Annotated in this window: 6 protein-coding genes and 1 pseudogene (2 of these 7 running past the window's edge); 6 read left to right on the top strand and 1 reads right to left on the bottom strand. The window is 48.0% G+C overall.

The genetic code is table 11. The features are described from left to right. From MH117_RS06615 to MH117_RS06590, 5 genes and pseudogenes are all read left to right on the top strand, one after another. Positions 1-10,168, top strand: the 3' portion of a protein-coding gene (locus MH117_RS06615) for an SDR family NAD(P)-dependent oxidoreductase (protein WP_239327891.1). The gene continues 6,407 nt to the left of window position 1, outside the view; 10,168 of the gene's 16,575 nt are visible here — the last part of the coding sequence; its start codon lies off the left edge, out of view; its stop codon occupies positions 10,166-10,168. 58 nt (positions 10,169-10,226) lie between these two features. After that, the gene (locus MH117_RS06610; protein WP_239327890.1) at positions 10,227-28,556 is read left to right on the top strand and encodes an SDR family NAD(P)-dependent oxidoreductase; all 18,330 of its coding nucleotides are present in this window, start codon (positions 10,227-10,229) and stop codon (positions 28,554-28,556) included. Positions 28,557-28,796: 240 nt separating this feature from the next. Next, a pseudogene (locus MH117_RS26675) lies at positions 28,797-34,463 on the top strand (beta-ketoacyl synthase N-terminal-like domain-containing protein); the annotation flags it as partial. 32 nt (positions 34,464-34,495) lie between these two features. After that, positions 34,496-41,476: an SDR family NAD(P)-dependent oxidoreductase gene (locus tag MH117_RS06595; protein ID WP_239327889.1), complete on the top strand. Its 6,981-nt coding sequence runs from the start codon at positions 34,496-34,498 to the stop codon at positions 41,474-41,476. 54 nt (positions 41,477-41,530) lie between these two features. After that, entirely contained in the window at positions 41,531-46,744 is a 5,214-nt protein-coding gene (locus MH117_RS06590; protein ID WP_239327888.1) for an alpha/beta fold hydrolase, read from the top strand. A 154-nt stretch (positions 46,745-46,898) separates the two neighbouring features. Here the strand turns inward: MH117_RS06590 and MH117_RS06585 are convergent, their stop codons facing one another. Then, positions 46,899-54,974: a beta strand repeat-containing protein gene (locus MH117_RS06585; protein WP_239327887.1), complete on the bottom strand. Its 8,076-nt coding sequence runs from the start codon at positions 54,972-54,974 to the stop codon at positions 46,899-46,901. A 180-nt stretch (positions 54,975-55,154) separates the two neighbouring features. On the opposite strand from MH117_RS06585, the gene MH117_RS06580 reads away from it, so the two are divergent. Next, on the top strand, positions 55,155-57,671 hold the 5' portion of the coding sequence (locus tag MH117_RS06580) for a hypothetical protein (protein ID WP_239327886.1). Its footprint extends 918 nt past the window's final position; 2,517 of the gene's 3,435 nt are visible here — the first part of the coding sequence; it begins with the start codon at positions 55,155-55,157; its stop codon lies beyond the right edge, outside the window.

Here is a 57,671-nt window from a genome sequence, read left to right as displayed (position 1 = left end):
ACTCGCCAAGCTGAAGCTGCCTATCGGACAAGCGGACAATGTGGCCATGTTCACGCTTCATCCCGGCATTATCCATTCCGCGCTTTACGCAGCAGCAAGCTTTGCGGCGGAATGGTCTCTGCAACAGGAGAAGTCCTCTTTAACATGGTCCCCTCTTGGGCTACAGGAGCTTGTAGTGCTGCGGCCATGCTCATCCTCAATGTGGGCATGGATTCGAACCAAGAATCATAACCGGAACCAACTCGATATTGATCTGCTCGATGATAAAGGCGTCGTATGCGTTCAATTGATTGGATTGGACATCGAAATGCAAACGGAGTTTGCAGCAATAGATGCGGCTCACGGAATGATGACTCCAAGTCAATCCGGAGTCAAAATCATTCCAGTAGTTGATAACAACGTAAATAATTCAGCAGCAGCATTCGAGACGATGACCTTCGAAGAAATATGGAAGGAACAGGCGTTATCTCATTTGCCTTCCTTGGAGTCTGCAGCACTGCAAACTATCGTGTGCTTTCTGTCCCTTGGGGAGAATCAGCAGGCAGCAGAGGATGCAATCCGGTTTCAGCACCCACAAGCCAAATTGATCTTTATCGCGCAAGGAGTTTCCCGTGGCTGTGAAGCATCAGGCAATATATATAGCATCACATCTGACGACGGACAGTCCTATAAGGAAGCATTCCGCCAGATCCGGGAAAGGCAAGGGGAACCGGATGCGATATTTTATTTGTGGGCAATAGAGGATCGGAGTTGTATTCGGGATTTTTCCGGCATCGTATATATGCTGCAGGCGATGCACGCTGAAAAAATCAAGTCAAAACAGTTGGTCTTGGCAGGCAATTTTGAAAATGAGCTCGATTTCTGTTATCTCGATTCTTGGATTGGTTTTAAACAATCCTTGCGCATGGTCATGCCGAAGCTTCAGGTTTATGTCATCCATGAAGATGTGAGCGGGAAAGCTGAGAAGCGCGGCATCACTGAGCAAGTATCGACAATCTGCAGCGAACTGAGGGAACAGGCGGCGCAATCTGTGTTGTATCAGGACGGCAGGCGGTTCGTAAATCATATTCAACCGACAACTTTAACGAGGGGAACCCGTTCCATTCGCAAAGGGGGAACATACCTAATTACAGGCGGGGCAGGAGGACTGGGCCTTTTGTTCGCAGAAGCGCTGGCCGCATCGTACGCCGTAAATTTAATCTTAGTCGGACGTTCCACACTGAATGCAGCCAAGCAAGCGAAAATAGAAGAACTAGAAGCGCTGGGTGGAAGAGTGATGTACTTGCAGGCTGATATTGGCGATCAGGAAGGCATGAGGAGTGTGTTAAGGATTGCCAGACAGCAGTTCGGGAACATCAACGGTGTGATCCACGCAGCGGGAACGATGAGCAGCAACACTATTTTTGAAAAAGGTATAGAAGAGTTTCAACACATTCTGGCTCCGAAAGTCAAGGGAACGATGACGCTGGATGAGCTGCTGAAGGAAGACGATCCCGATTTTATATGCTATTTCTCTTCCTCCTCCGCAATCCTTGGAGATTTCGGTTTTTGCGATTACGCTGCTGCCAACCGTTTTCAAATGAGTTATGCCCAGTACCGCCACCAGCAGGAGCCCGGCAAGACGATTGTGATCAATTGGCCGCTATGGAAAAATGGCGGCATGAGCTTCAGCAATGATGTATCTACACAGATGTATATCAAAACGAGCGGCCAGCGGTTGTTGGAAGACGCCGAAGGTGTCTCCTTGTTCGAGCAGATCATCTCGCAGAATACACCGCAGCACCTGATCATGGTGGGCCAGCGGGAGCGGGTGCATCGTTTCCTAGGACTAGGGGAAAAGCCAGAGCGGTCAGCACAAGCGCATTCGGAAAATCTGAAGCATTCCGTGACTCTGACTTCGAGCAGCACAATCAAAGGACGACTGCCTGCGATGAAGAATTTAAGTCTAGAGAAATGCGTCGAATGGGATCTCAAACAATTAACGGCTCAATTGCTGAAAATCCCGCGGGAGCAGCTCGGGCTTGATGAGAATCTGGCCGAATTCGGTTTTGACTCTGTGAGCTTGGCTGAATTTTCAGGATTGATTTCCGCACACTACCAGATTGAAATTACGCCTGCACTATTTTTCGAGTATTCTACCCTGCGGCGATTCGCACAGTATATGCTGCAGGCTTGCCCGGATACGATCCTTGCTTTTTACGGAGATGAATCATCAGAAACAACAGAGCCTGCAGGTTCACGGCCAGCAATTGTTCCCACATCTTGTTCGACAGCAGCAGACTCAATGGCTTCGAAGTACTCCATGTCTGCGTTCCATACGTTTCGGCAAATTTCTGAACAACGAACGCAAGGAAGTCGCTCACGTTTTGTAGGAAAATTGGCGGGAAATCCAGATTCGTCAGGCATTGGCGAGCCGATTGCCATCATCGGCATGAGTGGTCGGTTTCCAGAGGCGCGAACGATCGACGAATTGTGGAATATTCTTGTGGGGCAAAACGAGGTTATCAGCGAAATTGCGCAGGAACGGCCATTTATTGAAGGATTGAAGCATACGGCGTGGAAAGGCGGTTTTGTACCTGGCGTCAGTGAGTTTGATCCGCTGTTTTTTGAAATTTCTCCTCGTGAAGCGGAGAATATGGACCCTCGCCAGCGGCTTTTGCTGCAAGAATCGTGGAAGGCGTTGGAGGATGCTGGATATGGCGCCAATCAGCTGAAAAGCAATAAAATCGGCATGTTTATTGGCGTTGAAAATAATGATGATTACTTAAAAATCGCAGGGCAAAGCGGCTCGATTACGTCCAATCACCATGCTATCTTAGCCGCTCGCTTGTCCTATTTCTTAAATTTGAGCGGACCGAATATGGCGATCAATACCGCATGTTCTTCCGGGCTGGTTGCCTTGCACCAGGCTTGCATGAGTTTGCGCTTATCCGAATGCGATACGGCTATCGCCGCAGGGATCAGTCTGCTTCTGGCAGAGGAATCATTCTCTGCGATGAGCCAGGCAGGGATGCTGTCTGAAGAGGGAAGATGTTATGCCTTCGATCAACGAGCGAACGGAATGGTTCCGGCAGAAGCCGTCGCGGCTATCGTACTGAAGCGGTTGTCCCATGCCAAGAGGGATGGAGATCCTATCTATGCGGTTATTCGAGGCAGCGGGATTAATCATGACGGCAAAACGAACGGCATAACAGCCCCGAACGGACTGGCGCAAGCGAATTTACTGAAAGACATATATAACCAATATAACGTAAACCCTGAAGAGATCGAGTATGTCGTAACACATGGTACCGGAACCAGACTGGGTGATCCGGTAGAAGTTAATGCGCTGGTCCATGCGTTTCAAGCGCGGACGAACAAAGAGGGGTATTGTGCGCTAACCTCCTCGAAGACGAATCTGGGCCATACATTAGCGGCTTCGGGCATCGTTAGCTTGATTGGATTGGTTCAGTCGATGCGGCACGGCATAATTCCGGCCAGCCTACACTGCGAGCAAGAAAATGATTACATCCAATGGAAGCATAGTCCATTTTATGTGAATAAGCAGAACAAGCCTTGGTTGATTGGCGAGCGCGGCCGTACTGGCGCGGTGAGTGCGTTTGGGATGAGCGGAACGAATGCTCATGTCGTCGTACAAAGCTATGAGCCGCAACGATTAAGAAATGCACCTGATGGAGCTGCTTGCTATTTGCTGCCTTTGTCGGCCAAAACCGTGGAGGCGCTGCAAGAAAAGATCCTACAAATGGTGGAGACTTTGGAATCAAATCTGGCAGACGTCTCTTCGCTTTCTGAAATTAGCTACACGTTGTTTGCGGGAAGGCATCATTTTAAGCATCGCTGTGCGATTGTCGTTAGGGATATCAAGGACGCTGCCTTGACTTGGAAGCAAACAAAGAACATGGACATACTGCCCAATGTGTTCCGGGGGGTGGTACCGCGCGAATTCGAAGGACAAGCTGCAATTCGACAATACATTCTTGAACTGCTGGTGAAATGCGAGCAGACCGCCTACGATAAGACCAAGCATCAGGAAATCTTGTGTGCCTTGGGGGAGTTGTACTGCCAAGGCTATGATATTCCACTGGATGAGCTGTATGACGAGGGGGCGAGACCGGTACGAATCCATCTGCCCACATACCCGTTTGCTAGAGAGCATCATTGGGTGCCGGAGCAATCGTCAAAGTCGTTGGAGGACGTAACTCCGTTAGGCATAGGAAAGCTGATGTTTGAACCCGTATGGCAGGAGAAAGCGTCGGATAATCATATTCCTCTGCCCCAGTATGCTGATCACGTCGTCATATTAACGGATTGGCATATGTGGTTGCGTGAGGCTGTTGCGGCCGAATTGCCTACAGCGACTTGCATCCATTTGCCTGCAGAGGCTGGCGATATAGTCGTGCAGTTTGAAAGTTATGCCGTACAATTGCTCAATTACATGAAGAAGCTGATCCAGAGCAGACCGGCTGGCAATATCCTCATTCAATTGGTTGTACCTGAAGACGGAGAGCAACAACTTTTTGCTGGATTGGCCGGACTATTAAAAACAGCCCGTCTGGAAAATCCGCAGCTACTCGGCCAACTGATTGAAGTGCCTAGTGGAGAAAACGGCGTAAAGCTCGTTGATAAGCTCAAGGAGAACCGACAACACCCTGAAAACATCCATATTCGATATGATACAGGCACACGCTTTATTGAAAGCTGGAATGAAATAAACATCGACTTACAGGAAGCGGAAGCCGTACCTTGGAAACCAGGTGGCGTATATTTAATAACGGGTGGTGCAGGTGGCCTTGGTTTATTGTTTGCGCAGGAAATTGCTAGGTATGCGAAGGGGGCCGCGCTAATCCTTGCTGGAAGGTCAGAACTTAACAGGTATATCAAGGAGAAGATCGGGGAACTGGAGACGCTCGGAGCACGAGTTGTCTATCAGCAAGCGGATATTAACGATAGAGAAGCTGCGTACCATTTGATTCGCTGGATTCGGGAACAGTTCGGAAGTATAAACGGAATCATCAACAGTGCCGGGATCATACGAGATAACTATCTGCTTAATAAAAGCGATGAGGAAGTGCAGGATGTATTGGCTCCCAAAGTAGCTGGAGTCGTTCACTTGGATGAAGCCAGCAAGGACGAAAATTTAGATTTCTTCCTCCTGTTTTCCTCGATCGCGGGAGCGTTAGGCAATCCGGGACAAGCGGATTATGCTATGGGGAATGCGTTCATGGATCGGTATGTGAAGTACCGCAATGAGATGGTTGCAGCAGGCACACGTCGAGGGCGTACAATTTCCATCAATTGGCCGCTTTGGAAAGATGGCGCTATGCATGTAGATTCGAATGCCGAGGAGCGAATGAATCGCAAAACGGGTCTGATCCCGCTGCAGACAAAGTCGGGCTTCTATGCGCTGTATCAAGCCTTTCGTTTGCAGAAATCGAGAGTGATGCCGTTAGAGGGAACTGTGGGCAAGCTGCGCCATTATTTCTTCGAGATGCAGTCTGCCAGACCATTAATTGTAACTGCAGTAATTTCGGATTCGTCAGCGGATATGAACATGCTTACTGCAAAAACATTAGCCAAGTTTAAAGTATTCCTTGGGGAGGCGCTGAAGCTTGATGTCGCTCTGGTGGATGCGCTTGAGCCGTTCGAGAGCTACGGCATTGATTCGATTATCATTACGCAGCTGAATGAAAAGCTGGAAAGCTTGTTTGGCGAGATCTCCAAAACGCTTTTCTTTGAATATTTAACGTTGAGCGAATTGAACCGTTATTTTGTATCTCATCATACAGAAAAATGCCGACAGTGGACTGGATTGGACAAAGCATTCAGTCCAATCGTTCAGCTATCCAGCGCAACCGAGTTAGCGGTGGATACGGCTGACCGTTCCGATGCTGTCCTGCTTTCGAAGGAGAAGAAGGAACAACTGCTGCACGAAGCGGCCGAGACGGCCGAGTCAAGCAAGCGTGAGCCGATTGCGATTATTGGTCTTAGCGGTCATTATCCTCAAGCAGACAGCCTTGAGAGCTTCTGGGCGAACTTGGTGCAAGGCAAGGATTGCATCGAGGAGATTCCGCAGGATCGCTGGACGCTTGAAGGCTTTTATGAACCGGATCGGCAAGAGGCAGTCGCTCAAGGGAAAAGCTACAGCAAATGGGGTGGGTTTGTTGGCGAATTTGCGAATTTTGACCCCTTATTTTTTAATATTTCACCGCGGGAAGCATTAAACATGGACCCTCAAGAACGGTTGTTTATTCAATCCTGCTGGGAAGCGCTTGAGGATGCTGGGTACACAAGGGAACAAGTGAACACAAGGCATAAAGGTCGAGTCGGGGTATATGCGGGAATTACGAAAACGGGATTTAGCTTATACGGACCCGATTTATGGAGACGTGGCGAGGAAGTATTTCCTTTTACTTCCTTTAGCTCGCTCGCAAACCGGGTATCTTATTTGCTTAACCTGAAAGGGCCAAGCATGCCGATCGATACGATGTGCTCATCTTCATTAACGGCTGTGCACGAAGCATGCGAACATCTTTACCGTGGAGAATGCGAGCTGGCCATTGCGGGAGCCGTCAATTTGTACCTGCATCCTTCGAATTACACACATTTGTGCGGTCAGCAAATGTTGTCTGACGACGGAAAATGCAAGAGCTTTGGGAAAGGGGCAAACGGCTTCGTGCCTGGTGAAGGTGTTGGCGTATTCATCTTAAAGCCATTGTCCAAAGCGGTTGCGGATGAGGATCATATTTATGCGGTCATTCGCGGGACAAGCATCAATCACGGCGGCAAGACAAACGGCTACACGGTTCCTAGTCCGACTTCGCAGGGAGAACTCGTTCGTGATGCGTTGGACAAAGCAGGAATTAACGCTCGTTCCGTTAGCTACATGGAAGCTCACGGAACAGGAACAGACCTAGGCGATCCAATTGAAATTACAGGCTTGGTTCACGCCTTCGCCCAAGATACGAAAGACGCGGGGTTTTGTGCGATCGGTTCCGTAAAAAGCAATATCGGACATTTGGAAGCAGCTGCGGGAATGGCTGGCATGACTAAAATTATGCTGCAAATGAAGCACAAACAGCTTGTGCCGAGTTTGCATACGAAGGAGCTTAACCCGAATATTTCGTTTGCATACACCCCATTTGTCGTACAGCAAGAGCTTGCGGAATGGAAACGGCCGATTGTGGAGGTCGATGGGCAATTGAAGGAGTTTCCTCGAATTGCGGGCATTTCATCCTTTGGAGCAGGTGGTGCGAACGCCCATGTCTTGTTGGAGGAGTATATCGAGCAAGCTGAGGTGCGGCATTATCCCGCAGTGACACCGCAGCATCCGGGGCTGATCGTACTGTCCGCAAAAAATGAGGAGCGATTGCTAGCGCAGGCAAAACAACTGCTCACTGTACTTGTGCAGCATGATTATTCGGATGAGCAGTTGAGAGACGCCGCCTACACGCTGCAAGTAGGACGTGAAGCGATGGATGAACGGCTTGCACTCATCTCTGGGTCCGTACAGGAACTGAAAGCGCAGCTACAGGGATATATTGATGGCCGAAATGATCTTGAGCGTGTATTCCGAGGCCAGTCCAAGCGCAACAAAGAGGCGTTGTCCATATTTGCGGCTGATCTGGAATTGCAGGATACAATCTGGCGCTGGATGGAACGCAAAGAGTATGCCAAGCTGCTTGATCTATGGGTAAAGGGTTTGCATTTGGATTGGCATCGTCTGTACGGAGCGAATAAACCACGCCGAATGAGCCTGCCGACATATCCGTTCGCCAAAGAACGCTACTGGGTGCCGGGAGAAGTGATGGAAGCTGAGTGGAAAGGAACAGGTAATGAGCGTATGGCAGTGGACGCGCTTCCTTATCTTCATCCGCTGCTGCACAGCAATACATCGGATTTCTCCAAGCAGCGCTTCAGTTCTGTATTTACAGGAGAAGAATTTTTCTTGCGCGATCATATCGTGAACGGTGTTAAGATACTGCCTGGCGCGGCATATTTGGAATTGGCGCGGGCAGCGGTAGAGAAAGCAACGGCAGAAACAAATGAATTGTCTGCGATCAAGCTGCTGGACATCGTATGGACGAGCCCGATTCGCGTGGAAAATGAGTCCATCGAGGTGCATATTGGACTTGTCCCCGAGGACAATGGAGAAATTCGATTTGAGATTTACCAACTGGATGGTGAGGAAGAACCAACTATATGCAGCCAAGGCTACGCCAGGTTATGTGAAATGTCACCGACGCCACGTCTTGATCTCGCCGCCATACAAGCAGCGTGTCTACGCCGCACGTTATTGCCAAGCGAATGTTATAAGGCATTTAGAGCAATGGGTATCGCTTATGGAGAAGCGTATCAAGGCATAACGCAGGTATACTCGGGAGCAAATGAAGTGCTGGCCAAGCTGAAGATTCCAGCGGTTGTGGCCGATTCTGCGCGGGATTATGTGATTCATCCGAGTTTGTTGGATTCGGCGATCCAAGCTTCGATCGGACTTCTCCCTGAATTGCCGTTGGAGAGGGCGGGCGTTTACCAGCCTGCGCTCGCCTTTGCCTTGCAGGAGATTGAAGTGTTGAGCTCCTGGGTTCCTGAAATGTGGGCATGGGTACAACTGTGTGAGGGCGGCGGGAACGTACAGAAGCTGGACATCACGTTGTGCAGCAATACGGGAGAGGTGTGCATCCGTCTGTGCGGTTTTGCGTCCAGAGTATTCGCCGATCGTCAACCAAGCAATTCTGCTCCAAAAGCTATTTCCGCCGGGACCGCTTTACAACACCCGACAGGAGCTGCCATGTTGACACCAGTGTGGGAGCCATTTGACCTAGTGCCTTCAAATAGTGTTCCTGCTTCTAATGAGAGAATTGTCCTTGTAGGCAGGAATGAACAGCTATTGCATGAACTACGCAGGATGTATCCGAATGTGTCCGCACTGGATGTGCTGCCTGACAGTACAATTGAGGATATAACCCGTAGATTGTTAACTTGCGAAGCGATCGATCACCTTTTATGGGCAGTGTCGGATTATGCAGCTGCGGCAAGCTCAGATATTCAGGTTATGGTAGGGCAAGAGCAGGGTGTTCATTTGGCATGGAAACTAATTCAAAGCTTGCTGCGGTCGGGCTATGAAGACAGGAAACTAGGTTGGACCGTAGTCACTGTTCAGGCTCAAGCTATTCACAAATACGACGAATCAGATCCGGCACAAGGAGCCGTCCAAGAATATATGAGTTTCATCACCAGAAGGTTTGCGAATTGGAGCGTGCGGCTTGTCGATCTGGAAGCAGGAACGCATCCGTTAAGCGATATATTTGTACTTCCTCCCACTGCCAAACGCACGCCCTTCGTGTATCGGGATCAGGAGTGGCACCGACAGGAGCTTCTTCCCGTTACTGGCAGTATTACGTTGAGCGACAAGTTGTACAGGCAAGGTGGCGTCTACGTGCTTATTGGGGAGCCGGGAGAGTTGGAAACAGCATGGAGCGAATATATGATTCGCACGTATGGGGCGCACCTTTTCTGGATAGTCAGCAATGACACAAGCGGATCACTGCGTACAAAGCTAATGAAGCTGGCGGGTTTGGGACCTGCTCCCACATGGTTGACAGCCAATCTGGTAGATAGCCATGCCTTGCAGCGGGCGTACTCTGAAATAAAGAGGCAGTATACTCGAATTCATGGCGTAATTCAGTCCAGTATTCAACGATCTGGGTGTCCATTTGCGCTTGCAGAGACAAATTGGCAACAAACGGAGCTGGGTGAGAACATCAATGCAGTGGCAAATATGGCGCAGGTATTCCAGCATGAACCGCTGGATTTCGTGCTCTTTTTCACATCTCCTGGAAAAATAGAACATGAGGCAACGAATCTACCACAAGAGGATACCGTTAATGTCGCTGGCAGTTCATTTATAAGTTCATTTGCACATTCACTTTCATTGAAATGGGCTTGCCCTGTAAAGATCATGCACTGGGATCGTGTCGGAACATCTCCCTCTCATGGGGGATGGGGTCGTACAGAACCAACTGATGTGGAGAATTTCGATTTTGCAGAGGTGATGGAAGCTGTGGAAGTGCTCTTGACCGGACCTACCGATGAAGCGGTATTGATCGATTCTGCCGGTTCATTCACTGTAGAGGGCGTAAGCTGGGAGAAATCGATGGTCATTTTATAGCCACTTGTAAGATGAAGAGTTCGCACTAATATACATTCGTGTAATGGAGAGATGATACATGCACACAGAAGCGGATTACGATTATATCCATCTGCAGAAGCAGCACATGCATGAAATGGGTGAACTGCTCGTCAAACTGCTGTGGGAGCAGCTCCGCACGCTAGAACTGTTTACTGATTCGGCCACGTTAATGTCAAGTCGCAAAGCAGCAGCCAACCTGAGCCCGGTGTATGACAAATGGCTCCATGTCACCACACACTTCTTAAAGGACTTTAATTACATTGTCGAGGATGGAGATAACTTCTATTCTTTAATGCCCAATACTGCTTCAGCGGATTCGGCATGGGGAGAGTGGGAGTACCGAAAAGCGGCATGGCTGGAGGACTCCAACACGAAGTCGCAGGCGATTCTGGCAGAGACCATGCTGCGGGCGCTGCCGCAAATCCTAACTGGAAAAAAAGCGGCCTCCGAAATCATGTTTCCAAATTCCTCATTGTCCTTGGTTGAAGGTATTTATAAGCATAACCAGATAGCGGATTATTTTAATGAAAGATTGGCCGATACAATTGTCAGTTATATACAGGAGCACCTTCGCCGAGATCCAAGCGCCCGCATTCGTATGTTAGAAATCGGTGCGGGTACAGGTGGAACAAGCGCTACCGTATTCCGTAGACTTGAGCCTTACCGGCAGCATATGGAGGAATACTGTTATACGGATGTGTCCAAAGCTTTTCTGCTGCATGCAGAAAAGGAGTATGGAGCAGAAAATCCTTTTTTAACGTACAAAATGTTGAACATCGAACAATCAATCATAGATCAAGGAATCGAATTGGGCGGTTATCATATCGTCATTGCCGCCAATGTGCTCCATGCAACTCAAAATATTAGGCATACGCTGCGGCACGTAAAAGCCTTGCTGCAAAAAAACGGCCTGCTTGTCCTCAATGAAATTACGGATAGAACGTTATTTAACCACGTCACCTTTGGATTGCTGCAGGGCTGGTGGCTATATGAGGATGAGACGCGACGAATTCCGGGTTGCCCTGGATTGTATTGCGAATCATGGAAAAAATCATTGGAAATAGAAGGGTACCACTCCATTAACTTCCCGACAAGCGATGCAAAAGCACTCGGTCAACAAATTATTGCCGCCGGAAGCGATGGCAGAATTCGGCTCACTCAAAAAGCCAAGTCGCACATTCTGGATTGCAAAGCAGCTGATAACGATGCAGCGACGAAGAAAAAGAAGGAAGCAGTTGTGAACACAGAACTTGAGCTTTGCCATCAGGTGACGGACTCCGTGGTGGCGGCTCATGTCAAGCACATGATTATGCAGAACATATCGGAATCGCTCAAAGTCGAGCTTCATCTGATCGATCATGACGAATCGTTTTCCGATTATGGGGTAGATTCGATTACGGGTGTGCAGTTGGTACGGTTCATAAACCGTACGTTGAAGGTTGACCTCGAAAGCACGGACTTATTTGACTATAACTCCGTAAATCAGTTGGCAAAGCATATTTTATCGCAGCATGCTGATGCACTTAAGCAAAGCCTTGCTCAGCACGCGGCAGCAGCGGAAGAAGATTCGATGGTAGCCCCGATTCGGCAAAATAAAAGGAAGAACACAGGAGCTACACCTACCAACCGCTTTTCTCGTGCTGAAGGGACGTCCGCTGCAAGAACAGAGACAAAAGCTGAAAGAACCGATATCGCCATTATCGGAATGAGCGGTCGGTTTGCGGGCTCCACATCTGTAGATGAGCTATGGACTCATCTTGCAAGTGGAACCGATTTAATTCAGGAAGTATCCCGTTGGAATTTGGCGGAGTATTACCCTGAGGGGGCGGAGTATTGTAAATTCGGAAGTTTTGTCGACAATATCGATCAATTCGATCCGCTCTTTTTTAATATTTCGGGTATAGAAGCGACGTACATGGATCCGCAGCAGCGGATATTTCTGGAGCTGGCCTGGAGCGCGTTGGAAGATGCGGGATATGCAGGGGCAGGCGTTCAAGGAAAAACATGCGGTGTGTATGTAGGGAGCGGCGGCACGGATTATCTCCATATTCTCGGCGATAATCCCCCGGCTCAAGCGTTTTGGGGGAACTCAGGTTCGTTGATCCCTGCCCGGATTGCTTATTATTTGGATCTGCAAGGACCCGCAATCGCCGTAGACACGGCGTGCTCCAGTTCCTTGGTAGCCATTCATCTCGCATGCCAGGCACTATGGGCAGGGGAAATTGAAATGGCACTGGCAGGTGGTGTGTTTATTCAATCCACGCCGAATTTATTTCTTTGCTCCAATCGGGCAGGTATGTTGTCTCCGACAGGGCGCTGTCATACGTTCGATGAGCGGGCGGATGGCTTTGTCCCAGGAGAAGGGGCGGGCGCGATTGTGATGAAGCGCTTGGAGGATGCGATCGCAGACGGTGACCAGATATATGCCGTTATTCGCGGAAGCGGAATCAATCAGGACGGTACAACCAATGGCATTACAGCACCAAGCGCCAAATCGCAGGAACGGCTGGAACGGCATGTATACGATACATTCGGCATCCATCCGGAGCAGATCCAGATGGTAGAAGCACATGGTACGGGTACCCAACTTGGCGATCCTATTGAATATAAGGCGTTGACACGGGCTTTCCGCAATTATACAGACAAGGCGGAATTTTGTGCGCTCGGTTCGATTAAGAGCAATATCGGCCACTTGACGGTGGCAGCCGGAATTGCGGGTGTTATCAAAATTTTATTGTCGCTTAAACATAAGCAAATACCACCGTCCCTTCATTACCGGGTTGGCAATTCAAATATCAACTTCACAGACAGTCCGTTCTATATCAATACGAGCTTGAAGGATTGGACTGTTAACGCGAATACTAAACGTTGTGCGGCCGTCAGCTCATTTGGATTCAGCGGTACAAATGCACATATCGTCCTTGAAGAAGCGCCGAGGGTGGAGCGAAAGCACTCGGAGCAGCCCAGCTATATAGTCGTATTGTCTGCTCGATCACTTGAACAATTACGCATACAAGCCCGTCAATTGGCAGCCTATTGCGAAACAGATGTTTCTGTAAATATCGGAAATATGAGTTATACGCTGTTGTTAGGAAGGAAGCATATGAACTGCCGTTTGGCCTGCGTCGTCCAAGATCCTGATGAACTTTCCAGCCTATTGAAAGCATGGCTGGACACGGGAACAGCGAGCGGGCTTTATGTGTCTGTCCTAGATCGTAATGAGCAGCAACATCAGAACGCCTTGGAGCGTTCTGCAGGAAACCAAAGCATCCAAGAATGCAAACAGGCCAGTGACACTTCTCGCTTCTTTGCAAGCTTGTCCGCAGTTGCCGATCTTTTTGTGCAAGGATATGAGTTGGAGTACAGTGAACTATTTGACGGCGGCGGATACTCAAGGATTTCACTACCTACTTATCCATTCGCCAGAGAACGGTACTGGGTGCAGACGCAGCAAAAACCTTCAGCCAGCAAAACTACCACCACTCGATCTCTAGAACTCGATCATCCGTCTATGCAAGAAGCAACGGGCATCGTGATGCTGGAGCCTATTTGGGAAGAGAGACCCGTATCAAGGAGAGCTGAGCTGGCCACCTACACCAATCATATTGTGATACTGTGTGAAGAATCTGATATTGGAGGATTACATAAGGAGATTACGAGCCGTTGGAACGAGGTTTCGTGCACTCGTTTACTATCAGAGCATAATCAATTGGAACGTCGGTTCGAGGATTATGCTTCAGCGGCATTTACTGAAATTCAATCGATTATTCAGAGCAAGCCTGAAGGATTTGTGCTGGTTCAGATCGTTGTCCCCCGGGAGGGAGAAGCCCAGCTACATGCCGGACTTGCAGGCCTATTAAAAACAGCAAGACTGGAGAATCCGAAGCTGATTGGGCAGTTGATTGAAATAGAGCCGGGAGAAGTACCAACTAACGATTGGATAGGAAAACTCAAAGATAATGGGCAGGCCCCTCAGGATGTCCATATTCGATATAACGAAGGAAAACGATGGGTGTCCACCTGGCGCGAGTGCGAGCAAGCAATGGCTGCAGAGGAATCCCAAAAGATAAAGCAGCTTCCATGGAAAGACGGAGGAATCTATTTGATCACCGGGGGAACTGGTGGGTTAGGTTTTGTCCTGGCGAACGACATCGCCCGTCAAGTGAAAGGTGCCGTTTTGATTCTCACGGGAAGAACAGAGTTGAACGAAGAGAAGCATGCAAAGCTCATGCAACTGGAAACGGTAGGTGCACAGGTTCAGTATTATAAGACGGATGTCACAGATTGCTTTGCAGTAAACCGCTTGATAAGGGAGATCCGGGACACTTGGAGCCGTCTTGACGGGATACTTCATTGTGCGGGTATTATCCAAGATAATTACATTTTAAAGAAAACGGCAGCAGAACTGAGTAGCGTGTTGGCTCCTAAAGTAAGCGGGACTGTATATTTGGATGAGGCAAGCAAAGGGATGGATTTAGATTTCTTCCTTTTATTTTCTTCGCTCACCGGTATATTAGGAAATCCAGGTCAAGCGGATTATGCGATGGCCAATGCATTCATGGATCAATATGCGGTATATCGCAATAAGTTGGTCGCTGAGAAAAAACGCCATGGAGCTTCCGTTTCGATTAACTGGCCGCTTTGGAGAGAAGGCGGTATGCATGTGGGTGGTCAAATCGAAGCGATGATGAAGCAGGCAACAGGGATGACTGGAATGACGTCGGAAATGGGTCTGAGCGCCTTATCCGAAGCATTTGTTTGGGATAAGCAGCGGCTTATGGTGCTTGCCGGAGACATTCCGAAGTTAAAGCATTTCTTCCTGCACGCAGACGATGCTCGTACAGACAACCCTATTGATGCACAATCAACGGATCACGACTTTGACAAAAGACGATTAAAACAATTACGGGAATTAATGCTTGCCCGATTCAGATTGTTTTTTGCCGAGGAAATTAAGGTGACTGTGGATCAGATCGATGTGCATGAGCCTTTGGAGCATTATGGGATCGACTCCGTTCTCGTCATGCAGCTGAATGAAAAGCTCGAACAACGTTATGGATCGATTTCAAAAACGTTGTTTTATGAATATCGGACCTTACACGAAATTGCGAATGCTTTGGTATCGAATTATCCGGAAAAATGTGCGGAGTGGACAAATTTTAATGAATCAGCCACCGTGACCGACATTAAGCCGGCTTCGACCTTCGGGAGAAAAACCATAACATCGGTAACGAATGATAAAGTAAATCAAGACGTATCAAATTCACAACTAACGAACAGGGAGCAGCAGAAGAATGGTCGCCCGGATCATGCGGATGGCGAAGATGAGCCTATTGCGATTATTGGACTAAGCGGTCAATATCCGCAGGCCCCAAATCTTAAAGCGTTTTGGAGCAATCTGAAGCAGGGCAAGGACTGCATCGGCGAGATTCCGCAAGAACGCTGGCCGCTCGAACATTTTTATGATCCAGATCGTAAAGAGGCTTTTGCGCGCGGTAAAAGCTACAGCAAATGGGGAGGATTTATTGATGGCTTTGCTGAATTCGACCCGCGATTCTTTGCTATTTCGCCGCGTGAGGCTATGAACATCGATCCTCAGGAGCGTTTGTTTCTACAAACTTGTTGGGAGGCTCTGGAAGATGCAGGGTACACCAAAGAACTAATATCAGAGCGGCACAAAGGGCGCGTAGGCGTATATGCAGGGGTCACAAAGACGGGCTATGCTTTACACGGTCCGACACTAATCGGCAAAGGCGGAGAACTATTTCCGTTCACGTCCTTCGGCTCCATTGCAAATCGTGTATCGTATTTGTTCAATCTGAAGGGCCCCAGCATGCCACTCGATACGATGTGCTCTTCTTCGTTAACCGCTGTGCATATAGCCTGTGAACATCTTCGCCACGGAGAATGTGAAATGGCGATAGCGGGCGGTGTAAATTTATATTTACATCCTTCCAATTACGTAGAGCTGTGCGGAGGCCAAATGCTGTCGTCTGACGGCAAATGCAAAAGCTTCGGAGCCGGAGCGAACGGCTTTGTGCCCGGAGAAGGCGTAGGTGCTATAATTCTGAAGCCGTTGGCTAAAGCGATTGCCGATGGCGATCACATTTATGCGGTTATTCGTGCAACGAGCATGAATCATGGCGGCAAAACGAATGGCTATCGCGTTCCGAACCCAACTGCACAAGGTGAGCTTGTACGGGAGGCCATAGAAAAGGCGGGGATACATGCTCGTACGATCAGTTACATCGAGGCGCATGGAACGGGAACGGAGCTTGGCGATCCTATTGAAATTACTGGATTGTGCCAAGCATTTGCAAAAGATACGGAGGATACCAACTTCTGTGCAATCGGCTCGGTAAAAAGCAATATTGGTCATTTGGAAGCGGCTGCAGGCATCGCCGGAATAACAAAGGTCATTCTGCAAATGAAGCATGGCCAGTTGGCACCGAGCTTGCATGCCGGGGAATTAAATCCGAATATTTTCTTTTCCAGCACACCATTTGCCGTACAGCAAACGCTGGGTGAATGGAAGCGGCCAGTTATGGAGCTGGACGGGAAATGCCAGGAGTACCCGAGAATAGCTGGAGTTTCATCGTTCGGTGCGGGGGGCGTGAACGCACATGTGATTTTGGAAGAATATGTTACTCAAGCGGTCGATGTCCAGTCTACTGCCTCATCCAGTCCTCCCGCGTTGATCGTACTGTCTGCCAAGAATGAAGAACGGTTGATGGTCAAGGCCAAGCAACTGTTAGCCTTTATCGAAGAAGAGGGTTGTACGGACATAAACATCGCAAATCTGGCTTATACCTTGCAGGTTGGGCGAGAAGCGATGGATGAGCGGCTTTCTTTAATTGCCGGTTCTGTCGAAGAGATCCAGAGAAAGTTGAGTAGTTATGTCGACGGCCAGCTGGATCTTCAGGAGGTATTTCGTGGCAACGTTAAACGGAACAAAGAGGCGTTGGCGCTTTTTACCGCTGATGAAGAGATGGTTGACACCGTCAACAGATGGTTTGAACGCGGAAAATATGTTAATTTGCTGGAGTTATGGGTCAAAGGTTTTGAAATCGATTGGGAAACAATGTATGTCAATTCAGACAACAAGCCTCGGCGGATGAGTCTGCCGACTTATCCTTTTGTAAATGAACAGTATTGGGTCGCAAAGGACATACAGCCATTGACCAGTATCACACCGGCCCATATGCCGCTGTCCGCCAAGCCGTTGCAGGATGACAATGCCTTGGAAATCGGGCAGCAAACTACAGATCACCAGGGTGTGTATGAAACGATGACCTTTGAGGAAGTGTGGCAGGCAGAGGAGATAACTGAGCTCCCGGCTTTGCAGGGGGACAGAATGAAGATTGTAATCTGCTTTCTGTCCGACACCTCCAATCAGCAGGAGATCTCCGCGGAACTGCGGATGATTCATTCGCAAACCTATCTTATTTTTATAACTGCCGGAACCCATTTTTGCAAAGTGGCTGCTAACATGTATAGCATTCTTCCCAACGAAGGACAGTCCTATAAAGAAGCATTTCGCAGCATCCGCGAGGAGCATGGAGATGTAGACACTGTACTATATTTGTGGGCCATGGAAGATCGAAAATGGGTTAGGGAATATTCCGGTATTTTATATATGCTTCAAGCGATGCACACGGAACAAATCAAGCCACATCGGTTGCTATTAGCTGGTGAATTCGCGGATGGGCTCGAGTTCTGTTATCTCGACGCCTGGAACGGATTCAAGCAATCCTTGCGATTAGTCATGCCTAAGATGCGAGTCCACATCATTTGCAAAGAAGCTGTTCAAATGAATCTGGAATCCACTATGAAGGGGAGCAAGGGACGCTTGACCCATATCGTGGAGGAGCTGCATGCAGAGGCTGCGCAGAGCGTCTTGTATCGGCAGGGAAAACGGTATGTCAGCCAAATTCAATCGGTTGAACTTGTTAATGCCTGCGCCCGCTCGGTCCGCAGTGGAGGGACTTACCTGATTACAGGGGGTACTGGAGGATTAGGCCTTATATTTGCTGAAGCGCTTGCCAAAAAGTATGCCGTGAATTTGATCCTGATCGGCCGAGCACTGTTGAATACGGAAAAACAATCAAAAATTAACAAAATAGTAGAATTAGGAAGTAAAGTGTTATTCGTGCAAGCGGATGTTTGTGATCTGGATGGGATGCGGGAAGGAATCCGGCTTGCCAGACAGCAATTCGGAGGCATTAGTGGTGTCATTCATGCAGCCGGATTGATGAGCAACCATCATGTTTTTGAAAAGAGCATGGATGACTTTTCTCGTATTGTGGCTCCCAAAATCACAGGCACGTTGGTGCTTGATGAAGTACTAAAAGGAGAAGCATTGGATTTTATATGCTACTTCTCCTCGACAGCCGCCATATTGGGGGATTTCGGCTCGTGTGATTATGCCGTTGCCAACCGCTTCCAAATGAGTTATGCACACCATAGAAATCAAATAGAGCCGGGCAAAGCACTGGTCATCAATTGGCCATTGTGGAGACACGGGGGTATGGGTTTCGGCAACGATTCAGCTACACATATGTACATGAAAACAAGCGGACAGCGCTTATTAGACAACGACGAAGGCATCGCTTTGTTTGAGCAAATGTTGTTGCAGCAAAAGTCACAGTTTATGATCCTTGCTGGACAACGAGAGCGGGTGCATCGTTTCCTAGGGCTAGTAGAGGAACCTAATCAGAATCCGGTATACCTTGAGCGGCAGCAAGAATCTCAAGAGCAGAAACAGTCGCACCAGTATGGACAAGCGAATAATGTCCGCGAATTCGGTGCAGCGAGTACTGTTAGTCGAACGGGCATGAGAGGCTTAAGCGTGGAGAAATGTGTGGAGCTGGATCTGAAGCAATTAGCTGGACAACTGCTGCATATTCCTATGGAACAGCTCGATATCGACGATCATTTAGCCGAGTTCGGCTTCGATTCCATTGGCTTGGCTAATTTTGCCGAGATAATCGCATTGCATTATCAAGTCGATATATCGCCGGCACTGTTTTTCGAATATTCTACCTTGCTGCGGATTACTGAATATGTATTAAGCACATTCCCGGATACGATCCAAGCGTTCTACAGCGAAGTAGCGCCGCAGGAAGCGGCATCGGCTTTGACACCTATTTCCGCACGTGATGCTTCCCCTTCAACAGCTGCTTCCTCAATTCTTTTTCAAGCAGAATGGGGAGAAGAGGAGATGCAGATCTCTGTTGACGTAGAGTCGCCAAGCAATTCAGCATTAAGCGCTGCTGAGCCGATAGCGATCATCGGTATGAGCGGCCGGTTTCCGCAAGCGAGATCGGTTGATGAGTTGTGGAACATTCTGGCCGAAGGCAGAGAGGTTATTACCGACATGGTAGCAGTGCGCCCTTATATTCGGGGAGTCCAGCATTGTGCTTGCAAAGGCGGCTTCGTTCCGGGAGTGAACGAGTTTGATCCGTTGTTCTTTGAAATCTCTCCACGCGAAGCGGAAACCATGGACCCGCGGCAGCGGCTATTGCTGCAGGAGTCATGGAATGCGCTGGAGGATGCGGGTTACGGCGAAGCACAGTTGAAACACAACTGTATTGGCATGTTTGTAGGGATTGAAAACAATGATGATTACGTAAAGCTGGTAGGGTCTGATGCTTCGATCACATCAAATCACAATGCAATACTGGCTGCACGCTTGTCCTATTTCTTAAACTTAACCGGACCCAACATGGCGATAAATACCGCTTGCTCCTCTGGCTTGGTTGCTGTGCATCAGGCATGCATGAGCCTGCGTCTTGCTGAATGTGATACAGCGGTAGCTGCCGGGGTCGGCTTGATGCTATCCGTGGAGCCGTTTGAAGTAATGAAACAGGCAGGTATGCTTTCAGAAGAAGGCAGATGTTATGCTTTTGATCGGCGGGCAAATGGAATGGTTCCCGGGGAAGCTGTCGCAGCGCTTGTGCTGAAGCGATTGTCCCGCGCCGAGGAAGACGGCGATCCGATTTACGCGGTCATTCGCGGCAGCGGAATCAATTACGACGGGAAAACAAACGGCATTACGGCGCCAAGCGGTATGGCGCAAGCCAATTTACTGAAAGACGTGTATCGCAAATATGATATAAATCCAGAAGAGATCGAGTATATTGTGACGCATGGAACCGGAACGAAATTGGGCGATCCGGTGGAAGTAAATGCATTGGTCAACGCATTTCAAACGCAAACAAATAAAGAGCGCTATTGTGCATTAACTTCTACAAAAACGAACCTTGGGCATACGTTGGCAGCGTCGGGTATCGTCAGCTTGATCAGCTTAGTGCAGGCGATGCGGTATGACACCATTCCAGCAAGTTTGCATTGCGAGCAAGAGAACGAGTATATCCAGTGGAAAAACAGCCCGTTCTATGTGAATAAACAAAGCAGGCCTTGGGCAGAAAACAGCGGCAGCAGAAGAATAGGGGCGGTTAGTTCTTTCGGGATGAGCGGGACAAATGCTCATCTCGTCGTTCAAAGCTATGTTAGAAAGAGACAAGCTAGAACATCTAACGATGCCCCTTATTATTTGCTGCCCTTGTCTGCCAAAACCGAGGAAGCACTGCAAGAGAAGATACAACAGTTGATAGCAATCTTAGATGACCATGCGGAGAAATCACAGCAGTCCGCATCGTTCGCTGCTGGCCAAACCTTATCTGAGATTAGCTATACGCTGCACGCTGGCCGGCACCATTTCAAACACCGCTGCGCTATCGTGGTAGTTGACCGTGAAGATGCTGTCTATACCTGGACGCAGGCGAAGCTGATGGAAAAACGGCCGAATATATTCCGCAGCACGGTGCCGCGAGATTTCGAGGGGCAGGCTGCGCTGCGGCAGTATATGCATGAACTGATGCGGCAAAGTAAGGAAACTGTCCAAAATATGCGGAAGCATCAGGAAAACCTGTATGCCATGGCAGATTTATACTGCCAAGGCTATGACATTCCGATCGAACTCATGGATGTCGATGGGGCTAGACCAGTCCGAGTACATCTACCGCCGTATCCGTTCGCGAAGGAGCACTACTGGGCAGAGGCAGCAGTTCCGTCAAAAAGCGATTCGACGGGTTCACTGCCAACACAGCAGTACCATCCGTTGCTGCAGCACAATACGTCAAGCTTTGCAGAACAGCGGTTCAGCTCTACATTTACTGGCGACGAGTTTTTCTTGAGCGACCATAAGGTCATGGGCAGCAAGGTGCTGCCAGGCGTGGCGTACTTGGAGATGGCGCGGGCAGCAGCTGAATATGCGGCTGAAATGTCAAAACAAGAGGAAGCTGCGAATACGCTGCAATCACAAGTCGTGGTCCGGCTTAAGCATGTCGTGTGGGCGAATCCGCTGCGCGTGGAGGAAGTGCCTGTACAAGCCCATATCGGATTATATCCCGAAGACAGCGGGGAGATTGGTTACGAGATTTACGCTAAAAAAACCGATGATAGAACGGTATACAGCAAAGGTTGTGTCAGCTTCCACAGACTGGAAGGGGACATCCCTTGTCTTGATGTAGCGGCTATACAAGCGGAATGCAGCCAAAGAGAACTCTCTGCCACCGACTGCTACAAAGCTTTTGAAGCGATTGGACTTTCATACGGAGAAGGACATCGAGGAATCGAACGGATCTACGCAGGTCAGGGGCAAGTGCTGGCCAAGCTGAAGCTTCCACACAGTCTGGCCAGCACGGAGCAGAGGTACGTACTGCATCCTTGCTTGATGGATTCAGCATTGCAGGCCGCAATCGGGCTTCTTATAAGTGATGGAACGGATAAACCGGCTGCAAATACACCAGCCCTGCCATTTGCGCTGGAGGAATTGGACATATTCGCGCCATGCAAAGCTGAGATGTGGGCTCGCCTCCGATACAGCAAAGACAGCACTGCAGCAGCGAAGTTGCAGAAGCTAGATATTGAGCTATGCGATGAGCAAGGACACATTTGTGTATGTTTGAATGGCTTCACGTCGCGGGTTACGACAGGAGATACGGATATGCTCTCGTCCTCATCAGGCATAGAATCGATTCTATTCGAGCCAATCTGGAAAGAACAAGCAACAACAAATTGGAACAGTCCGCAGCTGTATTATGCCAAGCAAATGGTCATCCTCGCCGCTGTTGATGATCGGCTCTACGAACATATAGCTACAGCGATGCCTGAAGTGGAGTGCCTGCGGCTGCGGCCGGGCGTCGTTTCAGGAATAGACAAGGCGTACGAAAGCTGCGCCGCCCAGTTGTTTGCGTGCATTCAACAGGTGATAAAGAGTAAGCCGGATGGCAATGTCCTGATCCAACTCGTTACACCTAGCAACGGAGATCTGCAAATCCTTGCCGGGCTTGCAGGGATGATAAAGACCGCGCGGCTGGAAAATCCGCAGCTGATCGGGCAGATCATCGAAGTACCAGCAGAAATAGACGGGCTGGCACTCGTCCAGAAGCTCAAGGAGAATCGGCATTGCTCTGATGACATTCAAATTCGCTACGCGCACGGCAAACGCTGGGTAGAACGCTGGGAAGGAATGAAAGCCGATAATCCAAATGAAACGGTAATCCCTTGGAAAAAGGGAGGTGTGTACTTAATTACCGGAGGGGCAGGCGGTTTGGGTCTGCTATTTGCACAGGAAATCACCCGACAAACAGAGAAGGCTACCTTGATACTCACGGGAAGATCGAAGCTGTCCGCGGAAAAAGCAGCGAGGCTGCAGGCTTTGGATGCACTTGGTGCGCGGGTAGTCTATCGGCAAGTGGATGTGACGGATAAACAGGCTGTAGACCAGCTCATTCAACAAATTCGGATAGAATTTGGAAGTTTGAACGGGATTATCCACAGCGCCGGAATAATCCGAGACAACTATATTCTCATGAAGCAGGTGAATGAACTGGAAGAAGTTCTGGCTCCGAAAGTGGCTGGAGTCGTTCATTTAGATGATGCCAGCAAAGATGAGGAGCTGGACTTCTTCATTTTGTTTTCCTCTATTACCGCAGCGATGGGCAACCCAGGTCAAGCGGATTATGCGGCGGCGAACGCTTTTATGGACCGCTTTGCAGAACGCCGCCATGAATGGGCCGCTGTGGACAAACGGCCAGGGCGAACGCTGTCCATCAATTGGCCACTCTGGAAAGAAGGTGGAATGCGCGTAGATGAAGCAGCAGAGAAGCGAATGGCGGACAAAACGGGCATGCTCCCGCTTGAGTCACAGATGGGCATTCGACTCCTTTATCAAGCATACGCCACCGGGAAGAATCGAATTATGGCTGTACACGGCCATGCAGCGCAAATGAGAGCGTCCGCTAAGATGCCGGGAAGCACAGTCCAGTTTGCGGACCATGCGGACCGTGTAGACCAGGCTGCAGCACAGGCTTCATTACGGACGGCGAGCGAGACTGCAGCCAGAGACAAGAGTGAGAATCAGTCGATTAATCGCTCTATGGAGCTGGATAAAATGCAAGCTTATTTGATGAACATCATCGCTGACATGTTGAGAGTAGAGCCTGCTGATATCGACGTCAATGTTGAGCTGACCGATTACGGATTGGATCAAGCGATGTTGGCTGAGCTTGCGGCTGCTATGAATCAGACGTACAAGCTCGATTTGCCAACGACGATCTTTTATGAATACGCGACAGTCAACCAGTTTATCAGCTTTATTCGCGAGGTTCATTTCAGCTTGTTTGCTAGGGGAGAGCATCAGCAGGAAGCTCGGGAGACGGGGCAGGATGTGCTGCAAGGGAAAGCGGAACAATTCCTTAAAAAGCAGCTTTCCACGGTACTCAAGCTTCCAGAGAAACGGATCGAGGCAGATGCTCCGATGGAGTTGTATGGAATTGATTCCTTGATGGTTATGCAGCTGACCGATCAATTGGAAACCGTATTTGGTTCTTTATCTAAAACATTATTTTTCGAATATCAGACGATCCGGGAACTAACGACGTACTTTCTGAAATCACATCGGGCGACGCTCATCAGGCTGCTGAACGTGAAACTGGAAGCGGTCCCTGTCGACTTGCCGAAGGAAGTTACACTCCCAGTGAATCAACCGATGAAGAGTCTAGTCCGTAATGGCGCAAAACAGCGTTACGCCCAAATCTCGCTTCTGGAACCACAAGCGTCGGCGGTGAAGGCTACTGGGTCCTTGGATATCGCCATAATCGGACTCTCGGGACGTTACCCGGGGGCGGAAAATGTTAATCAATTTTGGGATAACCTGAGGAACGGAAAAGATTCCATAACGGAAGTTCCAAAAGATCGCTGGAATTACCAACTGTATGTAGACGAGAGCAAGAACAAAATGATCGGTGGTAAATGGGGAGGCTTCATCGAGGGGGTGGATCGGTTTGATCCGTTATTTTTTAACATATCTCCACGAGAAGCCGAAGTGATGGACCCGCAAGAGCGACTGTTTTTGGAATGCGTTTATGAAGCGATTGAGGATGCAGGCTACACGAGGGATGCGTTGGGCGCTTCTGTGGAACACGATTTTCCTGGTCAGGTTGGCGTATATGTGGGTGTGATGTATGAAGAGTATCAATTGTATGGAGCGCAGGCGCAGGTTAAAGGCATGCCTTTTGCTCTAAGCGGAAGCCCGGCATCGATTGCCAATCGGGTGTCCTATTATTTTAATTTTCATGGACCGAGCATGGCAGTTGACACGATGTGCTCCTCTTCGCTGACGTCCATCCACCTAGCCTGCCAAAGCCTACAAAAGGATGAGTGCGAGTTAGCTATCGCAGGCGGTGTGAACGTGTCGGTTCACCCGAATAAGTATTTGATGCTGACGCAAGGCAGCTTCTTGTCAAGCAAAGGGCGCTGCGAGAGCTTCGGAGAAGGCGGGGATGGATATGTACCAGGTGAAGGCGTAGGTGCAGTACTGCTTAAGCCATTATCCAAAGCGATCGCGGACGGGGACCATATTTATGGAGTCATCAAGGGCACGGCCATTAATCATGGAGGCAAAACGAATGGTTATACGGTCCCTAATCCAAATGCGCAGGCAAGCGTGATTGGAAGAGCGCTAAAGGAAGCCGGCGTTCATCCGCGGTCCGTCAGTTACTTGGAAGCCCATGGAACCGGTACCTCCTTAGGCGATCCAATTGAGTTGGCGGGGCTCGTCAAGGCCTTCAGAACGTCTACACCGGACAACCAATTCTGTGCCCTTGGATCGGCAAAATCGAACATCGGACACTGTGAGAGCGCGGCCGGGATCGCCGGGGTGACGAAGGTGCTGCTGCAGCTTAAGCATAAGCAATTGGCTCCATCCTTACATTCGGCGACGAGCAATCCGAACATTGATTTTAGCGCAACGCCTTTCGCCGTTCAACAAGAGCTTGCCGAATGGAAGCGGCCCTTGGTTGGGGTAGACGGTCAACTGCGCGAATTGCCACGAATCGCGGGCATCTCTTCATTTGGAGCAGGAGGCTCGAATGCTCATGTCATTATCGAAGAGTACATCCCGATGGATGCGGTAGATGATTCTGCTGCACGATCGCCGCAAGAGCCCACAATAATCGTATTATCCGCCAGAAACGAAGAACGGCTACAAGTTCAAGCCAAGCAGCTGTTGGTGGCCATTCAGGAGCAGGGTTATACGGAAATTCATCTAAGAGATATTGCATATACCCTGCAAGTCGGTCGCGAAGCGATGGAAGAACGGCTGGCCATTATTACAGATTCTATGAAGGAATTAGAAGCAAAGCTGACAGATTATACCGAAGGCCGCAGTGATATTGAGGATATGTATCGTGGACAAGTGAAGCGCAGCAACGACATGCTCGCTGTATTTGCTGTGGATGGAGAGCTGCAGGAAGCCGTCGGCAAGTGGTGTGAGCGCAGAAAATATGACAAGCTGCTGGAGCTCTGGGTAAAAGGTCTGCGTGTGGACTGGAGCAAGCTGCATCGATATGACACACCGCGCAGAATGAGTTTGCCAGCTTATCCGTTTGCAAGAGAACGATATTGGGTACCTCAAGTGGAGTTAGAGGGAGGTAGCACAGCGGGCAGTAAGTTTACCCCGCTAGAATCAAAGCTTCAATTGCACCCGCTGCTGCATCGGAACACGTCAAATTTATTTGGGAACCGCTTCAGTTCACTATTTACGGGTGCAGAGTTCTTCCTGAGCGACCATCAGGTGAATGGGCAGCGGGTGCTTCCAGGCGCAGCACATCTGGAGATGGCGCGGGCAGCAGTAGAACAAGCAGCGGGATTAACGGACAGCAACGGTGTTACCATCCGATTAAAGCATGTGGTATGGCCAGCTCCGCTGCGTTTGATTGGGGAGTCGATTGAGGCGCACATCGGGTTATATCTCGAAAACGACGTAGAGATTCGTTACGAAATCTACAGTGAAACACTTGTCAGCGGCGAGCGGACCGTATATAGCCAGGGTCGAGCTAGTATAGAGGAAGCCGTAGAAGCGCCACGCCTTAACTTATCTGCGCTGCGAGCAGCGTGCAATTACGGCATACTGGAAGGCTCCGAATGTTACGAAGCATTCAAAGAGCAGGGACTGGCATACGGGGCGGGCCACCAAGGAATCAAATGCATATTCTTGGGCCATGGACAGGTGCTGGCGAAGCTGACCTTGCCTTCCATCCTAGCGGAGACAGAGCAGCAGTATGTGCTGCATCCGAGCCTGATCGATTCTGCTCTGCAGGCTTCTATTGGTCTTTCTATGAGCACCGAAACCACAACTGCGGACGAACCTGCAGTTTCACTGCCTTTTGCGCTTGATGAGATGGAAGTATTTGCTCCCTGCGTTGCTGACATGTGGGCGTATATCCGATACAGCACAGGTACGATGGCAAACGACAGAGTACGCAAGCTCGATATCGAGTTGTGTGATGAAGAGGGTTCTGTATCCGTTCGCATAAGCGGTTTTGCGTCCCGGGTCATGCCAAGTGCAGCCGAATTTTCCCCGGCCAACTCGGCTATGGGAACAATGCTGCTTGAACCAGGCTGGCGGGAGCAGCCCCCGGAGAGAGAAATCTCCGCCAAGGATTATGTCAAGCACATTGTCTTCCTTGCCCAGCCATTTGACAGATTGCACAAACTCATTGACGAGAATATGCCGGAGGCGGACTGTATTCTTTTGACTGCGGCTGACGCCAGCTTAGAACAGTCGTACAGGCAATGTGCTGTACAGTTGTTTCAACACGTTCAGGCATTGATTCTCAGCAAGCCTAAAGGGGACATTCTGATACAGCTCGTAATCTCAACTGACGGGGAACAGCAGGTCATGGCCGGACTGGCCGGCTTGCTCAAAACTGCTCGTCAGGAAAACCCGCAGCTGATCGGTCAACTAATCGAAACGGTAGCTGTAGAGGATGCGATCACCCTTATGGAAAAGCTTAAGGAAAACCGTAACCGTCCAGAAGACATTCACATTCGATATACAGACGGAATACGCTGGGTCGAATGCTGGAATGAACGGAAAGACGCTGTGCAGATTGAAGCGGTGATTCCATGGAAAGCCGGAGGCGTGTACTTAATTACTGGTGGAGCTGGCGGATTGGGACTGCTCTTCGCGCAGGAAATCTCCCGCCAAGTGAGCGGAGCCACACTAATTCTCACCGGAAGATCCAAGCTCAGTACGGAGAAGCAAGCAGAACTACAGGAGCTGGAAACGTTAGGTGCTACAGCAGTATATGTACAAACCGATGTAGCTGACAGACTGGCAGTGCACGGATTGATTCAACACATTTGTGACAAATTCGGACATCTTAACGGAATTATAAACAGCGCAGGAGTAATCCGGGATAACTACTTGCTTAAAAAAAATGTGGATGAACTTGAAGAAGTGTTGGCGCCCAAAGTAGCCGGAGTTGTTCATCTGGACGAAGCGAGCAAAGGCTTGAATTTGGATTTCTTCATCTTGTTCTCTTCGTTAACGGGAGCAATGGGCAATCCCGGTCAAGCGGATTATGCGATGGCAAATGCTTTTATGGACCGTTTTGCGAAGTACCGCAACGAATTGCACGCAGCTGGCACACGCCAAGGTCATACGTTGTCAATCAATTGGCCGCTATGGAAAGAGGGAGGCATGCAAGTAGATGCCGAAACAGAACAGCGAATGCTGCAAAAAACAGGATTGACCGCATTGCAAACCGATACGGGGAAGAAAGCTCTGTATCTCGCGCTGGCTTCACAACGATCCCAGATTATGGTGCTGGAAGGCGATATTCAAAGGCTGTCGTCGATGACCGGACACCAATATAAAGGCAATCCTTCTAATGAAGTCACCATTCAGCAAGGTGAATCAGAGGAACAGCTATTTTTGAATATCATTGAACAAATAGACAAAGACGAATTGACGTTGGAACAATTTATCAATATCAAAAGCTTGGCACTTCTGTAAACTGCAGGCTATCTCTTATTCCGTTAGGAGATAGCCTCTTTATTATGCAACTATGCAACAACCTGACTATGAGCAACGAGGTGAACTGCAAAGATGAAGGATGAGTTGAAACAGTTGTACAAACGGATCAAAGAAGGTCGATTGACGAATGAGGATGCCGCCAGGCAATTGAAACTGATGTTAACGGAAGCCAATAATGTTCAATCTGTTCCACTGGATGTAGCGGATAAAGTTGAGCGTTATCTCAAAAAGGTGCTCTCATCGGTAATAAAGCTTGACGAGAACAAGTTTGAAGCGGATGCCCCGCTTGAAAAGTACGGCATCGATTCCATCATGATCGTGCAATTAACGGATGAATTGGAAATGGTCTTCGGTTCGCTTTCTAAAACTTTGTTCTTCGAATATCAAACGATTCAAGAATTGGCCGCATACTTCTTGAACTCCCATCCGGACAAGGTGATGGAGAAGTTTACGATTCCGAAACATACGCAAGTAGGCACGTCTGCCACCAATGAAACATTACAATCCCTCAATAAGACTTTGCGGGATCCTGATCAATTAGCAAACAAGCAGCGGTATGCTTCCGTTTCCGTCATACAGCCAGCAGAACGGAATGCTCCAACAACTTCTACGACATCTGTTTCACCGAGTTCCATGGACATTGCGATCATAGGCCTTGCAGGGCGCTATCCTGGCGCTATAGATATAAATCAATTTTGGAATAATCTGCGAGAAGGTAAGGATAGCATAACCGAAATTCCGGCAGAACGCTGGAACGGTGATGCGTACATAAGCCATGACCATACCATTGGTGGAAGGACAAATAGGAAATGGGGCGGCTTCATCGAAGGTGTCGACCAATTTGACCCGTTATTTTTTAATATATCGCCTCGTGAAGCGGAGATGATGGATCCGCAAGAGCGATTGTTCTTGGAATGTGTCTATCATGCGATTGAGGATGCGGGCTACACACGTGATACGCTTGCTGACGTTCAGGATCAGGGGCAGGATGCATCACGTAGGATTGGAGTTTATGTGGGCGTGATGTATGAAGAGTATCAGTTGTATGGGGCAGAGGCACAAGCTTCTGGCAAGCCTTTCGCTTTAGGCGGAAGCCCGGCGTCAATTGCCAATCGTGTCTCGTATTTTTGCAACTTTCAGGGACCGAGCGTGGCGCTTGATACGATGTGTTCTTCCTCATTATCGGCAATCCACTTTGCTTGTCAGAGCTTGCGGATGAATGAATGCGAAGTTGCTGTCGCCGGCGGTGTCAATATATCGATTCACCCCAATAAATATTTGCTGCTTTCCCAGGGGAACTTTCTTTCCAGCAAGGGACGATGCGAAAGCTTCGGTGAAGGAGGGGACGGGTATGTGCCGGGAGAAGGCGTTGGTGCCGTGCTGCTCAAACCATTGTCCAGGGCTATACAGGACGGGGACCATATTTATGGCGTAATCAAAGGAACTGCTATTAATCACGTCGGCAAAACTAATGGCTATACGGTACCAAATCCGCGTGCACAAGCAAGTGTAATCGCAAAGGCGTTGAAGGAAGCAAACGTGCATCCGCGAACCGTCAGTTACGTGGAAGCTCACGGAACCGGGACCTCCTTGGGTGATCCGATCGAAATGACGGGTCTGTGCAAAGCATTCAAGGAATTCACATCAGACAATCAATATTGCGCCATCGGATCGGCGAAGTCCAATATCGGGCACTGTGAGAGTGCTGCCGGGATAGCTGGGCTGACAAAGGTGCTCCTTCAACTTAAGCATCGACAGTTGGTGCCATCATTGCATTCGGCTGCCTTGAATCCGAACATCGACTTTAGCTTAACACCGTTTTCCGTTCAGCAGGAACTTGCAGACTGGCCGAGGCCGGTTATTGAGTTGAATGGATGTGTTCAGGAATTTCCACGAATCGCGGGTATTTCGTCTTTTGGAGCAGGGGGCTCCAACGCACACGTCATTATAGAAGAGTACATTTCGGCGAGGGAAGACTCAAGTTCAGTAAGAGGGATGGATGACCCCGCACTAATCGTACTGTCCGCGAAAAATGAAGAACGGCTCAAAGCTCAAGCAAAGCAATTACTGGCCGCGCTCCGGGAGCAAAACTATGCAGACACGCATCTTAGGGATATGGCTTACACGCTTCAAATTGGACGTGAAGCAATGGATGAGCGGCTTGCTATCATCGCAAGATCCGTTCAGGAGTTAGAGGCGAAGCTTGTAGATTGGATCGACGAGCATAAAGAGCTTGATGGTATATTCCGGGGACAGGTCAAGCATAATCGAGAAACGATGGCTTTGTTTGGTGATGATGAAGAAATGCAGGAGACGATCGGGAAGTGGATCGAGCGTCGTAAGCATCATAAGCTGCTCAGCTTATGGGTTAAGGGTTTGCGCCTTGATTGGAACAAGTTGTACGAGGAAGACGTTCCTCATCGCATGAGCCTGCCGACGTATCCATTCGCCAGAAAACGGTATTGGATTCCGGAATGGAAAAACGAAGTCAAGCAAAATCAACCGAAAAAAGTAACGGATCAAGAGGAAGTAGCCTCCTATATATTAGAAAAGACCTGGAAGGCTGCAGTAGCGGTCAACGTGGTTCCACCCTCAACTGGTCAGGTTGTGATTCTGGTCAATAAGGAATCCCGAGGCCTCGCAGACCTTTTATTTCACGGCACGGAAATCGAGCCGGTAATCATTCAAGCGGACAGATACCTGCAAATTAGGGAGAATGTCTGGACTATGGATTTTTCCGATCCTGATCATGCGAAATACGTCCTTCAACATGCCACGGATCGGCTGTCCTCGTGCGTAGGTCTAATTGATTTGTCTGATTGGTATGCCAACCCGCTCTACCTTGCTCAAGAGAATATAGGGAAGATCACTTTGCTTCAAGGGTTTATCCAAAATTATTATAACTCCGGTTTATCTGTACTGCATATTACGAAAGGTCTTCAAGTGTGGAATAGCCCAGACGCAACGCTTGCAGGAGCGGACTTTGCCGGACTTGTGCGTGTGCTCGGAGCGGAATACCGCAAAATATACGCCAAAACGGTTGATGTCGATTTTGCGCCGGGAGAGGCAATCCGGGATATCGTATGGAACGAATGGCGACAGGAGGATAACGAAGTCTGTTACCGCCACGGGATGCGATATATTCCACAGATGACGAAAGTCAATGCCGGGCTGTCCAAGCGAAATTTTGCTGTATCAGCGGACCAATGGGTTATTGTGACAGGAGGTACTCGCGGAATCGGCTATGAGGCAGCTGCACATTTGCTCCAACAGGGATGCAAAAAGTTGGCCTTGATGGGTCTGAAACCCATCACGCCGCGAGAAGAATGGGACGGAGCGCAGACAGATCCAGCGATATTTCAGCGTATACAAGCGATTAGAGAGCTGGAGGCAAGAGGGGCAGATGTCAAATGGTACAGCGGTACGCTTACCAACGAACAGGCTTTGGACGAATTCTTTTGTTCCCTGCGCAAGAACGGGGAAGGAATTGGCGGTGTCATACATTGTGCGGGACTGATGAATCTGCAATCGCCAGCCTTTATTCGCAAGACACCGGCTGAGATCCAAGCTGTGTTAGAGCCGAAGGTGAGCGGATTAAGGATGCTGCATCAATTATTGAGCAAGGATGAACTGAAATTTTTCTTGTTGTTCTCGTCGATATCCGGCACTGTGCCGTCATTGGGAGCCGGTGTAAGCGATTATGCGGCGGCTAACGCGTATATGGACTATTTCGCGGCTTATCAGCATCGAATAGGCAACACCTGCTATCAATCCATACAATGGCCAAACTGGGGAGAAACGGGGCTCGGCGTAACCCGGAGCCAGACCTATAGTATGCTCGGCTTTACAGCTCATCGTACGGCTGAAGGCTTGTCGCTGTTGGACGCGTGCTTACGTTATGAGGACCGCGCCTGCATTATGCCGTGCATCGTGCAGCAGCCCGTATTTCGCGCGGAAGCTTTGCTGCGAATTCCCTCAAGATCGACAGCCTCCACAATGGCTGCCCAAGTATCAGTGCAAAGGGTAACGCCGGGAACGGAAGGCACGCACGCTATTGCCTTGGAGTGGCTGAAGGGGATATTCTCCAAGCAATTAAGAATCGCTGAGGCCGAATTAGACGAGGATACACCATTTGGCGAATTCGGTGTGGATTCCATCCTCATGATAGATTTGGTTAAGCAGGTTGAAGAGCGGACAGGACAAGCTCAGGATCCGTCCTTGTTTCTGGAGTTTCCAACTTTGCGCACACTAAGCGAGCAGCTTCAAGACCAGATATCTTATAAAGTAGAGGACGAGGCTTGCGTGTCGGCGACGGAAAGCATCTGGCCAGATTCCGCAGAAATGGCCCAGTTAACTTCTATTCCACCAAACAGTCGCACGATTCGCGCAAGGATAAAGAAGCGGAAGTATGCGGCAGCTGCCGCTGCTGCTGCAGACAGTCGTTCTGATTCTGGGAAGATTGCTGTCATAGGGGTGGCTTGTCATTTCCCGGGAGCGGGTAATAAAGAGGAATTCTGGGACAATCTGATTCAGGGCCGCAGCGGTATAACGGAAATTCCATTGTCTCGATGGGACAAAGAGCAATATTATGAACCACACTATGAGCAGGGTAAAAGCATCAGCAAATGGGGCGGCTTCATCGACCATATTGAGTATTTCGATGCAAAGTATTTTCAGATTAGTCCAGAAGAGGCGCCATATGTCGATCCATTAATTCGGAAATTTTTGGAGATCAGCGTTCAAACGGTCCGAGATGCGGGATATGCCGCTGAAACGCTGTGGGGTCAAGACATAGGCGTGTTCGTTGGTTCCCGTGCCGGGGCATTTGCTCCCAAACTGAAGCATTTGAGTAAAAATAGCATCATCGGCGTTGGCCAAAACTTCATCGCTGCTCATGTATCCCACCATTTTAATTGGAAAGGTCCCAATCTGGTCGTGGATACAGCCTGTTCCTCATCGCTTGTAAGCGTGCATCTGGCCTGTCAGAGTTTGTTGAGCGGAGAATCAGGAATGGCTTTGGCCGGAGGGGTAGACATTCTCCTGGATGAGGTGCCGTACTTAGTATTGAGCGAAGCGCGTGCCTTATCTCCAGATGGTAAGTGCCATACGTTCGATCAGAAGGCAAACGGGTTTGTACCAGGTGAAGGCTGCGGTGCGGTCATGTTGAAGCGTCTGGAAGATGCGATCGCTGACGGAGACCATATATATGCAGTCATCGAAGCAACGGCGGTGAATAACGATGGGCGAACGATGGGGATCACAACTCCGAATCCAGAAGCGCAAATTTCGGTGATCGAAGCAGCATTACGAAAGGGCCGGATCCGACAAGAGTCCATTAGCTATGTAGAGACGCACGGGACGGGAACCATGATCGGAGATCCAATCGAGCTCAGGGCACTGTCCAGAGTGTTCCGCAAGTCGACGGAGAAAAAACAGTTTTGCGGCGTAGGCAGCGTTAAAAGCAATATTGGGCACTTGTTAAGCGCGGCGGGAATTGCCAGCTTGATTAAGGTAGTATTGTCTCTGCATCATGGTCAACTGCCGCCGACATTGAATTGCGAAACGCCCAATCCGCGTTTCGATTTTGGGGAGTCGCCGTTTTATCCGAACATTCAAGCGAAGCGTTGGCAAGCACGGGACGGAATTCGTCGAGCAGGCATCAGCTCATTTGGATTCGGAGGCACGAACGCCCATGTTATTGTAAGGGACGCAGCCGGGAGATCGTTTGCGAATTACCTGCCAACAAAGGCTTCGCTGCCTCCTGTACAATTTCAACGTGAGCGGGTGTGGAGTATTGGTGAAACTGATCATCCATTCGAATCGTCTATTCCTGACCCAAAAGAGAACTTGTATCGGCCGTTAATGCATATTGTTGATGAATCGTAACACAGTCCATGCAAAGTTGGAGGGTACAGGAAATGAAGGATTATAAATTTGGCATTGTCATCCGAAATGAAGACTACATCATGAGAGACCATCGAGTCCATCAAACTCGAATTATGCCTGGTGTTACGTTTTTAGATACACTGTACCGCTTTATCCAATCGAAGCAGCCTTCTGCTGAAGGAATCGAGCTGCGCCACATTCTTTTCAAGGAACCAATCGCCACTTCCGAGTATTATGACAAAAAAATCGAGATAACGTTGATGTGGAAGCACGATCATTGGAAGGTCAAAGCAAGAAGCTGCAAAATGCAGGGTGAGCATCTGCTGGAAGCGGATTGGTCGATTAATTTTGAGTGCGAGCTTCATATAAAGAACATCGTCCCCGTCAAGGCTCTTCCCTTGTATTCTTTAAAGCAGGAGGCTGTGAGGCAGTCCGATCTTGACCAGATGTACAGCATTGCCCGCAGGCTGGACATTCACCATTACGAATTTATGAAGGGATTAGGAGAGGTGTATATCGGCAAGGATTACGCACTCGCCGAAGTTCACTTAAGTGAAATCGCCGGGCAGTATTCAGACTATTTCATTTTGCATCCGGCATTTTTGGATTGTTCTACACTTGTTTCGGGTGTGTTTAACGGTGAACAATTGAATTTTGATGCAGCAGTTGAAGAAGAATTGAAGCCTTTTATCCCGATGTATATTGAATCCGTTCATTTATCTGGAAGGCTCGGGACCCGATGCTATGTGTACGTGAAGCGTGAGATAGTCGCAGCTCCCTCGGGACCTGATATTCAACATTCCAACTATGATATATACAACGAGGATGGGGAAAGGGTTGCTTCTTTTAAAAAGCTATCTTCCAAAAGGGTACGTAAAAAATCTTTAATTGTTGGTTTGACACAATTAGATGCGCCACCAGGCGAAGCGCGTGAACGGATGCACGTATCAGAGCCTCTCCCTGTGCCTGCAGTTAGGGACTTTACAACATCGGATTCCAAAAGTGCTCAAGAAACAATTGCGCAAGATCTTAAACGGTTGATAGCAGGCATATTGCGTAAATCGGACCAAAATGTCGATGTGGAAGCCGGGTTCTACGATCAGGGTCTGGATTCGATGGATTTATTGAATATGGTGCAAATCCTTGAACAAAGAATTGGCGAGTCCTTATACCCTACATTATTATTCGAATACAGCACCGTTGAAGCTTTAAGCGAGTATTTGGCTGACCGCTATGCCTCAAAATACGAAACGGCTGTGCAGGCAGGGCATGACGAAGCAATTGTTGCGCCATCAACGCCAGATCCAGTTGGCTCGGAACAACAATCAGTATCCGTGAATCAAAAAGGATATTACGTACCCGGATGGAATATTCAACCCCTGCTGGAAGAAAAGACGATGAAGTACTCAAGGGTGCTTGTTTTTGCTGCTGATGCTAGGCAGCTGGAAATGATGAGGCAGAGCTTGCAGCGATGGAGCGAAGGGCAGATTCGCATCTATGGGGTAGTGCCAGGTATTTCATTTAAGGAACACCAATCAGGTGATGATTACACGATCAATCCGCTGGTGGAGCACGATTATCGCAGCTTGATCGAAGCAGTGATGGGCACGGAAGCTGAACCGTTACATATTCTGCATGCATGGTCTAATGAACGATTTTCCGAATCGGATAACGCGATTCGAAAACAACTCGATCAGGGGATACACTCTGTTTTCTTACTAAGTCGCGCCCTCATGGATTATAAACCTAAGGATTCTATTAACCTTCTGTATGTGTATGGCGATTATGACGAAGAGATCCAACCGCTGTACGCTGCGGTGGACGGCTTCGCAAAATCGATATATGTAGAGAACCCGAAATTTATTTACAAGACGCTTATCGTTGACCGTATGATGGAAAACGAATGGGTGAAGGACGCCGTAAGAGAGTGGCTGTTCGGGGATCATGTTCCGCTGGCTCTGCGCTATCGAAGCGGCGTGCGTCAGGTGCGGGGATTGCAGCAAGCGGCTCTGAAGGAGAACCAAGGCAATGATGAAGGCTCAGGGGAAGCGGTGCGGCCGATACTGAGAAAAAACGGCGTGTACTGGATCACGGGAGGCTTGGGAGGCATAGGATTTATCGTTGCGCGTCATTTGGCAGTCAAGGTGCAAGCCAAGCTTGTCTTGACCGGTCGCTCGCAGCTCAACGGACAGAAACTAGACCAAATCCGCGAGCTGGAACGGCACGGTGCAGAAGTGTTGTATCTGGAGTCCGATATTGGCAGGCCGGGAGAAGCCAAGCGAGTTGTAGTGGCGGCAAGCAAACGGTTCGGAGTGATTCATGGCGTCATTCACAGCGCAGGTGTACTGCGAGACGGCTATGTCTTTCAGAAGCAGCTGGAAGATATGGATGAGGTGCTTCGATCAAAGGTATGGGGCACGATTTATTTGAACCAGGCGCTGAGGGATCAGAAGCCCGAGTTTATGCTCTTATTCTCTTCTCTGGCTGCGGTAACGGGCAACGGAGGCCAGTCCGACTATGCCTTTGCCAACAGTTTCATGGATTATTATGCCGCACGGATGGAAAACCGGCGCCGCTTTCAACGCGACAATCTTCCCTTTTTTCGAGCGGTGAATTGGCCCTTGTGGCAGGAAGGTGGCATGAAAGTTGATGCTGCACACGCAGTATGGATGAGAAACAAGACGGGGATTGAGCCACTTTGCACCCCATTTGGACTGGAAGCGCTCGAAGTGATATTCGAGTTGACAGATGCTCAATCGCTGGTCGTAGAAGGAGACCAGCAGCAAATCATGCGGACACTTGGAATTTTAGACGATGCAAATGTTAGAGACATAAGCATCGATGCAGCCGACCTAGCGAAGTCGGCTAACATCGGGGATGATTCAGGGAAGCAACTGTTCGTAAGCGATGGAATTCCGGAAGAAGGGATCGCGATTATCGGGCTAAGCGGCCGGTATCCAATGGCACAAGATGTGGAGCAGTATTGGCGCAATTTGCGGGACGGGGTTGACTGTATTCGTGAGATTCCGCAAGAACGCTGGGATCACCGCGAGTATTACAATCCCGACAAAGATATCCATGGCACATCGTATAGCAAATGGGGCGGATTTATCGAAGATGTCGATAAGTTCGACCCCTTGTTTTTTAATATCTCCCCTCGTGAAGCGCATTGGATGGATCCTCAGGAGAGGCTGTTTTTGGAAACGGTATGGGAAACGATAGAAGATGCGGGATATGCCAAGTCAAGTCTTAATGGGCGCAGAGTAGGCGTCTTCGTAGGCAGCATGTGGGGACAATATCAGTTGCTGGCCACTGAATTGGGCGGACGGAAGGTATCGCCAATGTCGATTCACGCTTCAATCGCGAACCGGATATCATTCTTTTTTAACTTTACTGGTCCTAGTATGGCCTTGGATACGATGTGCTCTTCCTCGCTGATGGCCATTTATTTAGCCTGTGAAAGCATTGCCCGGGGTGAATGCCAGGAGGCCATTGCCGGTGGTGTGAACATCTCAATTCACCCGAACAAATATACGTCGCTTAGTCAAGCCCGGTTTTTCTCTTCCGATGGCAAATGCCGCAGCTTTGGCGTGGGCGGTGACGGATATGTGCCGGGTGAAGGCGTTGGTGCCGTACTTTTAAAATCGCTGCGTCAGGCAGAAGCGGACGGAGACAAGATTTATGGCGTCATCAAAGGGATCTCTGTTAATCATGGAGGGCGGACCGGTGGATACTCCGTACCGAATCCTCAAGCGCAAGCAGACGTCATTGCCGAGGCTTTGCGCAAGGCAAACATAGATCCGTCGACGATCACTTATATCGAGGCGCACGGCACGGGAACCTCGCTTGGGGACCCGATTGAGATCGCTGGATTGACAAAAGCATTCGAAAGCGCGAATAAGAAGCAGTTCTGTGCCATAGGTTCTGCGAAGTCGAATATTGGGCATTTGGAGTCTGCGGCAGGGATTGCGGGTGTGACAAAGATACTGCTGCAAATGAAGTACGGGCAATTGGCACCTTCCCTGCACGCGGAAGAGCTCAATCCGAATATACACTTCGCAGCAACTCCCTTTTATGTACAACGAAAGCTCGAAAAGTGGACGCGTCCCGTCCTCCGGGACGGAAATGACGATCAAGTGCTGCCGCTTCGCGCAGGCGTAAGTTCCTTCGGTGCAGGAGGCGCTAATGTACATATCGTCATCGAAGAGTACAGGACAAAGGCAGCGGCCGTGGACAGACAGATGGTATTCGGTCCAGATTATCCAGCCATTATCATCTTGTCGGCCAAAAATAAAGTTCGCCTACAGGCTCAGGCCCAGCGGCTGTTACATTTCATCAAATCGGAGGCTGCTGCAGAAACTCATGTGTCGGATATCGCCTACACACTACAAGTGGGGAGAGACTCGATGGAAGAACGAATCGGGCTGCTGGCGGGTTCAATCTGGGAACTCGAGGAGAAGTTGGTTGCCTTTATTAATGGCCAAAGGATTTTCGAACAAGGAAAAGGAGACAGCAAAGGTTATAAACTGCTGGAACTGTGGTTGCAAGGGCAAAGAGTGGATTGGAGCGAACTGTATAGGGATAATCCCAGGCCACAGAAGGTCAGCCTGCCGGCCTATCCATTTGCGCGGGAGCGCTATTGGCTTCCCGAGACTCATTCTGCTCCTGATCAAGCCGTCGCTCGGACCAAGTCTGACGACGCTTACATTCATCCGCTGCTCCATCTGAATACGTCTAATTTATCTGAAATCCGCTTCACTACTGTCTTTACGGGGCAGGAGTTCTTTATATTGGACCATATTGTGCAAGGTCGCCCGATGCTTCCTGGTGTCGCATACCTCGAGATGGCAAGAGCAGCAGTGGAGACAGCAGCAGTGCCGCCACGAGACGGGCTTACAGCGATTACGCTCAAGAACGTGTTCTGGGTCAATCCACTCGTCGTTGAGAATGAGCAGGTCAGAGCGCACGTTCGGCTTTATCCAGATGATGAAGGCGAGATTCATTTTGAGATCTATGGTTTAGTCAAAAACGAGGAAACGGTCTATTGCCAAGGATACGCAGTGCTTCATCAAGCGGAATCAATGTCTCATCTACCATTATCGACCATCAAGGGACAGTGCGACCAAGGACAGTTGACGGCAAAGGCGTGCTACGAAGCGTTCGCTGAAGTCGGACTTTGTTATGGCGAAGGTCAGCAGGGGATTGAAGCGCTTTATGTAGGGCAGGGCCAAGTGCTTGCGAAGTTGTCGCTGCCTTCGTCCTTGACAAATACGCACGACGCTTATGTGCTTCATCCAAGCTTGATGGATTCAGCGCTGCAAGCAACGATCGGCCTCTTTACGGGATTTGCAGCGGATCGGCTCGATTCAGGCCAAACTGCACTGCCATTTGCTCTGCATGAGGCCCATGTGTTCGGCCCGTGCACGCCTACGATGTGGGCCTGGGTTCGATACAGCAAAGACAGCAGCGGGTTCGTGGGCACACCGAAACTGGATATCGATGTATGCGACGAAATAGGGAACGTGCGAGTACGTATAAACGGATTCTCGACGAGACCGCTGTCAGGCGGTATACAGGAAAAGACAGACGGTCAGCTTGTGTCAGGCAGCACGAATTGGAATACCCATATCGGCCAGGTTCTATTGGCTCCCGTGTGGGATGTATATCCTCTAAAACAAGGGGAGGCATTCCCTGAAAGGAAAGATCGGATTGTTATTGTCGGCGGCAGCGAAAGCATTCGGAGCGAACTAAGGAACTACTACCCGTACGTACAGGCGTTAGATATTTTGGGAGACCATACTGTGAATGACATGATTCAAGACTTCGGGAAATTGGGGGAGATTGACCACCTCATCTGGATCGCTCCGCAAGAAGCTTTACCCTCAATAACGGGTGATGCCGCAGCGACAGGTCAAGATCAGCTCGTTCTGTACTTGTTACGTCTCCTTAAATGTCTGCTTGAGCTTGGATATGGCAGCAAAGAATTAGGCTTGACAGTGCTTACTGTGCAAGCGTACTCCGTGTATAAACACGATTCCGTGAATCCTGCTCACGCCGCTCTTCATGGGCTCATTGGCTCGGCAGCTAATGAATATAAGCATTGGCGTATCCGGCTTGTGGATCTTGACGCTGCCGAGCAATGGCCGCTGGCGGAAATTTTCACTTGCGCCGTCCATCCGCAAGGACAGTCGCTTGTCTACCGGAGCAAGGAATGGTATAGGCAAGAGTTGATTCCTTTCGAGCAGTATTCCGCGAATCCAACGGTGTACAGAGCGGGCGGCGTTTATGTTGTCATTGGCGGTGCTGGCGGCATAGGTGAAGCATGGAGCGAATATATGATTCGCACATACAAGGCCAACATCGTGTGGGTCGGCAGGCGGGAGAAAGATGCAGCAATTGTGGCCAAGTTGGACAGGTTAGCAGCACTCGGTCCTATGCCGGAATATGTATCCGCAGATGCTTCCAATCCCCAAGAACTGGATCAGGCGTATCAATCCATCAAGCGGCGGCATGGTCAGATACACGGCGTTATTCATTCCGCGATTCATCTTCTGGATAAAAGCCTTGCCGCTATGGATGAGGAGCGATTCCGCGCCGGGTTATCAGCCAAAATCGGCGTTAGTGAGGCGCTTGCACAAGTGTTTCAACGTGAGCCTCTCGATTTTGTTCTGTTTTTCTCTTCGATAAATGCGTTTCTGAAGGCACCGGGACAAAGCAACTATGTTGCAGGCTGTACTTACAAAGACGCTTTTGCGCACCAATTAGCTTTGGAGTGGCCGTGCATGGTGAAAGTGATGAACTGGGGCTATTGGGGCAGCGTAGGAGCAGCAGCTGATATTTATTATGAAGAAAGAATGAACAAAGCGGGATTTGGTTCTATCGAACCGGCTGAAGCCATGGAGGCCTTGGAAACATTACTTGCCGGACCTATGGACCAGCTGGCGTTTGTGAGAACAACGAAGCCATTGGAACAGCTATCAGTGCGATGTGATGAGGCGATAACGGCTTACTGAGAGCGAGTCATCGATTAGGAACGCGCCGAAAAATCTGGCATTGGAGAGATCAAGATGAGGGATACCGAACAATTTGCAGTGATGAGCGAGCTGATGGAGAAGGTGAATCAACACCTCCTCAAGCTGTTGTATGGTCAACTCCAATCCATGGGATGCTTAACCGATAGCAGCGCTGAAGATACTGACCTACCTGTTCATTCAAAGATTCCCAGTTTCTATCGCAAGTGGCTGGAGGAAAGCAGAGCTTTTCTAGAAGGCAATGTCTCTGAAATACATGACATAGAGAAGCATGTGGCAGCGAATCACTTTTCTATAGACATGCAAGAGCTTTGGAAATCGTTGGATGAGCTGAAGCTGGCATGGATTGACGCGCCTCGATTAAAAACAGCTATCGAAGCAGCGGAAAGGATGCTGCGTGCCCTGCCAGATATTTGGGCCGGGAACAAGTCCGCAAGAGACATCCTTGTGGCTGACTGGTCTGTGGAACAAGTAGAGGTCATGCCAAAGATTAACTTATTCGAAAATTTCTTTGCTGAAGTGCTGGCGGAAGTGCTTATCCAACACGTGAAGAAGTATCGAGATAAGAATGGCGAACGACAAATTAAAATAGTGGAGGTTGGAGCTGGAGCAGGGTGTGCAAACGCTGCGGCTCTTCGGAAACTGGCGCCGTATTTCCCGGCCATTCAGGAATATTGTTATACAGATATTTCGGAGACATTCCTGAATCAGGCGATAGAACAGAGCGGACCCCCATATCCGTTTTTGAAATACCGAATGTTCAACGTAGAAAACCCTGTAGCCGATCAACATCTGGAAGCTGGCGGATACGACATTGTAATCGTAACGAATGCACTTCATCCTGTGGGGAATGTCCGGCAATCATTGCGGAATGTGAAAGCTCTGCTTCGGAAAAATGGGCTGCTCATTCTGAAGGAAATGACCATGAATTGTTTGTTAACCCATCTAACGTTTGGTCTTCTGGAGGACTGGGTGCTGTATGAAGATGCGGAACAGCGTACCCTGAGTTGTCCGTTCCTGTCTGTGGAATCATGGCAAAAGGTATTAAAGTCAGAAGGTTTTCATTCTATTTATTTTTCATCCGATGAAAATGTGACATCTGGACAGCACATCATTGCAGCACAAAGCGATGGAGTTGTAAGGCAGATTCGACAACAGCATCCCGCAGCGGGTTCTTCATCTGTGCAAAGACAGCAAACCACGGAAGACAGGGAGCGAACGATCAAACCGAATATAGTATACACGCCCATTCAAAATGCTTATGACGATTTACGAGAGAAAACAAACGCCTATTTAAAACGGTTAGTGAGTGATGTGCTGCTTGTCCCATATGAGGATATCGATGAAAATCGATCCTTTGATGAGTATGGCTTGGATTCAATTATCGTTATTGAACTGACTAACTTGCTGCATAAAGGATTAAAGGAGGCAAGCAACACTCTATTTTTCGAGTATCCAACCATCCATTCCCTCTCTGAGCATTTGATTACTGCACAGAGAGAAGCTGTAGTGACTTTAGTCGGATGGACTAATAATGAGGGTGGAACGAAGCCTTCCCCAGACACCCGACTTTCTGCGCCATCATCAAGCCGAGATAGGCACGAAAAGCGCAGCAAACGCAAGCAGCCAATCTTTGTGCATGGCCGGGTCCAACATACGAACCACATGGAAGACACGGAACCAGGTATTGCAGTCATCGGGTTGTCAGGACGCTATCCTGGAGCAAGCAATGTGCTGCAATTTTGGAAAAATCTAAAACACGGCCAAGATTGTATCACCGAGATGCCACAGGACCGCATAAACAGCGAACTTGATGCGAATTGGGCAAATGAAATAGGAGATGAAGCCTATCAAAGATTGGGTGGCTTCTTGGACGGTGTTGACCTGTTTGATCCTCTCTTCTTCAACATCTCTCCCCGTGAAGCAGATCGGATGGACCCGCAGGAGCGTTTGTTTCTGCAAACGGTTTGGGAAACCTTAGAGGATGCGGGTTACAACCGTAGGCCAAGGAGTGAACAAACAGGTATCTTTGTTGGTGCGACATCCGTCAACGGAAATGCGGCATCCATTGCAAATCGGGTTTCGCACTATTTTCATTTTAAAGGTCCCAGCATGGCGCTGGACACGATGTGTTCTTCTTCATTAACAGCCATTCATTTGGCTTGTGAGAGTATCCGGCAGGGGGAATGCCGGATGGCGATCGCCGGAGGGGTTCAATTATTGGTTCAACCGTATACGGTGGTAGATCGCTTTTTACCTGGTGGTGCTGTGACAGGCGAAGGAGTTGGAGCTGTACTGCTCAAGCCACTGCTCCAGGCCGAGGCGGATGGAGACCGCATATATGCCGTCATTAAAGGCTGTTCCGTCAATCATGCAGGCCGAACTGGTGGATATGCAGCAGGAGAAGCTAAAGATCAGGCAGAGCTAATTACCAAAACGCTGAATAAGGCAGGAGTAGATCCCTCTTCAATCAGCTATTTCGAAACGCAAGGCAACGGAGTATCATACGGGGACTTAAACGAAATTAAAGGAATGATCACAGCTTTTGGCAGGCAGACAAAGCCGCCCCATTGCGCCATCGGATCGGTAAAGTCTAACCTTGGACACCTAGGCGCGGCAGCTGGAATCGCAGGGCTCACGAAGGTGCTGCTGCAGTTGAAGTATGCAGAACTGGTGCCAGCTATCCACACTGAGAAAATGGATGCTGACTTCCAGTTTGAAGGTACACCATTTTATATGCAGCGGGAATCAACCAAGTGGCAGCATAACGTGTATCAAGAAGGAGAACAGAAACGAGAATTGCCGCTGCGGGCAGGGATTAACGCCATAGGCATTGGTGGGACGAATGCTTGTCTCATCCTGGAGCAGTATGCGGCACCGATCCGTGAGGATGAATCGATATCCGAACTGCAATTGATCGTCCTTTCTGGCAGATCACACGGACAATTGAAGGAGTATGCAAAGCGATTGGCCTTGTTTTTGAGGGAAGAACGAGAAACTTATGGGATGGGATCGTGTCTTACAGATGTAGCTTACACACTGCAAACTAAACGGGAAGAAATGGAAGTTCGTGCAGCATTAGTGGTCGCGAGCAGCGAGCAATTAATAGAGAAATTACTCAGCTTCTCCAACGGTATCGAGCTGCAGGGCGTGTTTACAGGGAACTGTAGGGAAACCACATTAGAATTGGACTTGTTTGACTGCGTTGATGGAGAAGACTTTGTAAATAAACTAGTTATCGGCCGCCAATTGCCTAAAATAGCGAAATTATGGACGCGAGGTGTTCCGATTAGTTGGGAGCTGCTGCAACGCCATATGGAGCCGAGTTTCATTTCGCTTCCGTTATACCCATTCAAGGAAGAACGTTATCGCATTTCGCAACAGTCAATGGATCATTTGCTTTCGAAAAGGATGATGCCACTGCACCCGATGCTGGACACTATCGACTCTAGGTCCAGCTTGCATGAGGGAATCGTATATAGAAAAACACTCCGCTCTCAAGATCCACTGGTTCAGCATTATAAGGTGGAAGGGAGGTGCGTATTGCCTAAGGTCGCGCTGTTGGAGATGGCTTTAGCAGCAGGCGCACAAATCAAGAAAGAAGGGGAGCGGTTTAAACTCACGAATGTCACATGGTTCGAGCCTGTAGTTATGGACGCCACGGAAAAAATCATGTATTTGAAAATAAGAGAAAAAAATAGCGTGCTCCATTTTGAGATATATAGTAGAAGTGACGCGGAATCAATTGTTATCCACGCCTCGGGATGCTACCAGTTTTTGTTTGAGCCGCTGCAGGAAATTTCTTTCTCTTTGGAAGATTGGAGGGCTGCGGACGCTGCACCATTTGATACGGCACAATTCGTTAACAGTTATTTCTCTGAACGTGATATCCATTACGGGTCATATTATCAAGGTATCACACAACTTTGGACGAAGAAGGAATCAGCGCTTAGTTTAATAGCGTTTGATCAAGGGCTCCAGCGGCTCTATCAAGATGACTTTCATCTAGGAATATGGGATTGCGCAGTGCAGACGATCATGGTGCTGCTGAGAGACAACCACCAACATCCTATAAGACAGATCTTATCTGTAGTGGAGGTTGAAAAGGTGGGGCCACTGTCATCACGTATGTACGCGTATGTAAAAACGTCACGATCGGAGCTAATTGATATTTTCTTAGTGAATGCGCACGGACAGATTTGTTTAAGCCTAAAAGGTCTTGTCTTTAGCGGGGCCGCAGGTGCTGAAACAGGGGATGTATCTGGGTCGACTGTGCTGGAATTCCCAGCATGGAGCACACCGGTGTATGTATCAAAGCCAAAATTCGGAGAAGAGGGGTTGTCTGGTTCGATCACCCGAATTATTAGAAGCGAACCCCTTCATATTGAGTTGTTTAAAACACATTGGCATCAAATAAAGAACGGATATCCGTTCAGTAAAAGTCCAGCAAGTTTAACGGAGATTCGTGCCTTGGTCGAAGAAGGTGAAGACATTCAGCATCTACTGCTGAAGACGAAATCCAGTAAGCAAGTAGAGGTATGCCTTTGCGGCAAGCAGGCAAATGAGACGGTAGTATTGTTTGCCGGATTCGGGTTGACCGCTTCGCAGTGGTATTACCAGATCAAAGATTGGAAGAGCCACTATCAGTTACTTATTATTCATCCTCCGGGAGTGGGTTTAAGCGAGGACAACGGCGATCTCTCCTTTGCCGGCATTTCCAACACATGTTCGGAGGTGTTGGAGGCGCTGAATATTACGACGCCGGTGCATGTTATAGGGACGTCATGGGGAGGAATGTTGGCACAGGCCTTTGCAAGATATTTCCCGCAAAAAGTGAAATCGTTGGTCTTAGTGGCCAGCTTGTACGAGGTAAAACATATCGAGAAGGAACAGTTAAAAGAGATATTTAAGCATGACTTTGACAGGAACCATAAACTAGAGGAGTTCGAGTTGATTGAACAGAGCGAATTTGTGAATCCGGTTCTGCAAAAGTATATCGTTATTCATCAAACAAATGGGTTCGATACGTACAATCTTCTTCCTTACATTACCGTACCCACATTAATCATATCTGGAAAAATAGATCAGGTTGCCGACTATAATCAAGCGAATCTGTTATTAAGCCGGATACCGAATGCCAAATTAGTTGAAATAAACGGCGGGCACGGGTGCAACATCACGCATTATGAAGAGTTGAACGCAGTGGTTCAGCATTACTTCGCTGATCAGAGGCAGCTTGTAAGTTTGTAAAAGCGGTGTTTTAAATGAATGAATATGGAGTTAATGTATTTCACATCTCAGCTTTCATTTTATACCATAAAACATAACATTAGTGGCTAATTAAACTTTTGGAATAAAAAAATAGCTGTCGAGAAGAAATTCTCGACAGCAGAAGCTCAACTGTTTAACTGATAATTTGCACCTGATATACTACCGTAATGATCTGACCAGGCGTCATCGTATGAAGCTGGAAGCCAGCGGCAGGATTATACGTCGGCTGATTGATGCCATTTACCACAACTGAACCAACGATAAAGACGGCATGCTGTGGTGTAGGGTCAATAAATATGACGTTGGTCACGTCAATGTTGCCATTGTTGGTGATCACAATCGTATACGTTAACGTATCCCCAATCGTAGCAAATTGTTTATCCACGGATTTAACAACAGACAAGTGGCCAAGCACAATGCTGGTAGTCGTAGTGTTAGAGTAGGCGGTTTGGCTGATTGGCGGCTGTTTAGGATCGACTAGTATGCTAAAGTTGAGTGCTGCTTGGTTGGTAACGATGTTGCTTGCAGGGACGGAGGTAACTATAGCCTGGAATTGAACTGTTAACGTATTGCCTACACCAATATCACCGAGGATAAAACCAGCCGTTGGGTCAAAATCTGGCCGCGCAGTACCATTAATAAGGACTGAACCTGATTTGAATGCTGCGCCTGCTGACGGTGTATCCTTGAATTGAACTTGAAGTGCTGGAGTATTGCCGGCATTGGTCAACACAATCGTATAGGTTAATACATCCTGTAAGGTGGCAATGGTCTTATTAACGGACTTCACTGCACTTAGCTGGCCTTGGACCACTGCTGTTGTTACCGTGTTACTAAAAATAGTGCTTGTAATAATCGTGCCATTTGGGTCAACGTAGTAGCTGAATTCCACCTGCGATTTGTTCGTAATTTGTGGAGGAGTCGGCAAGCTGTTAATTTTGACCGTAAAATCGATCGACACACTTTGATTTGGCGTCAAACTGCCCAGTGTAAATCCGAGTGTAGGATCGAGTGTCGGCTGTACAGTGCCATTGATTCTTACAGTTCCTGAAATAAACCCAGCCTCGAGCTGCAAAGTATCATAGAACCACACATTGCTAGCAGTTACATTGCCGGTATTTGTAACGACAGAAGTAAAGGTTAGACTGTCACCGACATTCGCATAGCTTTTATCCACACTCTTGACACTTTCAAGTCTTCCTACATTAACTTGTGTAGTTACAGTATTAGTTGTGGCTGATACTTGGATATCAGGACCGCTTGGATTCACTCGATATACTCCTGTAACGACAGCATAGTTCGTAATCGTACCAGCGGCTGGAATGGAAGATACTTGTGCCTGGAACTTGATGGTAGTAGTTGTACCTGCATTTAGTGGCGGAATAGGAAATCCGGAAATCGGGTTGAAGGTCGGCTGCGGGACACCATCTATGACGACACTTCCACTTACCACATTTGCCCCAACTGACAGGGTATCCGTAAAGAACAAGTTGGAGACGATTGTAGAACCTGTATTTTTAACTGTAATTGTATAGTTTAATATGCTGGATAGCGTCGCGTATGCCAGGTCAACCGCTTTGGTAGCGGTCAAACTTCCAAGTATGATGGTAGTAAAAACGGCATTTGAAGCAGTAGTCTTGGTATAGCTATTACCGTTTGGATCGATTTTGTACGTGTAGTTGGCAGTTGCAAAGTTGGATACGATATGATTCGCAGGCAAGCTTCTTACTGTTACATTAAATGACAAGTTCAACTGACTTAGTGTTGGGATCGTACCGATGATGAAGCCAACTGTTGGATCAAAGGTCGGTTGACTTTGCCCATTCACAACGACTGAGCCAGTGACAAATGCAAGGTCAGACTGTAGGTTATCTAAAAATGAAACGTTGAACAAGTCGACATTGCCAGTATTATTAAGCACAAAGGAATACGTGTACGTGTCACCAACAGCAGCATAGCTTTGGCTTGCCTGTTTGCTGAAGGCGAGCACGGCATTGTTAATCTGCGTTGAGGCGGTATTGCTGTTCACCTCATCTGTAATATCCGGACCTTCAGGTTGGATGCGATAAGTGAACGTGACTTGCGCAATATTGCTAACAAGAGAAGGTACGGGAACGCTGACTACGGTAGCCTGGAATTGCACAATACTGGAGCTGCCTGGAGTTAATGTCCCTAACGAGAAGCTTTGATAAGGGTCATATCCGGGCTTAAGCACACCATTAATCGTAACGGAATCTGGCACAAACAGTAATCCGTTCGGAATAACGTCTCTAAAGTTGACGGCTGTTGCATTCGTATTGCCAGTGTTTGATATTTGAACGGAATAGGTAAGGACATCACCGATTGTGGCGTACGCTTGACTTACGGACTTAGTTACTGCAACTAGCCCGACATTGATCGTGGTGGTAACGGTGTTGCTGACAGTAGCTGCATTTACTGGAGGCTTGGATGGATTACTGCTGTATAAATAACGAACTGTAGCCGTATTAGCTAACAAATAGTTATCAGGCAAACTAGTTACATTGACATCGAAGGTTATAGTAACAGTTGAATCAGGAGTAATGTCAATTAAGGAAAATCCAACATTCGGATCATAAGACGGCTGTGTAATGCCATTGATTTGCACGCTGCCAGGTACAAAAGCCGCATTTGCTTGAACAACGTCCTTAAATTGGACAGAAGTACAGATCGTGTTCCCTGTATTCCGGACTGTAACGGTGTAGTGCAGCTTATCTCCAATGGTTGCATACGATTTGTCTACTGCTTTAGTTACTGTGAGCTGCCCAAGCCAAATATTAATGACTACGGTATTGGAAATTGCCGTTTTGGTCTCAACAGGATCACTTGGCGTTAACTGATAGCTGAAGGTCACACTAGCCGTATTATATACTTCTCCTGATAGGGGGACAGAAATAACTTTAACTTCAAAGGATATGAAAGCAGTATGGCCAGGAGCTAAATTGCTAAGCGAGATACCAACATTCGGGTCCAATGCAGGCTGTGCAGAACCATCAATGGTCACACTGCCAGGCACAAACGCTAATGCGGAAGGTACAATATCTTGCAGGCTCACACTTGTTGCAAGGACAGAACCCGAGTTGTTCACCAGAATAGAGTACGTAAATACATCGCCAATTGTGGCATAGCTGGCCGTGGCCGATTTTACTACCGTTAACTCACCCACAGCAATCAAAGTTTGAGTTGTATTTGTTATTGTATCCACGACTACAGGAGGCAGTTGTGGATCAAGTATATACTGGTAATGAATGGAGGCTAAGTTGCTTACGATGTTGTTGCTTGGACGGCTAATTACCGTAGCACTAAAAGTAACTGTTGTTGTGGTCTCACCAGGAATGTCGGTAAGTGTAAATCCTGTATTTGGATTGAGTGCAGGCTGTTGAACGGAGTTGATCGTAACCGAACCTTGATCAAATGACAGATTTGAATCTAATACGTCCACAAATTGAATTTGCTGTGCAGTCAAGTTCGTGCTGCCATTAGACAAAGAAACTGTAAAGAGTAGTTGATCTCCGATTTTGGCAACGGATTTATCAACGAATTTATTAACAGAAAGTGGAGTGTCATCTACTTGGACGATCGTTTGGTTGGATGCTGCTGTAGCCGTGTGAATGACTCCGTTTGGATCGATATAATACGCATAATGAACAGTAGCTGTATTAAGCAATTGTTCTGTGCTTGGAATAGCGTTTACGAGAACTTGAAATTGAATCTCGATATTGGAACCAACCCCAAGGTCTGACAACATGAAGCCAACATTTGGATCCAGACCAGGTTGATTTACGCCATCAATAATCACTGTACCAGTTACAAAAGCAGATTCCGTCTGAATCGTATCCTGAAAAAATAGTTGTTGCAGCAAAGTGCTGCCTGTATTGGCTAACACTAAGCTGTACGTAATGACGTCACCAACACGAGTATAATTGCGATTACTACTCTTCTGAACGATTAAACTGCCAACACGAATATAGGTAGTTACAATATTGCTGGTCTGAGAACCGACCAACGGCGGAGCTGTTGGATCAATTTGATACTGGTAGGTAACATTGGATGCATTCTGCACATAGCCGCTAAGCGGTAAATCGGCTACTGTAACTTTGAAGGATACTGCCACGTTTTCGTCAGGTGCTATTGTCCCCAGTGAAAAGCCGATATTCGGATCCAGCAGCGGAGATGCGGCATCATTAATCGTAACAGAACCAGCTACAAATGCAGTTGAGACAGGTATGCTATCTACAAAAAACACATCTGAAATGTTGATATTTCCCTTATTTTGAATCACTGAAGTATAGGTTAGAGTGTCTCCGATTGTGGCATACGTGTGATCCACAGTTTTGGTGTTCACTATATTTACCAAGCTAACAAATGTAGTCGCAACGTTACTTGTTTGTGAACCAGACAGAACTGCTCCAGCAGGACTCAACTGATACTGGTAGTTGATAGTTGCCGTGTTGTCCAGCCTTGGAGGGACAGGTAAGCTTACAACCGTCGCTTGGAAAATAACAACCGTTCTCCCACCAGCAGGAATGTTCGCCAGACTAAATCCAACGTTTGGATTATAATCCGGATAATTTATACCATCAATGGACACTGTTCCTGCCACCAGGGCGGCACCTGAAGGGATGATATCTTTAAAGCCAACATTCGCTAACGGCACAGTTCCTGTATTGTTGGCCGTGATCGTGTAGGTTAGGGTATCTCCAATTGTGGCGAAGGCTTTGTTTACTGTCTTAACCAAGGAAGAACCCGCCTGATTGATTATAGTAGTTACGGTATTGCTTGTGCTTGTGCCGGTGATTGGCGGCTGGCTTGGATTGACCGTATAGGAAAATGCTGCTGTAGCATAGTTGAGCACCGTATTTGGCGTTGGCACATGATCAACGGTTACACGAAAGCTGATACTGGCTACTTGACCTGCATTTAACGCGCCAAGCGGAAAGCCTGTATTCGGATTATAGTCAGGCTTGCTTGTGCCGTTGATCGTAACAGATCCAGGTATAAACAGGATACCATTCGCAAGCTGATCCTGGAGAACAATATTTGTTAGGGTCACATTGCCTGTATTTGAAAGGAGTAAAGAATAAGAATAACTGTCTCCAACTGTTGCATATATTTTGCTCGTACTTTTTGTTATGGACAAGCTGCCATTTGTAATGGTTGTTCTTACCTGATTAGAAGATGAGGTTGCTGTGAATGTTGGGGCGTCAGGTGCTGTCTGATAGGAGTAGGTGAAGCTGGAGGAGTTGTAAATAATTCCTACTGGCGGGATGCTGCTTACAGTAGCTTGAAAATCAATAGTAACCGTATCAGCAGGGCTGATATTACTTAACGAAAATCCTGTCAAAGGATTGTAAGCAGGATAATTTATCCCATTAATTTGAACGGTACCGGCCTGGAATGTTAAAGCTTCATTTAGATGATCAAAGAAGAACACATTGGTAAGTACTACAGTTCCTGTATTCTGAATAGTTGTGCGATAGACCAGCGTTTCGCCTAGCTGCGCATAGGCCTTATCCACACTCTTAATATGAGAGAATTGGACGTTATTTAATATCGTTTGAACTGTATTACTGAAAGCTGTCGAAGTAATATGGTTTCCACTTGGGTCAGGATAAAAATCGTAAATCAGCTTTGATTGATTGTATACGATGTTCGGGACAGGAATGTTAGTAACGATGGCTTGGAAGGTCACAATGACGGTATTGCTAGGATCAATGCTGCCAAGACTAAAACCGATATTGGGGTCTGCACCTGGCACTACGATTCCATTGATCGCAACACTATTCGGGACAAACTGGGTGCCAGCCTGAATAGCGGCGAGGAAGATCGTATTCAAGGCATCTATATTTCCTGTATTTGAGACATTTACAGTATAGTAAAGTGTGTCACCCAGCACGGCATAGCTTTTATCCACACTTTCCTGGATGGTCAACGTAACGAAGTTGGTTCTCGTAATAACTTTGTTGGAATCTTGCTCATCTGAAATGATAGGGCCGCCTGGCGTAATTTGATATTTAAACGGCACCTGCGCTATATTCTCAACGGTCTGACCAGGGTTTACCTGGTTAATTAATACTTGATACGTAATGATGTACGTTTGTTGTGGCTGGATGCTCGCGATCGTAAATCCTGTAAACGGGTTAAGCTCAGGACGGGAAACGCCATTTAAGGTTAAGCTGCCTGACACAAAGGTTGCTCCGGCTACAGGGGGCTCAACAACATTAACATTCACATCTGGGATATTTCCAATATTAGTTAAGGATAACGTATAGGTTACGGTGTCCCCAATATTAGGATACTCATTATTAATAACACGTTTAGCTACAATTTCAACATATTGTACCCTGATGGCGGTATGGTTACTTGTAATGGTTAAGGTTGTTGGGGCTGTGCTGTCATTATATTGGTAGCTATACGTGACATAAGCAGCATTATCAACAAAATCAGACGGCGGTAAGGACTGAATCTTCACTGTAAATTGAACCTGGGTCGTCTGTCCAGGCTGCAAATTAGCTAACTGAAATCCAACGGTCGGATCATATGTCGATTGTGCCGTACCATTAATCGTGACACTTCCTGCAGTATATGTGCAATAAGGGCTGACCGGGTCTTGAAAGAACAGGTTGCTGAGCAGCTCTGTTCCCGAGTTTGTCAAATTTATGTTGTAAGTAACAAGATCTCCGATGCTTGCTGTATTAGTGGAAGCGGATTTCACAGCATTGAGCTGAGCAGCAACTACAGCATGTGCAACCGTATTTGTAGTTGCATTGTTCGTATAAATGGGCGAGTTAGCACCGGAGCTAAATTGATAGCTATAATTTGCCGTTTGGCTGATTTGTTGATTTACAGGCAGCCGATCAATGTGCAGCCCATACTGTAAATGTACGATACCGGCAGCTGGTATTGTGCCCAGGTTCACACCTGAAGCAATCGAGGCCCCTGTCTTCACAACGCCATTCACAATGACAGAATTCGGGACAAATGAACAATTTGCATCCACAGCTGCATTAAAGATGACGTTGTCAGCATTTGCCGCACCACTATTTTGAACGATAATCTCATAAATAATTTCTTGGCCCACCTCGTAAGGATAAAGCAAATTTGACTCCGAATTATAGCCAGTGAGCACAGCCGAAATATTAGGAGATATGACTTTAACAGCAGAGCCAAGTGCCACAATTTGAATTCCATCTGTAGTACCAGCTGCTGAACTTTGCAGCGCAATTAGTGATTGGTTATCTTCTAGGGTACTGCTAATATCCAGCCAACTTAAATCCCATTTATTGCGTGCGTCTATAACTTGAGTAGGTACAAAAGGATCATGGTTGTTTGTTCCATTTGTACCTTCAATATTAATTAGACCTACACTTGAGTTTAGCGGATTACTCACATTAATCTGCCCTGCAAAAATATTGTTCCAAGGATTGTTTGGCGCAGTTGCCGGATTGGCATGGGGAACTCCCACCGTGTTTCCTATATTCGTCAACCGTGCAAAAGAGGGGCCAACCTTTAATTGGCTATTACTAGTCAATGGACTGCCATTTGCAGCAGCTACGTAAATTCCACCTGACTGTGGACTTTGTCCAACCGTAAAACCGGTAATGCTGGTCTGCAGTAGATTGTTATCATTAACATTTGCGATACCCGAAGAGAAGCTGATCAACTCTGGAGCAAAGGCATCGTTGCGATAAATAACAACTAATGTCCATCCTGCCTTTGTATTGCTAAGTCCAGTTGGCGGGATGCTTATTGGTACTTTGGACACCGTATATGCGCCACTTAATGATTGTGTGACGATGGAGGTTACATCAGCGGAGCGAAAACGATCAATAGAACCAGATACGTTCGTTATACTGTCTGTATAAATGGGGGTTATGGAATAATTGCCAGATGGAGTTGTCAAAGTTATAGCTTGATCAGCCAGGCTTCTTACATCCAGTGCTCCTGAGGCTGTACTGAACACTGTTGAATACCAAATGAGTTCTGCATACAAAATGGTGCTGTTCGCTTGGACCGAAATGGAAGCCGTACTCGCTGCAGAAGCCCAGCCTCGCGTTCCGTTCCCATCTAACGTCATCAGATCCGCCGTATTGACATCGACATTTGTTGAACTGCCGCAAGTAACCAAGCTGTTTCCAGTTGCAGCAATGATCGCTTTGTCAATAGTTGTATATCTTGTTATCAGCGTCAAGTGTGGTTCCCCTCCTTGCAATCGTGATTAGAAGGCATGCCAAATAAAATGCCCGTATCATCATATGTAAAAGCAAGAGAGGATGTTCCTAATTTTTATAATTAAACCAAGCCCAAATTGCAGAAGAGAGATAGAGCATTCACTTCTGAACAAGAACAGAATAGGATGGCAGTAATACGAATGAAGAAAGGATGTATGCGGTTGGACTCCGATGTACTGCTTCTGTCTCTTGATCAAGCGTCCAATATTCCATTGCTAAGTGGTGGTACAGTTTCTTTTCAGATTTATCTCCAAAACAAAAGCCCCAACGCCAAACTGTACAATGTCAGTTTATTGTTGAAGCTGCCTGATGGTATAAGCTACAGCACAGCCAGCTTGCCGCCAACCACTATACAAACGAATAGTGATGGCAGTTCACAGCTTTCATGGGTCAGTATGAAAGACTTGGCGCCACATGAACCTGCTTACGTCTTTACTATTACGGTATCTGGCAATCCAACCTATAAGAATGGAGCGATGATCCCCTTTGGCACGCTGTTAACGGGTACTGTCGTGACGGGCCAAGCGGATACTCAGCCAAGAGGTAGCTATGACAACAATAATTTAAAAATAACAGAGCAAAAAGTGATGTCCTTTCTGACTACCCGCTACACTTGTCAATTAACAGCTCCAAGCAAAGCGCTAAAAGGGGCGGGAACCGCAGTCAGCTCTAACAACTATTTGAACCCGTATACTATTTCCTGCCGCATTTTAAACAATGCGACTGTCTCCAGCAGCGCAACGATTACGATTCAGCTTCCAGATGGCATCCGATATATTGGGGCGCTGACTAGCTCAGGAACAGATGCAGCGCAGTTTCTTCAGCCAACCGTATCCAGTCCATTGCTGCCAAACAATTATACGCAGCTTAGTTTCCAGAGTAGGAACCTGTCAGCAGGCAGTGATACAACTGTATCCTTTAAGTTTGCTATTTGGAATCAGTATCAAAACAATCTTGGTCCGTTCTTACTGCACGGCAGCCCCTTGACGGTTTCAGCTGTCATGTCAACGGATCAAAATCAGCTTGTACAAAAAGCAACTGTGATTGCTATGGATATTGTAGTAACAACAGCAATTGATCCCAAAGTAACGGATGTACAGAGCAATGTACAACTAACTTTTAACTACCAGACGGGTCAATATTATACTTTAAATCTGATCCAAACCGACTACTTCCTTCCGGACGGCTTTATCTATGTCAGCTCCAGCGAGCAGCCTACCAATATAATTAATGATGCTTCACGGCAGGGCACCACTGTACGCTACCTTTTTTCAAGTGCTAATCCAGAAACCATTCGCAGTATAGTAATCCGTGCGACTGTCGATGCTTATTATCGTTATCGTTCTGCAAATCAAGTAAATATACCGATAACAGCAGGGGACGACTTCAAGCCTTCTGTTGCCTTAACAGCCGCAAATAATACACTGCATACGAATGTGTCAGATCAAGCGAGCACATCTGCGAGTATCGTAACAGGAACAATCTTCAAACAATTTATTGGGGGGGCCTACCGGAATGGCACGCCAAAAAGCATCAAGGCACTCGCTCCCGGAGACCTGGCAAAATATCGGTTAACCTATAATGCCACAACGATTCGTGCAGTTCAGAAATCTATCGTTCTTGATGACTTTTTTCCTCTGGCGGCTAACCCTATTCAAAATCTAACCTACAACTTTACAGGTCCGCTGCCTTTACCTGGTTCCCCTCAACTCATTGATCCTCACGGAGTAGATTTCCAATACGGTGATATTCCGGGTCGTTCAACATCAACGATCGAGTTTCAGGTACCGATTCAATCTCTGGGAGGTAGTGGCCAGAACACTAATTTGATGAAATTAACGGGCAGCAATAGCTTCGGCTTTACTTACAGCAGTCGTGACCAGGTTGTAATTAATATCGGAACGCCAAACTTAACTTTAACCAAAACGGTGCAGGGGCCAAATCGTACAGGGATCAAAGCTGGAGAGGTGTACACTTTTTCCGTTGTCATCCGCAACAGCAATACGCTTGGAACAGAAACGGATGCATTTAGTTTAGTGGTGCAGGATAACTTGTCTGCCTGGTATTCGCTCATTCCTGCTACGATCAAGGTGACAGGGACAGGAAGCTACGATGTCCCACAAGCAACAGACAGCCTTATTACATGGCCTGTTATGAAGTTAGGGCCTGGACAAGCGCTTACGCTCTCATATTCTGTAACGATCAGCAGCACACTCCCACCTGGGTTGACGATATCCACAACAGTTACAAGCAGTAATCCCTATTCACAACTTTATGAAGAAGGACAAGTGAACTTTCAGTATAGCGGACTAAATCGCTCCGCTTCTGTTACCTTAGCTTCGCCGGCTATCACCATCGCCAAAACATACCCAGCAGACTTATTAAAGGTAAACTCGACTGTTGATTACACAATCAACGCAACGGTGCCTCAGGGAACGATTGCATACGATGTAAGAGCAGCTGATCTTTTACCGGCTAATCAACAAGTTTATGTAGGCAAAGCCTTCTATAATGGCATTCCAATTACACCTACAGTGACGTCTAACACCATTACATTCCCTGGGGTAAGGACGATTGATGCAAGGATCGAAAAGAAAACGTTAACTTATAGCTTCCGCTGCTCGATTATAAACGCCAATAAAGCCGTAGGCGCAACT

The sequence above is a fragment of the Paenibacillus sp. ACRRX genome, assembly GCF_022346885.1.
Classification (GTDB): Bacteria; Bacillota; Bacilli; order Paenibacillales; family Paenibacillaceae; genus Paenibacillus_B.
The sequence above is the reverse complement of the archived record's forward strand: the minus strand, read 5'-3'. Positions and strand labels throughout refer to the sequence as shown.

Excerpts from the sequence above, each read along its gene's own strand:
- MH117_RS06610 (WP_239327890.1), top strand. The coding sequence starts at position 10,227 with ATGCACACAGAAGCGGATTACGATTATATCCATCTGCAGAAGCAGCAC.
- MH117_RS06595 (WP_239327889.1), top strand. The coding sequence starts at position 34,496 with ATGAAGGATTATAAATTTGGCATTGTCATCCGAAATGAAGACTACATC.
- MH117_RS06590 (WP_239327888.1), top strand. The coding sequence starts at position 41,531 with ATGAGGGATACCGAACAATTTGCAGTGATGAGCGAGCTGATGGAGAAG.